The organism is Chamaesiphon sp. (genome assembly GCF_041737865.1).
Classification (GTDB): Bacteria; Cyanobacteriota; Cyanobacteriia; order Cyanobacteriales; family Chamaesiphonaceae; genus Chamaesiphon.
Map to the genome: position 1 here is coordinate 1 of NZ_JBGSQZ010000159.1, position 50,894 is coordinate 50,894.

A 50,894-nucleotide genomic window follows, 5' to 3' on the forward strand; every position below is an offset into this window, starting at 1 on the left:
ACGTTGGGATACATTTTGTCTGGTAACTCCCAATTGGCAATGTCAACTTCCTGGCTATCCCTATCCTGGTAACGATCCCTATGGATTTATGCCTAAAGATGAGATTGTCAAATATCTCCAAGGCTACGCCGCTAGCTTCAATCCACTGATTAAAGAAGGGGTGACGGTAAATAAAGTTAGTCAGATGGCAACGGGGGTATTTGCCGTCAGTACCTCGATCGGTGAATACACTGGCGATCGAGTCATCATTGCCGTTAGTGGCTACCATACGCCCAAAATCCCCCGTCTGGCGGAACGTTTGCCCGATTCTATCCATCAAATTCACTCTTCTACCTACAAAAATCCCGAATCTCTACCCGCAGGTAGTGTGTTGGTGGTGGGTACGGGACAATCCGGCTGTCAGATTGCTGAAGATTTACATCTGGCGGGGACACAAGTGCATTTGTGTGTGGGGGGTGCGCCTCGCGCTCCCAGACTATATCGGGGCAAAGATGCGGTAGAGTGGCTCGATAAAATGGGTTATTACGACCTCTCGATCGACGAACATCCGAAGAAAGAAACGGCTCGTAGTAATACCAATCATTATCTCACTGGACGCGATGGCGGACGCGAAATTGACTTACGGAAATTTGTGCTTTCAGGAATGAAATTACATGGACGATTGCGATCGATTCGCGATGGTAAACTAGAGTTTCAGGACGACTTACGACACAATCTCGATCGCGCGGATGCAGTTGCCGCAAATATCAAACAAAATATCGACAGGTATATTGAAAAACAACAGATTGATGCTCCCATCGAACCATCATATATCCCAGTTTGGCAACCGGAAAATTCAGAACTCAGTTTGGATCTAACAGCGGCTAATATTCAGACGGTAATATGGTCTACAGGCTTTCAGACGGATTTTAGCTGGATCGATATTCCCGTCTTTAATGGTAATGGCTATCCCAGCCACGATCGCGGTATCACCAGTATACCTGGCTGTTATTTCATCGGCTTACCTTGGCTGCATACTTGGGGTTCAGCGCGATTTTCTGGTGTCGCTCGTGATGCTAGCTATATTGCCGAATATATTACCCTCCGAGCAAAGGTATCTACTAGCAGTAGCCCTTGGAGTGTTGTTGATGAATTTTTATTAGGTTCGTAGTCTAGGCTACAATCTTTTTCAAAATCTAGCGATTCAGATAGGTGAAAATAGAGTTTGCAGATATTTTGCGATGGGCAAATTAATAACTAGCTATACCGCTAGACATCGAGATTTCGTATTTTTAGATACAAAATTAGCACTCGATCGAACGTTAATCTGGTATCAATCTTGACAACCAGAACGGAGCAGATCGTCATGCCAGAAGTTACTATACCCGCTCACAAGACTGGTGATTTTCTTGTTGATTATGAAGAAAAAGTCTTTCCCGATGTCCAAGCAGAACCTGGTGAGAAAGCCTTGGTTACATTTCACACGGTGGCATTTGAAGGATCGATCGGTTTAGTGAACTTATTACAAGCTACCCGCTTGAAAAAGAAGGGCTTTGAGACTTCGATTTTACTGTATGGCCCTGGTGTCACACTAGGTTTACAACGCGGTTTTCCTAAGTTGGGCGATGAGGCATTTCCAGGACATCAAAACTTCACGGTACGGATTGCTAAATTTATCAGCGATGGGGGCAAGGTTTATTGTTGTCGGTTTGCATTGCAGGCTCTGTATGGACATGGTGAGGCATCTTTGATTCCGGGGATTATCCCGATCAATCCGTTGGATGTATTGGATATTGTGTTGATGCACCGGAAGGAAGGGGCGTTTATTCTCGATACCTGGACGTTGTAGTTGAGTTGGTGTGAAGATCTTTACCCCACCCCAGCCCTCCCCTTGGAAAGCAGGGCTGATCTATTGGAAAAAGAATAATGCTAAAACCCAATTGTTTCGTTTAACTTCCATCTACATTCGATCGAGACTTAACGACAGAAAAGGGTTAGATCGGTTTTTATCTGGTGGATGGATCAGCCCTGCCTTTACAAGGGGAGGTTGGGAGGGGTAAAGATCTACGTAGTAATTTAAGAAGATCGAGAGGAAAGATTTGTGGATTTTACGCGCAAAGTTCGAGCCGCCGCCGTACAAATTAGTCCGGTGTTATTTAGTCGCGAAGGGACAACTGAAAAAGTATTAGAAGCGATCGACAAAGCTGCCCAAATGGGCGCAGAACTTGTGGTTTTTCCTGAAACATTCATTCCCTACTATCCTTACTTTTCATTCGTTCAACCACCTGTATTGATGGGTAAAGAACATCTCCGACTGTACGAAGAAGCCGTCGAAGTGCCTAGCCTCGTCACAGAGGCGGTCAGTCAGGCAGCTCGATCGCATCAGATCGTTGTGGTACTGGGGATTAACGAACGCGATGGCGGTTCGCTCTATAATACTCAACTGATTTTTGATGCCGATGGAACTCTAGTGCTGAAGCGGCGCAAAATCACACCCACATATCACGAGCGAATGGTGTGGGGGCAAGGTGATGGAGCGGGATTGAAGGTAGTGGATACTGGGGTGGGGAAACTTGGGGCATTAGCCTGTTGGGAGCATTACAATCCACTGGCGCGGTTTGCACTAATAGCACAGCACGAACAGATTCATTGCGCTCAATTTCCTGGTTCGATGGTGGGTCAGATTTTTGCCGATCAAATGGAGGTCACAATTCGCCATCATGCGCTTGAAGCAGGTTGCTTTGTGGTCAATTCTACAGGCTGGCTTTCCCCCGAACAGGTGAGTCAAATTACCGCTGATGACAAGCTCCAAAAAGCACTAAGCGGGGGTTGTTTCACCACGATTATCAGTCCTGAAGGGAATATTCTTTGTCCCCCAATTACCACAGGCGAGGGCATTGCAATCGCGGATCTGGATTTCGCCCTGATTACCAAACGCAAGCGGATGATGGATAGCGTCGGACATTATGCTCGTCCCGATTTGTTGCAATTGCAATTGAATTCGAGTCAATGGGCGGTTTTGAATGGAGGTGACGGCGGAGATCTACCCACCCCACCCTTCGGGCACCCCTCTGAGGAGGGGATTTATCGACCCACCCCTAGCCTCTTTGAGAAAGGCAAGGTGGATTAATTCCTGATGCTTAGTTCACTTGAGTGAACTTTTGCTATTAGCCCCAAATTCATTTGAGGGCGGTTGATGACTAAGCACTTTTATATTAATTAGTGCCCTTCCAGAACACTCCCAACCCCTCAGAGGAGGCAAGAATGAATAAGCAAAAATTAATGACCGAACTGCAATCTCAAGGATTGCAAATAGTTGAGGTCGGAGCGGGAGTATCTGGTCGAAAAGGCGGTGCGGGGCCATCCGACCACAAAGCGGTGACGATCGATGGTACGACAATTATGGTGCCGATCTACACTGAAACTGCCGCTCAATCTCCTTATACCGCCACTCTCGATCCCACATCCAAACAAGCAAGCATTCGCCTAGAGGGACGAGAAATTGCCCCGATCGAATTTCCCAAAACGCCCGAATTCTACAGCCTCACCACCGCCGAAGGCATCCCCTACTGGAAAATTGCCCTCCTCCACAGCCATGATGTCCTAGCTACAACCGTCTTGCAAACCTGTATGCGCTACCGAAATAGCGATACTGTCTGCCAGTTTTGCGCGATCGAGCAATCCCTCACAGCCGATCGCACGATCGCCCGCAAAACCCCCGCTCAACTCGCCGAAGTCGCTGCCGCCGCAGTCCGTCTCGATGGTGTCAAACACATGGTCATGACCAGCGGTACCCCCAATACAAGCGATCGCGGTGCCGCTTATCTTGCTGAATGCGCCCAAGCCATCAAACAGCGTGTCGATCTCCCGATTCAGGCTCAATGCGAACCGCCTGATGATTTTAGGTGGTTTCAGAGACTCAAGAATGCGGGGATAGATAGTCTGGGGATGCACCTTGAAGCGATTACCCCAGAAGTACGCGCCAAAATCATGCCTGGAAAAGCTGATGTCCCGGTTGAGTATTACTTCAAAGCATTTGAATCAGCCGTAGCAGTGTTTGGGAAAGGACAGGTAAGCACCTATTTATTAGCAGGATTGGGCGATACCGTAGCGGCTCTGGTTGCAGGTTGCGATCGACTGATCCAGCTCGGCGTTTATCCCTTCCTCGTCCCCTTTGTCCCGATTACAGGTACCCCGCTAGAACACCACCCTGCACCGAGTAGTGAGATGATGTTTGCGCTCTATCAGCAGGTAGGCGAGATGCTAAATCGATCGGGTATGTCGGCGAAGGATATAAAGGCTGGTTGCGGTAAATGCGGTGCATGTTCGGCTCTGTCTAGTTTTGAAGTTTAGCCTGTCACCCTCACCCCCAGCCCCTCTCCCAAAATTGGGAGAAGGGGTTAGGGGATGAGGGCAAAATCTCCGACTAATCACTAAGATCTTTAATATGCCCCCCACCTACCTCTTCAAACTCGCACACATCCAACCAGAAATCGCCGCATACTACGATCTCCGACGCAAAATCTTCGTCGAAGAGCAAGCCCTATTCCAGCATGATGACATTGATGCCCTCGATGCGATCGCACATCCCATCATCGCCGTCGCACCCGACGCCCCATCATTAGAAGTCCTCGGCATCGTGCGGATCTATGAACCCGAACCCCGCCTCTGGTACGGCGGTAGATTGGGTACACATCCAGACTATCGCCGAGGGTGGCATATTGGCAAAGGATTGATTAATAAAGCCGTCACCACTGCCAATGCTTGGGGCTGCGATCGCTTTCTCGCTACCGTCCAAATCCAAAACGTCCGCTTTTTCCAACGCTTACACTGGCATTCGCTCGAAGAGATCGAAATTCGCGGCATCACCCACCACCTAATGCAGGCAAATTTAGACTACTATCCCGCCAATAACGAGATCCGTCGAGTATTGCAATACAGCCAAGCATCCTAATGGATCTAGATTATCTAGCTCAAACGCTCAAACAATCTCTAGGGATCGTTCATAAACAAGATATCCAAAACGTAGCGCGGTTTCTGACTACAGCAAATGCTCTTACTGACATCCTTCTGGGTGATGATTGTGCGGCAATTCCTGATGGTGATGGTTATCTACTCCTAGCTACCGAAGGGATGATGCCCGATTTTGTCGCTTCCGATCCGTGGTTTGCGGGTTGGAGTGCTGTGATGGTCAATGTTAGCGATATTTATGCAATGGGTGGCAGACCGATCGCGGTTGTGGATACGATCTGGAGTCAGGATGCCGCAATTAGTCAGCCACTACTCGCCGGAATGAGTGCCGCTGCACGGGCTTATCAAGTACCGATCGTCGGCGGACATACCAATGCTCGGAGTGAATATAATGCCCTCTCTGTGGCGATTTTAGGACGCGCCCAGCAGTTGATTTCTAGCTTCCAAGCGCAACCTGGCGATCGATTACTCATGGCGATCGATCTGCGTGGCAAACTTCACCCCAAATATCCCTTTTGGAATGCTGCTACGGAAACAGATCCCGCTCGGCTGCGTGCCGACCTAGAATTGTTACCCAAATTGGCTGAAAATGGGCTGTGTGATGCCGGAAAAGACATTAGTATGGGCGGCATCATCGGTACCACTTTGATGCTGTTAGAAACCTCTAACTGTGGTGCTGTACTAGATCTCGATGCTATTCCTAGACCAGTAGAAATACCTTTCGATCGTTGGTTGGTGAGTTTTCCTAGCTACGGTTTTTTGCTCAGTGTCCGTCCCGATCGAGTCTCAGCAGTTGAGCAAGTATTTCGCGATCGCCAAATCACCTGTACAGACATCGGGGAAGTCATCTCTACTCCTCAACTCATGCTCAAAGATCGACAAGAATCTACTATTTTTTGGGATTTCGATCGAGAACATCTGACTGGATTTGGAGATCGGGTTTAATCTGTTACCGATTCCCGCTATTTATTTATCTACACTATTAATAGACATGCCTGAAACTCGCTTTAAAATTCGGTGGCCGGATGGTTCTGAAGCCATCTGCTATTCCCCGTCCTCAATTGTCAGATCGTATTTCGTTCTAGAACGAGATTATCAACTAGCAGATTTTGTCGCTCGATCGCAGACTGCACTGAATATTGCTAGCGATCGAGTTCGCGCTAAATACGGCAGGGCTTGCGGTCTGGCACTCGGACAATTAGCCGAGATCGAAGCTACCGCAGCACAATTTTACTCGCATTCACAATCGCTTGTGCGTGTAATTGAATTTATTGAATAAATAACCCAGCGGTTAGAAACCGCTGCTCGGAGTGCAAAGTCCGCCTGCGCGGACTAGTTAATCAGTCCGCGCAGGCGGACTTTGTAACGTTAGCCCCGATTTTAATTGGCGGCATTTTAATCGGCAACAACTTGGGTTACTCCCGCTAAAATCTCACCCAATCGCTTTGAGGTACTAAATGACGATCGAACTCTACTACTGGCCGACACCAAACGGACATAAAATTACGATTTTCTTGGAAGAAGCCGAGTTAGAATATCAAATCCTGCCGATCGACATTAGCAAGGGCGACCAATTCCAACCCGAATTTCTCAAGATCGCCCCCAACAACCGAATGCCAGCAATCGTAGATCGCGCTCCAACTGATGGCGGTGCAGCGATCTCGGTATTTGAATCGGGCGCAATTCTCCACTATTTAGCCGAGAAAACGGGCCAGTTTCTGCCGACAAGTTTGCGAGATCGCTACACTGTCATGGAATGGTTATTCTGGCAGATCGGCGGTTTGGGGCCGATGGCTGGACAAAACCACCACTTTGTCCAATATGCGCCCGAAAAAATCCCCTACGCGATCGATCGCTATGTCAAGGAAACCGCGCGTTTGTATGGCGTTCTCGATCGTCAATTAGCAAATAAAGATTACATTTCAGGTGATTATTCAATCGCGGATATGGCTTGTTATCCGTGGATTGTCCCCCACGAAAAACAGCAGCAGAACCTCGCCGATTTCCCAAATCTGCACAGTTGGTTCGATCGAATGCAGAGTCGCCCCGCCGTCATCCGAGCATACGATCGAGCCAATGTTACTAGCAATTAATTCGCACATTAACTCATCAACTGCTAAAGGAGCGATCTAGTTACAAGGCAAACCAGTATAACGATCGAGTGCAATCGGGCTGGGAATTGGGCTACCAATTACGGACGTGGTACAAGTTTGCTGTACGCTGCGGGGAAAATAACCATTTGGCTGTTGGATGATGATGGGAGGTTGTTGGCGATACAGCCGATCGCGGTAGGTCGGATAACCGCCATTGTAATAATTATTTGGTGAATTTGGTAGGTAATTGTAGTTGTAAGTGGGGTAAATAATTGTAGATCCTCCGCCAACGGTTGGGCTAGTTATTATCGGCTCAACCGATGGGACATAAATTGTAGTTGAAGAATAACCACTCGAAGGAAAAGGTTGGACAAAAACACCTTGCGCTCGCACCGAGCTTGGTGTGAGTGAAGTAATAACCGTCGTGACGATCGTTGCTAAAAAAATCAAAGCTTTCATGACTAACCATCAGCGGAATTCGCCCGCTAGCTAAATTTTTGATAAAGGCAACGATCGCCGACTTATGAAACCGACTTTGCCCAATCCTTTGCCCAGGCTAAGGTTTGTTGCACTTGCTCGATCGTTGCTGCTTCGCAATAGAGTCTGAGCACTGGCTCTGTTCCACTAAACCGAATTAATAGCCAACTATCATCGACTAAATTAAATTTGTACCCGTCCGTTAGATTGCGATCGCGTACTTCTATTTTAGCAATTTTGTCAAATGATTTGTGCTCTAATTGCGCCATTAAGCGCGATCGGATCTCCATATTTGCCAAATGTAAATCGACGCGATCGTATTTGAAATTGTAGTTAGTTTGGCTTTCCAGTTGGCGGTACAAATCCCCTAAATCTTGTTGTGACTTGGCGATCGCTTCAAGTAGATATAATGCTGAGAGCAGCGCGTCGCGTTCGGGGATGTGATTGCCATAGCCAATGCCTCCCGATTCCTCACCACCAATTAAGACTGGAGTAGTCAACATCCGATCGGCGATGTACTTATACCCGATCGGTGTCTCATAAATTGGCAAATTATAAAGTTTGGCGATTTTCGGAACGAGATTGGACGTGCTTACCGTCTTGATAATTTCGCCTGTAAAGCCCCGCTGTTTGACTAAATGCTCGATCAGAATCGGAATCAAAATCTGAGAGCTGAGAAACTCACCAGAGCCATCTACAGCCGCAATCCGATCGCAATCCCCATCAAATACCAAACCCACCCGAATTCCAGGCTCATGCTGATGGCTGCGAATTACCCGCATCAATTGGGATAGATATTTAGGCAAAGGTTCTGGCGCACCACCACCAAATAAGGGATCGGTTTTGCTATTGAGTTCGGTAATCGGCAACCCTAATAATCTACCCAATCCAGTACTCGCCGCACCATTCATCACATCAGCAAATACGCTGAGTTTACCCGATGCGATCGATTGTTGAATACTAGCCAAATCGACTTTACCGCGCAACTCCTGACAATAACTCGCCCACGGATCGAAAGTAGTCAGAGTTCCTGGATGACTAGGGGGTAAAGTTTCGCCCAACCTAGCCTCGATCTGAGTCGTCATCTCTGGCGGTACCGAACCCCCAAAATTTCCCTTCACCTTCAAGCCCAAATAGTCGCCAGGATTGTGACTGGCAGTAATTACCAGCGCACCGAGGGCATTTTGACTGTGTGCAGCCCAACTAAATGCAGGAGTCGGCGCGTAAGTATCGCTGAGAATGACATCGAATCCTGCCAGTCGAACAGCTTCAGCCATCCGTTTGGCAAAAGTTTCTGCCATAAACCTGCGATCGAATCCCACGATAATCTTGCGATTACCCGTCTTGGCTGCATAAGTATCTGCAAGTACCGCCGCCGCAATTGGCGCAACCATCAACAATCGATCGAATGTAAACTCCGCCCCAATTACGCCCCGCCAGCCATCTGTCCCAAATTTAATCGCATCCACACTCATCAGTTCCAATATGTAGCAACTTCCCTATTCTACAGATGAGGCGGATCTTCTCATAGTCGAATCAGCACTGAATTTACGATCTGCACTGCTACTCGCGATCGAGATTTGAGCATGATGATGAATTTTAAGCATAAAAGCCATAACCTATCGAAAGTGTTCTAAATGTAGTGTCCTAGCCGCCCTGGCGGTTGCCATAATTAAAATTTTGGAACTCACAATTTCCTCAAGTTTACCTGCTTTAATAAGTGGGTTAAATGGAAAAATCAATATGATAAATGCTATTACTAATCCAGAAACATTAGTAGAAACAGCAACAACTTCCGTTCTCTCAATCGAAGCCCAGCAGCTCCCCACTCTAATTTTAGGCGGTGGCTTCACCGGATTATTCACAGCATTACATCTCAGCCATCAGCATTATAAAACACCCACGATTTTGATCGATCGAAGTTCAAGATTTATCTTCAAACCGCTACTCTATCAGTTTCTCAGCGGTGAGATGAACACTAAATATATCTGCCCCCGCTATGATACTCTTTTACATAAAAGTGGCATTGAATTTATTCAGGATACGATTCAATCCATCGACTTACAACAGCGACAGGTTCAATTAGCGTCTGGACTGTATTACAACTATGGTAATTTAGTGTTATCTCTTGGTAGCGTAGCAGCTTATTTCGATGTGGAAGGAGCAGAAGAATACACCTTACCATTTCGTACCAATGAAGATGCGGTCGCTTTAGCTAAACAGCTCCGAAATTGTTTGCAACGAGCTACCCAAACCCCGAAACCGCAACAACAGGCATTATTAACCGTGGCAATTGTGGGTGCTGGTTGTACTGGCATCGAGCTAGCCGCAACTCTGGCGGATTTATTACCAGACTGGTACGCCGCTCTCGGCAGTAATGTGGCAGATATTCGAGTAGTCGTAATTCAACGAGAAAAAGAAATTCTCAAAGGTGATAGCGACAGCCTCCAACAAGCTGCTCAAACTGCATTGCACGAGCGGAAGGTATCCGTTGAGGTGTTGCTAGAAACTGAGGCGATCGCGGTGCGTCGAAACACGGTTGTCATGAAGCGAAACAACCAAATCGAGCAGCTCTCAGCCGCGACGATTGTTTGGGCGACGGGAAGCGCGATCGATCCACTCGTTTCTACACTATCAATTCCTGAAGCACATCGCGATAAACAGGGACGACTCAAGCTGACGAACGCTCTACAACTGCTTGATTTTCCCGAAGTGTTTGGAGGTGGAGATTGCACTGTCATGGAGCAGCAGCCAGCTACCGCTCAAGTAGCATATCAGCAAGGAGCCGCGATCGCCCATAATTTGCAAGCACTTGCCGAAGGTCATTCACTCCTCCCAGTTGAAATTGGGTTGCGGGGAAATCTGATGAAGCTGGGGTTAGATGAGAGTGTTTCGGATCTTTTCGACCGTTATCAAGTGAAAGGTCATCTGCATTTCCCATAACCGTTGTGTTATGTACTCCTGTTACTCGCTCTATCGCTCGAAATCCCAAAAAATAGTAGATTCTTGTCGAGCTTTTAGTTGTGAGTTTATTTTGGTTATTTGGCCGATCGATCCCTTTTTGATTCACAAAAGGCAGTTACTACAAGATTTGGTGGTGTTTTTGTAATTTAAAAAATTCTGCTCATGCTCAATACAAAACTTGGCATGATTTCACCACAGTCGATCTCAGTGGGCGATTCTATTATCTCTGGTTCTTGTCCCGATCGATAGATTTCCACCCGCTTGTGCTTTGGATCGATGAGCAAGCCTAGCCGCACTCCGAGCCGTTGATATTCTCTCATCTTGTCTTGTAGAGGTTTCAAGCCGTCTGTGGTAGAGCGCAATTCTATAACAAAATCGGGCACTACGGGACAAAACTGTTCTAATGAAACTCCCTCTAGTCGAGATTTTTCAATCCAAGAGACATCAGGTGAAGGTTTTCCACCACCAATTGCTGTGAAATCATAACCAGTTGAAGAATCACCTACCCGCCCTAGCTCAGTTTGTCGATTCCAGGCATTAACTTGAAAAGTCAAGTCTCCATTGCGCTCACCACTGATGAAAAACGCTGGAGGCATCACAATCAATTCTCGATTCGGAGTTAATTCTAAGCGTAAATCGGGATTATCGATACACAAGCGATCGAATTGCTCTGGGGTAACTCTCAGAGTTGTATTACTGACATCTAGCAGCAATGGTTGAGTTTCAACAGCGACGGTGGAAGTAATAGCAACCATCAAGAAACCTCCAAATTTGCATTCAAATCAGTTTATGTATCGATCGGCCGATTCCCCTTCTCAGATCTTCACCCACGAAGTAAGATCGCATTAGATTTATGGCAGAGCGTCTTTAAGTGCCGTTCTCGCGGCGAGATGATTGCGAGTAGATGTTAGGATCTCCACTTCTCGATCGAGCCGAGTGGTAGTATCTTGCATTTCGAGTAGGGCTTGTTGCTCTGCGGCTACACCATAGAGATGACTAGCCACCCAATAGGAGAGTTCGATCGGTAAGTCTGGTAAATTCTCTGGTAGCTCGACTGGTTGTTCGGTCAGTTTTCCCGATAGGTGCACCACATCTCGCAACAACCGCTCGACATCGGTCGCTAAGGGGCGTAAATCCTCCTCGGTGGGACGATCTTCGATCCACTCGACTAACCCGACTCGGTAGGGCTTCTCGCGCACGTATTCGAGCACTCTGAACCGTTGCTGTCCCATCGTCAAAACTTTCATCCGATCGTCTGGCAATTGCTGAAAATGGACGATCTCCGCACAACAACCGATGTCTGATGGTTGTCCTCTGACGGGATCCCACATCAGTACACCAAAACGCCTGTCGCTACTCATGATCGTATTCATCATGATCCGGTAGCGAAATTCAAAAATATGTAACGGTAAGGGACGACCCGGAAATAGCACCAGTTCGGGAAGCGGAAATAGGGGAAGTTCTCTCACGGCGATTGAAGAAGATGGTGCCATTTGCTGAGTTTGGGAAAAGCGTACGATCTACACTAATAGGTTAACGGATCTCGTCTCATTAGTGCTAGGTCATTCACGCCTAATTGCGATCCTAGCTGTACTTGAGAATTATTACCTGATTTGGTAACGCTTCAATATCAAAAGCAACGGTATCCAAACAGAATTTTAAGTTTTTGAGGCTGGAAAAAAATCATTTATATCGAGCATAATATCTGTATATTGAGGCAGGCTAACCGAGCGAGGCGGCGTAATAATCTGAATACTGGTGTAGAGCGAGCCTTCAGGTTGGCGATATATTTCTAGATAGTTATCAATTAGATTGACAATCCAATATTCACCAATTCCGGCTGCTGCATAAAGCGGTGCTTTTATCTCTCGATCGAACTTAATGCTCGAATCGGCAACTTCAATGACTAAGATAATATCTGCGGGTGATGGATGACTATTAACATAATTATCCGATCGCAATCTTGCGATGACAAGATCGGGTTCAGGTTCGCTATTATTGGGCAAGGTAATCGGATCTTGGCTCTGAACATCGGCTCGATCGCCAATCAAGGCTAAAAGCTGTTTGAATAGTTTACGGGTAGAAAGCGTATGTCGAGTGCCCTTTGCAGCCATAGTAAAAATTTGTCCTGAGATTAATTCTACTCGTTCTCCTTCCCTGATGATGCCACTTTCCATCATGCCGTAATATTCAGTACTAGTGAGCTGACGGATTTGAGTATTAACCATGCGATCGACCTCTAGCAACGCAACTTAGTTCTCATCATAACAACATCTACAAAAAAGCCCTCAAATGAGGACTTTTGGAAACTAAATTAGTAACTCAATATCTAGAGTTTCACTTCGATATCTACACCTGCGGGTAGATCTAGTTTCATTAGCGCATCGATCGTTTTTGCTGAAGGATCTTTGATGTCAATAATGCGTCGGTGGGTGCGGGTTTCAAAGTGTTCGCGGGAGTCTTTGTCAACGTGAGGCGATCGCAAGACGCAATAGATCCGGCGGCGTGTAGGGAGGGGGATTGGGCCGATCGCGATTGCTCCAGTCCGATTGGCAGTTTCGACAATTTTATCGCAAGAGGTGTCGAGGAGACGACGATCGAATGCTTTGAGCCGGATGCGAATTTTTTGCTGAGTTACAGTTGCCATAATTTTTAGGTTTGGGTTTTCAAGGTACAGAAATTAATAATTCATCAGACACAAAGATAGAGATACACACGAGGTATATCTCTATCTTTGATTTAGGTAATTAACCTATTTGATGATTTTGGCTACAACACCAGCTCCGATTGTCCGACCGCCTTCACGGATTGCAAAACGCATTCCTTGTTCGATGGCTACTGGGTTGATCAGTTCAACAATCATTTTGATCCGATCTCCAGGCATCACCATCTCAGCAGCACTACCGTCATCAGCAGTAAAGGCTTTGATGTTTCCGGTTACGTCGGTGGTACGGACGTAAAACTGAGGACGGTAGCCAGGGAAGAATGGAGTCTTCCGACCGCCTTCTTTGTCGGTCAGGACATATACTTCACCTTCAAATTCGGTATGAGGTTTCACACTACCAGGTTTGGCAATTACCATACCACGCTCGATGTCTGCTTTTTGGATACCGCGCATCAGTACGCCTACGTTGTCACCAGCAAAACCTTCGTCGAGGGATTTCTGGAACATTTCTACACCAGTGATGGTGGTGCTACGTGTGTCGCGAATACCGATGATTTCGACGTTTTCGCCAACTTTGACTTTTCCGCGTTCGATCCGACCAGTTGCTACTGTACCCCGACCAGTGATGGAGAATACGTCCTCAACTGCCATTAGGAATGGTTTGTCAACTTCCCGTTCTGGAGTAGGGATATAGTCATCTACTGCTGCCATCAGGTCGTAGATTTTGTCTACCCATTCGTTCTCACCTTGGACAGTTTTGGGGTTGGCAATCATTTGCTCAACGGCTTTGACTGCGGAACCAGAAACTACAGGGATATTATCGCCATCGAAGTCATAGAAAGACAGCAGTTCGCGAATTTCCATTTCGACGAGTTCTAGTAGCTCATCGTCATCGACCAAGTCGGTTTTGTTCATGAACACAACTAGACGAGGCACACCAACTTGTTTCGCCAAGAGGATGTGCTCGCGAGTCTGAGGCATGGGGCCATCGGCTGCGGAGACGACCAGGATACCACCGTCCATTTGTGCCGCACCAGTGATCATGTTTTTCACATAGTCAGCGTGTCCGGGACAGTCTACGTGTGCGTAGTGACGAGTTACTGTTTCGTACTCTACGTGAGCGGTATTGATAGTGATCCCACGCGCTTTTTCTTCAGGAGCAGCATCGATCTCGTCATACTTCCGAGCTTTAGCAGCACCAATCGCGGCTAGCGACATGGTGATTGCTGCGGTCAAGGTAGTTTTACCGTGGTCAACGTGACCGACAGTACCGATGTTTACGTGGGGCTTATTTCTTTCAAACTTAGCGCGTGCCATGGATAATTTCCTTAATTCCTCTTTAAATTTTAACTAGATTACCACTTTTCAAGGGTTAACAGTCATCGATCGATTAATCGATGACTGTTAATTACACTCTTACCAGATTAAGGCAATCTCTGCTCGACCGATCGATTACTTTCCTTTATTCTTGGTAACGATCGCTTCTGCGACGTTGCGGGGGACTTCTTCATAATGGCTAAATTCCATTGAGAAGATCCCACGACCTTGGGTGTTGGAGCGGATCGTGGTTGCATAACCAAACATTTCCCCTAAAGGAACTTTGGCTGCAACTTTCGATAGATTTGGTGCCGCTTCTTGACCTTCGATCTGACCTCGGCGGGAGTTGAGATCGCCGATGACGTTACCGAGGAAGTTGTCAGGAACTTCAACTTCAACTTTCATGACTGGTTCTAGCAATATCGCTTGAGCTTTCATGACGGCTTCTTTAATTGCGATCGAAGCCGCAATCTTGAAAGCCATTTCATTGGAGTCAACTTCATGGTAAGAACCATCAATCAGGGTGACTTTGAGGTCGATCACTGGATACCCAGCCAAAATCCCAGACTCACAAGTTTCTTTGATGCCTTGTTCGATCGGGTTGATGTACTGTTTTGGTACCGAACCGCCGACGATTTTCGAGACAAACTCCAAACCTGTTCCAGGTTCGGTTGGTGTCACCTCAATTACGACGTGCCCGTAGTTACCGTTACCACCACTTTGTTTGATGTACTTACCTTCTTGCTTGACACTCTTGCGAATGGTTTCGCGATAAGCCACTTGTGGCGCACCGATATTTGCTTCTACGCCAAACTCACGTAACATCCGATCGACTAGAATTTCTAGGTGAAGTTCTCCCATCCCCGCGATTACAGTTTGGTTGGTTTCAGGATCGGTGTGGACGCGGAAGGTCGGATCTTCCTGAGACAGGGAGATCAGAGCCTTGGAGAGCTTCTCCATGTCCTGTTTGGTCTTTGGTTCCACCGCCAGTGAAATCACTGGTTCGGGGATGAATAGTGACTCCAGAATTACTGGGTTTTCTTCATCACACAAGGTGTCACCTGTGAAGGTGTCTTTGAGTCCGAGTACCGCACCCAAGTCACCCGCACGCAGTTCGTCTACTTCTTGACGATCGTCTGCTTTGAGGATAATCAAGCGGGAGATCCGTTCGCGTTTACCCTTGGTTGGGTTCAAGACGTAGGTTCCAGTTTTGACTACTCCAGAGTACACGCGGATGAAGGTCAATCGACCATACTTGTCCGCCATAATCTTGAATGCCAATGCTGAGAACGGTTCAGTGTCATCAGCGTGACGCTCTACTTCTACCGTCTCATCATCGACTGATTTACCTTTGATCGCAGGTACTTCTGTCGGACAAGGGAGATAGTCGATGACGGCATCTAGGAGTGACTGTACCCCTTTATTTTTAAAGGCAGAGCCACAGAACATTGGGACGATCGATCCATCGATCGTGCCTTTGCGGATTGCGGCTTTGATCTCAGCTTGTGATATTTCTTGACCTTCGAGGTATTTCTCGGTCAACTCATCTGAGGTATCGGCAACAGATTCCAATAATTTCAAGCGAAATTCGTCGGCTTTAGCTTGGAGATCTGCGGGAATGTCGCGTTCTTCGACATCCTTACCCATATCATCAAGCGCGTAAAATGCACGCATGGTTACGAGGTCGATCGTTCCAGCAAACTCACCTTCAGCACCGATCGGAATCTGGATCGGGACCGCATTGACGCGCATCCGATCGAGAATTTGCTCGTATACCTTGAAGAAATTCGCACCAGTCCGATCCATCTTATTCACAAAGACGATCCGTGGTACTTTATAGCGATCGGCTTGTCGCCATACCGTCTCCGATTGAGGCTGAACACCGCCAACGGAGCAAAATACAGCAATTACACCATCGAGTACCCGCATCGAACGTTCGACTTCGATCGTGAAGTCTACGTGTCCGGGAGTATCGATAATATTGATCTTGTGATCCTTCCAAGTCGTGCTGATCGCGGCTGCGGTGATGGTGATTCCACGCTCTTGCTCTTGCACCATCCAGTCGGTAGTGGCAGTTCCTTCGTGAACTTCGCCAATTTTGTGGACAACCCCAGAATAATATAAAATTCTCTCGGTCGTGGTTGTCTTACCCGCATCAATGTGGGCTGCAATCCCGATGTTGCGTACTTTCTCAAACGGGACGGTACGTGGCACAATAACCTCCTTTAGTGGTCGGGCCGAATATAAAACTGGTTAATCTTTATTAAGATTGTAGACTTTTTTGGGGACAGTCGGTTGACGACAAGATCCCCAGATTGCGTGAAAACCGTACTAAAAAATCTAGTAACGGTAGTGAGCGAAAGCTTTATTGGCTTCTGCCATCCGGTGAGTTTCCTCGCGTTTGCGAATTGCACTACCAGTCTCATTAGCTGCATCCATTAGCTCGTTAGCCAATTTGCCTGCCATTGATTTACCCGCACGAGAGCGAGAGTAGTTGATCAACCAGCGCATCGCTAGTGCTGTACCGCGTTCGGCTTTGACTTCCATCGGTACTTGATATGTAGCACCACCAACTCTTCTACCTTTAACTTCCACGAGGGGAGTAGCATTTTTAACTGCTTTTTCAAAGGTTTCGAGCGGATCGTTACCAGTACGCTCTTCGATCGTTTTCATCGCTTCGTAGATGATCCGATAAGCGACTGATTTTTTACCGCTGTACATAATGCGGCGCACCATCATATTCACCAGACGGCTATTATAAACCGCATCTGGTGGCACTGGGCGTTTGACTACTTTGGTTCTACGGGACATAGAGCGATTGAATTGGTGATTGGTTTAGGTACTGACGTTGTTACAACCTCTGGATCGGAGCATCGGTAGCTCGCCTTCGGTCACTTACTTAATTTGCATTGAGGATTAATCTAGGAATCTTCAGTGATGGTTTGAGAGCATCTAACGACGATCTGTTCGCCATTTGCAACGAAACCGGAAACTACCAATTTATCTCTACTTCAGCAATTATCTATAGTTGGCGATCTCGTGTCCATCTCTGGCACTCAACGCAAGTACAGGCAAAACACTACCCTCAGCGTGGGGATGTTTGCAGTTTAGCTGGATGCGATCGGTCTGATAGAGCTTCTATAAATATAAATAACGCACTCGTGAAATATCGAGCGATAGCAATTTAAGTTATGAAACTTACTTAGCAGCTTTAGGCCGCTTGGTTCCATATTTGGAACGACCTTGCTTGCGATCCTTCACCCCAGCGGTATCTAATGTACCGCGAATGATGTGATACCGGACTCCAGGTAAATCTTTGACCCGACCGCCACGAATCATCACAACTGAGTGTTCCTGGAGGTTGTGACCGATCCCAGGAATGTAGGCAGTGACTTCAAATCCAGAAGTTAACCGTACCCGCGCTACTTTGCGTAGAGCCGAGTTAGGTTTCTTTGGTGTAGTCGTATAAACGCGAGTACAAACACCGCGACGCTGAGGGCATTCCTTGAGCGCGGGTGACTTGGTTTTGACTTTGTAGTCTTCGCGGGCTTTGCGAATGAGCTGTTGGATGGTTGGCATGGTTTAGAAAATTTTGACAGTCACCTAGCGGTTCCAACTGTTGACAAATTACCATTCTATGACTATTTGTTCGCATGTGTCAATCAAAAAAGTGGAGAATCGATCCTTTTACTGCACTTATCGACGTTGCTAAATTTCATACTCCCCATTCAAAACCACATCATAGGCGTTCTTGCCAGTAGTTTGGATCTCGACGACAGCTTGCGATCGCCGCAATTACTATTCCATCTGGATAGACTCGGTATAAAATGGCATAGGAAAACTTGAGAGTCAAACAACGACGAATCTGACCTTCAACGATCGGCCAGCGTTCTGGTGCGCTAATAACTCGAAATATAGCGTTTTCGATAGTGTCGATGAAATCCTGTTGTTTGTCATACTGGGCAAAGAATTGCACAGCCTCGGCATATTCTTGCAGGGCTGCTGGGTGAAATTCATATTTCATTTCTGTGAGAGTTGCCGTATTTGCGCCAAGGCAACATCTCCAGGAATTGTTTGGACTGCACCACTATCGATTTCGGCAATGCGTTCTTGAGCTTTCTGCACTGCTTCAACCAAAATATCTCGATCCATTTGGCTGGTGGTCATACTTTCCACGATTTTGTCTATGAGGAGAGCTTTAGCTGCATCTGGTAATGCAGTTGCTTCGGAAATGAGTTGGTCTAGGGTTAGCATTGGATCGTTTTGCTCCAAGGGAATATTCTGATTTTAGCATTCCGCTATCTTGGTGTTGAATTCAACAAGCTTGTTGTCTAGCAACTCACTTTCTTCTATTGTGCTTATGTAGATGTTCGCCATAATTTACTATTTAGCTTGACAGCTAGGGCAGAAATAAACCCGTCGCCCGCCGAGGGTATGTTTGAGAATTTCGGTGTGGCAGAGGTGACAGAGGCAATCTTGGCGACCAAAGACCCAGTGGCGGTATTGACGGCGGGTTTGACCGCTTTGTTTGAGTTGTTTGACGATCGCCAAGCTATTTGTAATCCCCTTGGTGGCGTAGGATTGGCGCGGGAGTTCGAGGAGGGCGGCGGCTAGTTTCTGAAGCCTGTCGATCGAACAATCCACTGGTCTTAAAGTAGGATGAATCCCCGCTACAAATAAAACTTCGCTGCGTAAATAGTTACCCAGACCGCCCAAGAAATGCTGATTTAGCAGCAGCGCGGGAAATCCTTTGCGATGAAAGGTTTTGCTTTGGAGCCGATCTAGCACCATTTCAACTGTTGTGGTAGCTTCTAAAACATCGGGGCCGAGTTTTTGCAAAAATGGATGGGCGGCGATCTGGTCGTCGTCTAATACGTCAATATCTGAGGCACTATAGAGGAGTGCCGATCGCTTTTCGGTATGAATGGCCAACCGAAGCTGTCGATTGGTGGCTGGATAATCGTAGGCGCGCCGACTGTACCAAACGCCGTAGAGCTGATTGTGACTGTAAATACTGAGTTGGTTGCTGAAGCGGGTTAGTAGGGCTTTGCCCTTGGGGGTAACAGAGACAATTCGGGCGGCGGTGAGTTCGGCTTCAAAGGACTTGAGATGGTCAAAGGCAAAGGAGACTTCTGTGAGGGATCGATCGACAATATCTTTAGCGATCTTATCAGAGGCTAACTTAATTTCTGGGCCTTCAGGCATGGGGTTTTTGTATGGTTGGCAAAGATTTATCAATGAATCATAACGCTATGATTTCTAAATTATTCATCAAGTAACCCATAAATTCTGATTGTTCGATCTGCATCATAACTCACGACCCACTCCCGATCGGAACTGAGACAAATCGATCGAACTGGTGAAATGTTTCCTGGAAAACTACAAATCTTCTGATTAACCTCTAGATCCCAGAGACAAACCTCATTCGCGTCATTGGAATAAGCAATCACTTTGCCATCAGGAGTCATCGCTGTGGGAGAAAGACCTGGAAACGAGTAAATGACCCGATCTGTGTTGATATCCCAAACCTTTACTGAATTGTCTCGAATCCCGCTAACAATACAGTCTCCATTCGATGTATTTGCTATCGAATCAGCAAGCCAAGAGGGGGATGTTTCAAATACACGAATCAACTCTCCGGTTTTTAAGTTCCATAATCGATGATGATCTCGACGATCGTTATCTTGACTGAGAAGTAACGATGCATCTGGGCTAATCATCATAGGTAAGGGAAAGGATGTGTATCGAGTCGGTTTCCATTCAAGCAGGTGAATTAATCTACCTGAGCGTAAATCAAATATTGCAATTCGTCCCAGACCATATTGATATCCTCCTCCAGCAACGATTGAGCCATCATCACTAACAACAAGCGAAGAAATATCAATAGCTTGCTCGATCGAGCCACGTAATGTACTATCCCGCAGCGGAGATTTTCTATCCCAGTTTTCGATGACTGTGACGATGTGCTGGAAGCTTGAAACGCTAATCCGCCCATCTTGTCCGGTACCCATATATTCATGTGTCACATACTGGGTATCTATTAATTCACCTGTTTGCAGATTCCACATATTGATGGTTGCGAGTGCATAACCCATAGTCATTTCGCTATGGCAGTTAGTCAGCAACACTTTTTTATCTGTGCTAATGGCAAAATAGCCTGTTTCCCGTGGACTGTATCCTTTAATGATGTGTAGAAGCTGCATTTGTGCATAGGGATAACGCCTCAATGCTTGTTTAGCCACTTCATTTTTAGTCTCTGTCAATAACCAGTAAGCAGTATCTCTAACTTCTCGTACTGGATCGCCTAAAGCCTGGATTATTAAACTGATGCCTTCATCAGAGTTCAAGGCATCTAAAAGAGCATTAACTTTTTGATTTATGTTGTTAGCCACACCTAATTTGAGACTTCATCTGTGATGATGTGTTGGTAGTCCATACAAATAAAGTAGCACGAGAGACATATATCTAAATTATACTAGGAACCCTTGTGACCACTGATGATGTGAAACCAGTGACTTGATTGAGCTAATGCGTTGGCGGAGCCTTCCCTTTGGGAAATCGACTCGAAGCCGATCTAGAATAGTTAGTTCATCGGTTATCCCTAGTCTTCGCTCCTATGTCTGCACTCACAGCTAATTTAATTGAAATTTTCTCGGCGATCCAAGGTGAGGGGCTAAATGTCGGTACGCGCCAGATCTTTGTGCGGTTTGGTGGCTGCGATTTACGCTGCGCTTACTGCGATAGTCAACATACATGGCAAAAGCAACCGACTTGTGAGATCGAGCAGACACCTGGAGAGCGAGATTTTGTCACTCATGATAACCCGATCGAGTCATCCCAACTCCTGAGCTGGATCGATCGCCAAAATCGACCTCATTTGCACGATAGTATCAGTATCACTGGTGGCGAACCGTTATTACATGCAGCTTTTCTCGCTCAATTCTTGCCCCAAGTCAAGGCATTGACACACCTACCCATTTATCTAGAAACAGGTGGACATCGCCCTGGGCAGTTAATGCAGATTCTACCGTACTTGGATTCGATCGGGATGGATATCAAGTTGCCGAGTGTTAGTGGGGAAACTCACTGGGAGAAACATCGAGAATTCTTGCAAGTATGTCAAGATGCGGATGTCGATGTATTTGTCAAAATTATTATTTCTCAGACGACCGATCCTACCGAACTGCAACAAGCAGCACGATTAGTTGCTGATGTGAGCGATCGCATCATCATCTTTTTGCAGCCAATGACAGCTTTAGCCCAACCACATACAAATCCCAATTTAACAGCACCAATGCCAGCGCAGGTATTGGCTTGGCAGACTTTAATGAAGGAATACTTACCGCAAATTCGGGTGATTCCACAAACGCATAAAATGATTGGACAGTTGTAATTTATAGCTGATTCACTATTCAATCGCTATCGTATTTGCTAGTTAAGATCGGCGATCCTGGTGCGATGCGATGTCATGACAACAAAATAAATAGAGATAGTTGAAAGAGTTGTGTACAATGTTGGCGGATTGATTTTCATTAATACCAAACTCAAGTAAATTGCCATGAATCCATTAATCGGAATGCTTGTGAGTCAACTGGGTGGGCCAGCAATTCAACAAATTAGCCAGCAAATTGGCTCAGACCAAGGTACAACTCAATCGGCGGTAGGGATGGCTCTACCAATGCTATTGTCAGCAATGGGCAACCGTGCGGCGACACCAGACGGTGCTGAGGCAATCCAGCAAGCTACTCAATCGAATGATGGCTCGATTTTGGATAATGTGATGGGTTTTGTGGGTAATGCTGGTGCGGCTGGGATGGGTAGTGCGTTACTCGGTCAAGTTTTGGGTGGTGGTAGTCACAATGCGATGGCCGATACCATCAGTCAAAACACTGGCATGGATAGTGGTGCAGCGACCCAACTATTGGGAATTCTGACACCATTGGTGATGGGTGCATTGGGTAAATCCAGCCAAGAGCAGGGTGGTTTAGATGCTAATGGGATTGCCCAGATGCTTGGCTCTTTTGGGGGCGGCAATGACCTGCTAGGCATGGCTACAAGAGCGATCGATGCTGATGGGGATGGCAATATTGTCGAAGATTTGGGGAATATTATCGGTAAGATGTTTTAGGTTGGTGAGTTAGTGCCCTCATCCCCAGCCCTTCTCACTGAGGATGAGGGCACTCCGATCCGATCGAATCACAATTAGACCTGCGATCGTCACAAAATCTGATACGATCGATTGTTGTTAGGGGCTGTAGCTCAGTTGGATAGAGCGATCGCCTCCTAAGCGATAGGCCGTGGGTTCGATCCCCGCCAGTCCCGTTGTCTGCATTGATAAATTATGGTAACTTGAGCCTAGCATTTGCTAGGAGCTATCTAGTTCCTCAATTTATCCTTTCCAAGCTCATTGCAGCATGGCGCACCACCGCACCCTCCCCCGCTCCCGTCCGTCTTCAGTTCCAAAGCAACGCCACCGCCAATCCAGGCGATTGTGGAAACTACTATTACCAATTTCACCCATCATATTTGCAATCGCCTGGATTGGCTATCGAGAGGTAGAAAATACCTGGATTCAACCTCAAGCAATTTTTGTTTTGGGTGGTGAAGAAGAGCGCGAAATATTTGCCGCGAAATTCGCCCACACACACCCCAATTTACCCGTGTGGATTTCGAGTGGCGCACCCCCAGGTTATGCGAAAAGAGTTTTTAGAAAGGCTGGTGTTTCGGCTGGAAATTTACATTTAGATTACCAAGCGATCGATACTGTGACTAATTTTACAACGGTGGTCGATCGATTTGAGTCCAAAGGGATTACCAGTGTATATCTAGTGACTTCTGACGATCATATTCAAAGAGCCAGAACGATCGGTGAAATTGTATTTGGTAGCCGAGGGATTAAAGTTAAGCCTGTAACTTTTGTCAGCGGTAGAGCGTTGGAACCGATGCAGAAAACTGTCCGAGATGGATTTCGATCGTTGCTGTGGTTGACTACTGGTTATGCTGGGGGTAAGTGATGACTTGCAGCGATTCTCCTAAGCGAATCGGTAGGCGATATGTATTAATCCAAGTTACTATCGATCGAATTGACAGCTAATGCGATCGTCGCTTGCCGCAATTTTTTAAATAAAGAGCAGAAGCTATGGCTTGGGAGTCTAAATCCCCATCCTAAAAACCTCGCCGTCAACTGTTTAAATACTAACTCAACACCAGATTATCGCGATGGATGACGGTTTCTTCGCCTAGATAGCCGAGGAGATCGATGATATCCGTCGATCGATGCCCTTGGATGCGATCGAGTTCGACACTACTATAATTGGTAATTCCTCGGCCGATCTCTTTGCCCAAACCATCGCACAATTGCACCGCATCCGTTGCTTCAAAAGCCCCCTCGGTGTGGGTAATCCCAGCAGGTAATAAAGATTTACCGCCAGTGACAATCGCTTCAACTGCACCAGCATCGAGATAGACTTTACCTACTATAATCAAGCCGTGGGCAATCCATCGTTTTCTGGCACTATCGGCGCGTAATTGTGGCGTAAATTGAGTTCCCAATGGTTCGCCGTGCAAAATCCGCTCGATATTTTGCGGAAATTGTCCGTGGGTAATTGCCGTCCTTACTCCTGCGCTGGTGGCGATGCCAGCGGCGGCTATTTTCGTCACCATCCCACCCGTTCCCCATTCTGAACCCTTTCCACCAGTTTGGATTTGTAGGGCGGTTAAATCCTCTAATCGCTCGATCTGGACGATCGGTTGGGCATCAGGAAATTTGCGGGGATCGGCGGAGTACAATCGATCGACATCGGTGAGTAAAAATAACCAGTCGGCATCGATCAGGCTAGCTACCCGCGCCGAGAGGGTATCATTATCGCCAAATTTTAGCTCGTCTACAGCCACGGTATCATTTTCATTGACGATCGGCATCACGCCCAGTCGGAATAATTCTTGAAAGGTATTGTAAGCATTGATATAACTACTCCGCCTGTCGAGATCGCCCCGCGTGAGCAGGATTTGGGCGACTGGTTGCTGATGTTCGCGAAATAGGTCATCGTATACCCGCATGATGATCCCTTGTCCGACGGCGGCGGCGGCTTGCTTGAGAGCGATCGTTTTCGGGCGTTCGGTCATGCCCAGCCGTGCTGCGCCAACTCCAACCGCCCCAGAAGATACTAAAACAATTTGATAACCTTGGGCGCGTAAATCGACGATAGTTTCAATCAATGCGGCGATCGTGGCTAAAGCTAATCTCCCATCTGCACGCGTCAGACTTGATGTACCGACTTTAATTACTATGGTCTGAGACATGATGGGGATCGCGACATACTAACTAGGGATCGAGGCTTTCTGTAGTAGGTACAGAATATTTGATATCTGATAAAATACTTTGCTAAAAACGTTTCAGAGCGTCACCTGCCTATTTTTGGCAGCTAACGCTCTGAAAATTTATGTATTTTATAATATGTTTAAAGTCTTTATTTGGGCTGACTTCATTTCCAATAAATACATGATGGCAGATATTTTTGAGCATCGCTATTTTCTTAATGATTTATTTATATTGTCTTCGATCGAGTATGGACAATCTAGGATGACAAGTTATTTTAACGTTAGTGTCTCCTGACGACGGGTTAGGATCTGTCCTAAGCGAAGCGGTAAACGATATATACAGCGGTTTGTAAGCATGTGGGGGACACTTTAAATATTGAACCTAATCTCTAAAAAAGCTTTGAAGAATAGCTGTCCCGCACCAACCTGCAAACCGCTGTATCAGTAGGCTGCGATTCTTTCTGGTGGGGGCAGAACCCGGATCTGGGGGTTCCAACCCCCAGCTCCGGGTTCTGCCAGAGGCGGAGTGCCGCCCCTCAAACTCCCCTGCACAAAGGTCGATCTGTTGGTAGCGAAGCGCGCTTCGCATTAGCTTCGCCAGGGAATCGATCTGTGGGTGGGGTTTATCGATCGCAAATCCTTAAACCGTTGGCGTCGTAGCCTCTTCTAAGAAACTCAACCCACAAGTGGCTCAGTACAAGGATCTGTAGGTTGGGTTGAGATCGGCGAAACCCAAAACACCCAACCAAAGTTTCTTTCATTCTTTAGGCGACATTTATATCGGCTCAGTTGCTCGGAACGAGACACTCACGTTATTTTAATGTAGTAAAGGAAACTCCCAAGAGCTTGGCGATCGTAAATTCAATCCTCCGCAGCAAACTGAAGGCGACAGTAGTATCAGCACTGACGATCGGCTCGATCAGGATCGTGAACATCCCCAGCCGATTACCTGCGAGGACATCTGTAAATACTCGATCGCCCACCATGGCTACCCGTGCGGGTTCCCTGCTCATAGCTGCCACAGCTTGGCGAAGTTTTCTGCGCGATGGTTTGGCCGCGCTCAAAAAATAAGGTAGCGATAAACTATCCGCAATCGCCCCAATCCTCGCTTGACTGGGGTTGTTTGTCACTAGCCACAGCGGGACGATTTGCCGAGTTTGTTCGATCCAGAGGATAAGTTCTGGCTCTGCAAAACCAACACCGATCGGGACGATTGTATCATCGACATCTAAAACCAAGCCTTCAATCTTGTATCGAGCGAGAATCTCAGGCGTCAAATCCAACACTGAGCTGCCAAGTACCAAGTCAGGTTGTAGTAGGGGAAATAACATCAGTAATAGGGGATGTTGAATAGTGAATAGGGGCGAGGTATAGGGGAATTAGTTAAATCTTCACTTGCATAAAACCTCTCACTCACTAAAAGTGCCCCATAGACGCAATTGCCTATGAAGTACGTTTAGATGATAGCGATCGGGTAGTAAATTACTTATTTCTTTCCAGACTGACGCTGCTGGCGAATGGCTTGAGTCGCCGAGACATGTTCCGATAACGTTTTGCTAAACACATGCGTACCGTCATATTTTGCCACGAAAAACAGCAAATCTGTACTGTTAGGGTTGAGTACTGCTTTGAGACTCTCAATCCCTGGGCTGGCGATCGGTCCGGGTGGAATTCCGGCGTTCATATAGGTATTATAGGGGTTGGGTCGTTTGACTTGGGCAAAAGTTAGGGGTCGATCGGCAGTCTGTTTGATACCTAGACCATATTCTACGGTGGGATCTGACTCTAACCGCATATTTTTGGCGAGTCTAGTGGTAAATACGCCCGCAATCTTCGGACGTTCGATCGGTATTACTGCTTCTTTTTCTACTACGCTGGCTAAACTTACCCATTGCAATAGACTCAATTTTTGGGAACCAGCAACTTTTTGATACTCTGGTAAAGCTACCTGCTCGAATTGCTTGAGCATCTGCGTGACGACACCGTTGGGGCTGATGGTTTCGCTGGGAACTTGATAAGTTTCGGGAAACAGGAACCCCTCTAAATGGGGAATCCCGTCGGGTAGCCACGGAAACTTATCTTTAGGAATTGCGGTGGTAGCCGCGATAAAATCAGCAGCTTTAAATAAACCTTGTTTTTCAAAGTATTCACCCATCTGTTTGATGTTCCAACCCTCGCGGATCGTAAACCCAGATTGGACGACTTTGCCTTCTAAAATCTGGGCGGCGACAACCGCTAAAGGTTGATTTGGCGACACTTCATAGGTACCCTTTTGGGGTGAGCCTTTGCCTTGTTTTGCTTGCCAAGATGTCCACAGTTTCCAAGCTAGTTGAGACTTAATTGCGCCTTTAGCTTCTAATTCTTGACCGATTGCTTGAGCAGAGGTGCCAGGTTTTACTTGGATTTGGATGCTTTTAGCGTTTCGATCCGTAGTAGGCGGTGCGGCGATCCCGTTCCACCAGAAGCCGCCAATACCGCCCGCAACTGTCAATAGTGCAATTGGTGCTGAAATTAATAACCATTTGGGAACAGTCTTGGCTGGTTTCAAAGGTAATCCTCCAGATCTAGATTTCATCCAACAACATATCTTCGAGCATTGGTTGGAGTTGTTCGGCTTCTTGTTCGGAGAGTAATGAGATCGCGCCCTTTTCATCGGCTTTGCCGAAGAATAGGAGTGGATCTACGGGAGTGCAGATCGCATACTCTTGTTCTTTATTATAAAACCGTGCCAAAATTTGAAATTCTTCTGGCTCTAGAGTGTCATCTTCTTCATCGAGTTCGATCGTGACTACTTCTGTCGGATCTAGTGGTGGTAGTTCGCCAACGGCACTGAGGGTGAAAGCCGTCCGCTTGAGCGTGAGATTTTGTTCGGATAGTACTGCATGGGCATCAGCAAAGATCGCGTCGATCTCTTCTTCTTCCTCAACAGAAACTAGTTCGGTGATGTCATCATCTTCATCCCAAGCGAAAATTTCAATTGGCGCATTTTCTGGTAGCAACAGAAAGTAAGTCTTGCCATCGAGTTCGAGTTCGCGCTCGACATAACAGGGGAGTTCGCGCCCCAATTCATCGGTGAGTATAACTAACTCAGCATCATCGAAATCTTCAGACTGGGGTGATGAGGACATGTAAAATAATTTTGAATTATAACTTTAGTAGCTATTATCTAATTTAGATGATAATGATTCGATCGTCTTTTGGCACCGATTGTGCTGACCGAAACCACTAATAAGCCAATCATCAGAATACCACGATCGGGACTATTTTCTGTCATGGATCGACCTATGCAATACTAGAGATCGCCAGCCGCAGCCAGTCTTCAATGTTTTGACTTTTGACCATTAAACTATCTTGACTAATGGCTTGTAAAGCCTGACGAATTTCATCATTTGTATAGCCTAGAGCTAACAAGGTCATCTCGACTTCAGCCTGCATAGTTGAATTCAAACTAGTCAGTGGTAGTGCCTCGATTAAACCTGATGCTACCCGCCATTGTCCTAGCTTGCTACGGAGTTCTAAAGCTAGCCGCTCGGCAGTTTTTTTGCCTACTCCAGGGGCGGTGGATAGACGCTGAATATTGCTAGTGACGATCGCTGAGACGGTATCAGCTAGTCCTAGTTTATCTAATAAGGCGATCGCTAGACTCGCTCCTACCCCACTGACACTAATCAATTGCCGAAATAAATCGCGTTCGGCTGCCGAACTAAAGCCATACAAAGATATTTGATCTTCGCGTACCTGCTGATGCGTAAACACCTGAATTTCCTGGCTCGGTACCACTTCCAAAATCATCCGCTGGGGCACTTGCAGTTCATACCCCACTTGATTTACCTCTAATACCAGAATTGCCCGATTATTAGCCGGAGTCTGCATTTGGATGGCGGTGCCTTTGAGGTAGCTAATCATCTAGATCGAAGTGTAAGTAGCTTATTGATGTTACTCCAATTAACTAGATCTTAGCTCAGATACCGATCGAACCCAAGATAGCGTCCATGTCGATGTTAGCATTTTGAGTCCGATAAATTTTGGGGATCGCATTCATCCCCCTGATGTTCTGCTCCAGTTTATCTAATTCTGCGGGAGTGACTAAATCAGTTTAATTGATGAGGATACGATCGACAAAAGCAATCTGTGCTTGAGCCTCCTCGGCATCCTAATGGAGCTGACTATACTTGGCATCATTCCTTCGTTCGATCGATGATACTTACTAATTTACTCGGAATAGTGGGTGCTGAGATCGTTGTCTGAGTCCAAGCTGTACGAGCGTGTAAGCTAGAATTATTAGCAGTAGCGATCGTAGGCTGTGCCGATCGCAGATGAGCTGCTACTGCAACCGTCGTAGTATCATAGGTTTGAGTTGCAATTTTTGGATACAATCCAATCCCAATAATCGGTATGAGCAAGCACATTGCGATCGATAATTCGCGAGGTTTGGCATCCAGCCAAGGCTTATCGATCGATTCGAGCTGTTTGCCAAAGAATACCCGTCGTAACATTGATAGTAAGTAAATCGGTGTGATCAACAAGCCAACCGCAGATAAGAAAATGAGTGCAGTTTTAAACCCATCGCTGTATACATCGCTAGTTGTTAAGCCGAGGAAAATTGTCAATTCGCCAGCAAAGCCACTCATCCCTGGTAATGCGAGGGATGCCATCGATGCCACCGTAAATAGAGCATAAGTTGTGGGCATAGATTTGGCAATCCCACCCATCTTGTCCATCGACAGTGTGTGTGTCCGCTCGTAAGTCACCCCGGATAGGAAAAATAGTGCAGCAGCAATCAGCCCATGCGAAATCATTTGCAGCATTGCGCCATTGATACCCAAAGCGGTGAAGGAAGAAATCCCAATCAGCACAAATCCCATGTGAGAAATGGAAGAATAAGCCAGACGACGCTTGAGATTGTCTTGGGAAAAAGCGGCTAATGCACCATAGACAATATTGACTACACCCAACACTGCAAGTACCGGAGCGAAATAAACGTGAGCATGGGGGAGCATTTCGGCATTCAAGCGAATCAATGCGTAACCACCCATCTTTAGCAATACCCCAGCCAGAATCATCGAACCAGGTGCTGGAGCTTCGCCGTGTGCATCTGGTAGCCAAGTATGGAATGGAAAAATTGGCAGTTTCACACCGAAGGCAATCAGGAAACCTGTATAGGCTAGTAATTCTAACTCGATCGGGTATTCTTTCAGCCCTAATGCCGTGAAATCAAAAGTAACAGTATCTCCATAGAAAGCCAACGCTAATGCAGCGACAAGGATAAAAATTGAAGCTAGGGCGGTATACAGAATAAATTTAGTTGCCGCGTAGAACCTTTGCGCGCCACCCCAAATCGAGATCAGTAAATAAACTGGAACCAGCTCCAACTCCCACAGCATGAAGAACATCAGTAGATCCTGGGCGAGAAATACGGCAATCTGGGCACTGTACATTACCAGCATCAAGCTGAAAAACAGGCGCGGTTTGATCGTAGTATTCCAGCCAGCAAAGGTAGCCAGAGTCGTCACAAAGCCTGTCAAAACAACTAAGGGCATAGACAAACCATCTACACCGACAGACCAATTTAAGCCTAGTTGTGGTACCCAGCTATAGCGTTCGACTAACTGGAGGCTAGAGTCATCGATATCGTACTGTGTGGCGAATGTATAGATAATTAAACCCAATTCTAAGATTCCCACGCCCAGTGCGTAGAGCCGCACATTTTTACCATCTGGATCTGGTAGTACGGGAATAGCTAAGGCAGCTATGAGCGGAAATGCAATAATCGCAGTCAACCAGGGAAATTCAGAAATCATAGATAGGCGATGAGGATCGAGTCGGACACTTCACTGCAAGACAATGATAATATTTAATCTATAGGTATAAATACTCATTGTGTTAATGATATACCTTGCTCAGAATGATGGCAAGTTGTAAATAAAATTTACAATTATTAAAATACCGTTACTATAGATTACCCTTTTTTGAGTACGATCGATCGAAATTAGGGGACAAAAGATGGGTGCTAGACATGAGTACACTTAGCTGAGTAGTAAAGACGGTTTGTCTAGAGAGACACTTTGTGAACGAATCGGCGTAGAATCGGTAATGGTTCATCTGATTGACGGATAGCAATTCTGAATGAGAAGCTATATTGAGGTAGGGTGTGTTAGGCGTAAGCCGCATGAGCACCAGTATTCGATCGCCAGGATCTGATTTAGGATCGCTATAGTTGGAGCAAAAGAATCGATCGCCTTATGCCAAAATTACCACTTCGTTCTGTACAAGCTACTTTTTGGCAATCCCCAACAGTGAGATTAGTTGGAATTTATGGTGGATTGAGTGCGATCGCTAGTTTGATGTTATTTCCCTTACTCTGGTTATTAAGTACGGCACTCAAATCAGCCGATGAAAATATCTTCCAATCTCCACCCCAATTATTACCGAGTCATCCAACAATCGAAAACATTATTACTGTGTGGCAAAGTAATGATTTTGGACGCTATTTATTTAATAGTAGTGTAGTGGCAATTTTGAGTGTGGTCGTTAATTTAATTTTTTGTGCGTTGGCAGCCTATCCTTTAGCTAGATTAGAATTTAAAGGCAAAGAGCTAATTTTTACGCTCGTGGTATCGACGATTACGATCCCATTTCAGATCGTGATGATTCCGCTATATATCATCGTGGTTGAGTTGGGATTAGTTAATACTTATTTAGGAGTAATATTACCTAATCTCGCTTCAGCTTTTGGGATATTCTTGCTTCGTCAAGCCTTCCAATCCGTACCAAAGGAACTCGAAGAAGCTGCCAGAATGGACGGTTGTTGGGAAATTGGGATTTGGTGGAGTGTGATGTTACCTGCAATTCGTCCCGCACTAGTCACCCTCGCAATTTTTGTGTTTATTGGTGCTTGGAGTGATTTCTTATGGCCATTAATCGTGCTTCAGGATGATACTTATTACACTCTCCCATTAGGGGTGGCTAAATTAGCCGAGGGTGCATTTGGGTTAAATTGGCGGTTGGTAGCGGCTGGTGCGGTAATTTCGATCGCGCCTGTCTTAGTCTTATTTATGTTCGTGCAGCGATACATCGTACCGACTGCTACTAGTAGTGGGGTTAAGGGTTAGGAAGGGGATAGGGGATGGTGATTACTTTAATAACCCCGACTTCTAGAATATATCCCCGACTTCTTTGAAGAAGTCGGGGATATAATTTACATCTAACCTTGATACTGCCCGTGCGCTCATTTTAGAAAGGGAAGAAGAATTAAAGCCTTGAGGGGTAAAGTATCGGACAATTCTTGACAGCCTGTCAGCAAGATGGGCAGTTGCAAGGTAGGCTATTAGCAGTTTTTGAAATTGCCAGATGCCACGCATGGAAATTAGTTCAGAGCGGATTGATGATATTCCCTTGATTGCAGCATTGCTCAAACAAATGGAAGTTGCCAAGTGGATTGACCAACAACTCAAACAACCGCATGGTAATCATCGGGGTCTGAGCTATGGTCAATTGAGCGTATTGCTGTTGATATACATCATTAGCCAATCAGATCATCGCTTATGTGCAGCCGAAACCTGGGTCAAGACACACCGAATAACATTGGAACTTACTGACTGGTCTATTGGGGAAAAAGATGTCACAGACGATCGTTTAGCTCGTGCTGTGGAACAATTTGGCTTGCAGGGAGAAGCTTGCCAAGAAATCGAAGAAAAGCTAGGAAGGCATCTAATTCGAGCCTATGAATTACCCACTGAAGATACTTTCTCTGTTGAAACTGCCGGACTCTATTTACAGCTTACATCTCAAGCCCAGTAAGACTTAATTCCCTTCCCTTCTCTACAATGAGCGCACGGGCAGATATTACGGAGGTAGTTGGAGCTTCGCTGTGGGTAAGCTAAGATGATCGTATTGAGAATTTTCCTATGTTAAACCGAGACTATACTTTGATTATTGACAAGAGCGGCAGTATGTCCACCAAAGATAAGCCAGGTGGGGCTAGTCGCTGGCAAATTATGCAGGAATCGGCATTGGCTCTAGCTCACAAATGTGAAGAATTAGACCCCGACGGAATCACAGTTTATCTTTTTTCTGGTAAGTTCAAACGCTACGATAATGTCACTGCTGCCAAGGTTGCCACAATTTTCCAAGAAAACGATCCTTCGGGCAGGACAGATTTAGCAGGGGTGTTAACTGATGCGTTAAATAGTTACTTTCAGCGGAAAGCTCAGGGCAAAACTCCGGCTAATGGGGAGATTATTTTAGTTGTGACGGATGGAGAGCCAGACGATCGCAAGGCGGTCATGCAGGTGATTCTCGATGCCACTCAGAAACTCGATCGAGATGCGGAATTGGGGATTTCGTTTCTTCAGGTGGGGACGGATGAAGCCGCAACCAAGTTTTTAAAAATCCTCGATGACGATCTCGGACGTGCTGGAGCTAAGTTCGATATCGTCGATACGATGACGATGAATGATATGGAAGATTTGACACTCAAGGAAGTTTTACTCAGTGCGATCGATGACTAGATAAACTCACATCTTGCACCAGCGACGCGCTCTTGCAGTAGGGTTCCCCGAGGGTTTAGCGCGTCAAGACAGTTTAAAATACTAGTGCTAATCGTAGATATAGGGTACCCACGAGGGGCACCCCTACACAATTAACCTGTAGAGGGGTGCCCACGAGGGGCACCCTAAGATCTCTGCATTTACTAGTCTTTATGTATTGGTGCAAGATCTGAGTTAATTAAGTAGAGGGAACTCGCCAAACTTGAACCTCACTATAGCTACCTGTCGCGATCGTCCGACTATCAGCACTAATTGCTACTGACAATATTGCTCGATCGTGAGCAGAGAGTGTATGTAAAAGCTTTCCATCGCTGAGATTCCAGATATTGACAGTGCGATCGTCACCAGCACTAACAATGGTTTGACCGTCCGGTGAAATTGCGACACACCCGATCGCTTTGGAATGTCCAGTCAACGTATCGATTAAGCTACCTGTAGCTGCTTCCCAAATTTTGAGCGTACCATCATGACTACCACTGACAATCTTGGTACCATCTGGCGTAATGGCGATACTACTGATTCGACCACTATGCCCTAATAATGTTTTGAGCAATCGCCCTTCCTGAAGATGCCACAACCTAACGGTATAGTCGCTGCTCCCACTAGCAATTAACTGAGTTTGGCTGTGAGTTGCTACACAAGTAACATTTTGGAGATGACCCGAACATTGATGGATTAATAGACCATTTTGGGGCTGCCAGATCTTGAGGATCGCATCGTTGCCGCCAGTGACCAATCTTTGTCCATCACTCGTCAAAGAGATCGCATTGACAGCAGATTTGTTGTCTAGTAGCTGGGGTAACTTTGTCCCAGTTGTGAGTTGCCACCATTGAACTGTCCCATCCAGACTACCACTGATAATTGTCTCGGCATCAGCAGTCAGCAACACACCATAGATCCAGTGGCTATGACCTAGCAAATTGTGAATTAACTTGCCATCTGACAGCCGCCAGACCTTTACGGCATCATCGATGTGAGTAATATCGCCATGTCCGCTCACCAACCACTGACCATCATTACTGAGGGCAAGAGCGTACACTTCACTAAAGTATCCCGTGAGTCGATCTCTCAGTTCGATTCGATCGTAAGGGATTTTTGGGACGATTGTGGCTAGTGGCAATCCCCGCTCTAGATCTGCCTGAGCAATCATCCCTGTGGCTTCAGTCTTAGCCCAGCTTTGAGAAATTTCTAATAGTTCGGCGGGCTTGAGCGCAACATGTGCGAGTCGATTCCAGCTTGATGCTGGGGCGGAAATCTGCTGGCAGATCGTGGGGAGACAACTAGCTGCTGGGACGACCTTTTCGATCGCGACTAACCGCTCTCTAGCATCTCTGACGGATAGCTGTAGAGATTTACCGCTGGAGAAAGCCTTGAGCAAGAGTTTGACAAATTCCTGAGCGACTTGATCTTGGACGGCTTCTCGCATCACGATCAGATTGGGAATCTGAAGATCTACTAGTTCGCTAGCAAGCTCCAAACCCTCGCCACAGTTGAGAATCAGTAATTTTAACCCCCGTTGAACGGCAGTCCGAATTCGATACTTGAATTCAGTAATCCCGATCGTATCGTGGTGATTGATATAGATTCGATTGTTGGGGAGGTAGCCGGAAATATAACTGCTAAAAAATAGCACGCTTAGAGGCTTCTGAGTGACTAGATTGACAAAATCATCGTGCGTGGGTGCGACGAGAAACTCTGATTGAGTATAGGGTAGAGCGTCTAAATATTCTTTACTGCGATCGAGTTTAATCCCTTGAGCACTGGTGAGGACGCATAGTACCGATATCTGCAATTGTTCATCAGCGACAGCACTTGCCGAAATCGTTGGAGTCAGTTCAACGCTAACCTCAGATTGGGGATATCGATCGAGCAATGGTTGCCAGATCGAATTCCAGGGCAATCTTGATAATGCCTTGGAACGGCTGCGAACCACAATATCGATCTCCATGTCGGGATCGACGGTTGTTGCTAGCTGTTCGCGGATCGTTTGGAATCCTGGAGAACTATACCATTGATGCAGGTTTGCCTGTAGCATCGCGCCAGCATCCAAGCAATCATTAATTCGCTCTGGAACTAAACTGACCGCTTTACTACTCATCAAGCGGTGATTGTGTGGGTCTAGACGACGATATCGAGCTTGCCATTCTTGATACTGGGTCATCATTTGAGCCAGATCGGGTAAAGTTACGATTATTTGTGTCAGTAACTGACCATTAGCCGCCAATACCGTCATCTCTACTTGGAGTACAGTTCCTAACTGAGTTTCTTCCACCATAAAGATGACTTCTTTGCCCCACATGGCTCGACCTGGCAACACACTGGGGCTATCTTGCTCGACACCCTCACCAATTGTTGCCCCTGTGGACGGATAAGTATACAGTGGCTCCATTTCCTGACACAGAAAGTTAGCAACAGTATAATAATTAGTACTGTGATTGAGCCTAATTACAATTCGATAAAGCAGATATTTTAGCTCTACTACCGAAGCATGGCGATCTCGCAATTGTTGGAGATAACTTTTAAACTTAACCGTACTTAGTTGTTGAGCTTCATTACTCCAATTATTGGTACAAGCACAAAACACCAGCTTTTTAATTCTGGCAATGTGATTGCTTTTTTCTAGATTGTGTACGATCGCATCCAGCATCCCCGACTCCCGATTAAGACTTCATTCCCTCACTCAGGCGGCGATCCGCCTATCGATTCTCTGTCAGTATAGTTGTTGCCGATCGTCTGGCTCCACTGATTGGGACGATATGAGCAGCATTGTGAATTTGATGTGATTGGTAATAATTGTAGCTTGGATCGAAAACCCAGATCTTTCGATCTCAGCTTCAACACTGACAAGCCTAAATCGGCAATTTATGGCTCACCGCTTCAACTAACTGTCTCAATCTTTACTATTCCCCAAATCCTCATCTTTTGTATCATGCAAACGCGATCGAAATTTGGTAGTAAATTGCTAACAATTAGCGAGGATCGATCGATGGGTCTGCTGCAATTTCAGACCAGCTTTGAGATCGTGACTATCGTAGGATCGATCGACAGGAGGAATTGTGTGGTGCGGTTTGTTTCTAAGCAACTATTCCGAAAGGATTAGAGGGTTGAAGTCTTTACGCCGCCTTGAGCGCAAGCTCTTAAAGATAATAAAGGGAACTTCAGTTTAGGGTGAGTGCGCGTCAAGCGAGTCTCACCCGTTAGGAAAGACGTGAAGCCAAAATTGCCCACATGGACAGAAAACAATTAGTTGAACCTCATCTATTGGATTAGATCTGCGATCGCACAAATTTAGCTAACCTGTCCATTCCTTTCTCGATTGTAATTAAGTCTGTAGCATAAGAGATCCGAATATGGTCATCTGCACCAAATGGTTGTCCGGGGATGGTTGCGACTTGCTGCTGTTCGAGTAATTGCTGACAAAAATCTAAAGATTTAATATTTGTATTACCAATATTAATAAACAGATAAAAAGCTCCGTCTGGCTTGGCACAAGTTAAACCAGGAATTGCCTGGAGATGCTCTAAAATCGTCTGTTGACGCAGGGTAAATGCCTGGCGCATGGTTTCCACACAGTCCTGAGAGCCTTCTAGAGCGGCGATCGCTCCATATTGAGCGAAAGTACATACATTCGACGTACTATGCCCCTGGAGGGCACTAGCGGCTTGAATCAGTGCAACTGGTGCAGCTAGATAACCAACGCGCCAACCAGTCATCGAGTACGCTTTAGCAAATCCATTACTAATAATCGTCCGCTGAAAAATGTCCTCACCCAAGGCACCAATACTGACTTGTTCGACCCCATCGTAAATGATTTTCTCATAGATCTCATCAGAGACGACCAAGATATCTCGATCGACGATTACCTTTGCCAAAGCCTGTAACTCAGTCCGAGTATAGACTACGCCGGAAGGATTTGAAGGAGAGTTGAGGATGAATAACTTAGTCTTGGGGGTAATTGCAGCGTTGAGGGCTGCGGGTGAGATTTTATAATCGGTGCTACTATCGGTATCTATAATGACGGGAACACCACCTGCCAATTTAACCATTTCGGGATAACTCAACCAAAATGGTGCCGGAATTACCACCTCATCACCAGGATCGATCAGTGTCACCATCAGATTGTAGAGTGAATGCTTGCCGCCATTGGTGACTAAAATATTGGCAGCACTGTAGTTTAAATTATTATCGCGCTGAAGCTTGTGCGCGATCGCTTCGCGGAGCTGGGGTTCGCCAGCCGCCGCACCATACTTGGTTTTACCGCGATCTAATGCTTGCTTGGCAGCCTCTTTAATATGCTCTGGAGTATCAAAGTCAGGCTCCCCCGCACTAAAACTACAGATGTCCTTGCCATCTTGCTGCATTGCCTTAGCCATCGCAGCAATAGCGAGGGTAACAGATGGTTTAATTCCGGTGATGCGCTGTGCCAATTCCATAACTTATGATTGCTCCCCAGTCACCCCGCCCAATGTTGTTACACTGTAGTGTGCGAGTTGTCTTTATTTCTATATAGTTCACCAAGCGTAGCAATTATAAACCCATTTGAACACTGGTAAATAGTCAAAACAAGGGAAAATGGGAGATAGAAAATTGAAGAGAGTTTTAATAGATTGGGCATTAAGCTCGATCTATTAATCTAGGCACTACTCCCCATCTGGGTTTTAGTCAATTATCATATTAGGGAAGATCTGCCTTACCCTGCTTTAGGGTTGATGAGCAGACAAAATTTTCGTTGAATTATTTATGTTCACTGCTGCTTTGGTTACGATCGCGAGTGTTAATTTCGATTTAGTAGTAGAATTCTACACCCAATTTTTGGCAGTTACTCCCCAGCCATATATTCCGCATGTATATGCTGAGTTTGCCATTGCTGGGGTGCGGTTGGGGATTTTTTGCCCAAAGCCCAGCAATCGCGATGAATTTGGGCATCCTAGTCAGAGTGGGATGAGTCTGTGTCTGGAGGTAGATAATTTAGGTCGATCGATCGACAAGCTAGCTCAACTCGGCTATCCCCCGTTAGGACAAGTTACCACAGCCTCTCATGGGCGAGAAATCTACGCCTACGATCCTGACGGTAATCGATTGATTTTACATCAATCAGCCAGTGCATAATCGATCGCTGTTGTTCATCTGAAGCTAATCTCTCAAGCCTACTCCCTTCCCACTCAAGAGATAGAGATCGCCATCCACACTTCGGCTACGCTCAGTGCAAGCCATTCACCATCCACCATCCACCATCCACTCATCCCCCACGCTAAATGTCTAATTTGACACCAAGAAGGGAATAACTTATGCAACGTCTAGAAGTCGAACAACGCACGATCCTGATTGGTTTAGCTGGTAGTCATGGCTATGGGTTGAGCCGTCCCGAATCCGATCTTGATTATCGGGGAGTATTTATTGCTAGGAAGCCATATTATTTAGGTTTTGATAAAGTTGAGCAAAAAGATGGTGGTTGGGATACCGAACCTGGGATTTTTGAATTTCTCGACGGACAGAAAGATACAGTTATTTATGAACTGAAAAAGTTTATTCAGCTCCTGGCTGGAGCAAACCCGAATATTTTAGAGTTGCTATGGCTCAAACAGTATCCAGTCAAAACTAAAGTCGGTGAATATCTCATCCAACATCGTCAGATGTTCCTGAGCAAACGGGTGAAACATACATATTCTGGTTATGCTTTCGCTCAAATCAAAAAGATTGAGTCTCATCGAAAATGGTTGCTCAATCCACCACAGGAACAACCAACGCCTGAAAAATTTGGACTCACCGCCGAACGTCCATTAAGTAAGGAAGAGTTACACGCTTTCCTCGAATATTTGTATGGGTTGGTACGCGGGAAAATTGAGTATCTAGCGGAGGCTCAAGAGTTGCATCGATTGTTAACTGGAGATATCGACTATAAGGGACTGTTGAAGCAACATAATCTCACTGATGATGTTTTAGAATACACCCAAAATCTCACGAATAGTCGCGGCAACTTTATCAAGCTACTCCAAAAAAGTCAGCAATACCAAAATGCCCTACGGGAATGGAATGCTTACCAATCCTGGCAAACTAATCGTAATCCTACTCGTGCGGGGATGGAAAGACAATCGGGTTTCGATCTCAAACACGCGATGCACTGTATCAGATTACTACGCAGTGGCTTAGAGATTTTACGATCGGGTGAAGTATTTGTCGATCGGCAGGATGTCGGCGATGCTGATGAACTCAAAGCAATTTTACATGGAGAGTTGACCTATGAACAAGTGAAAAAGATCGCTGACGATTTGGTTGCCGAACTCGATCGAGCATATGATACTTCAAGCCTCCGCTCTCATCCCGATTTACCCGCTATCAATCAGCTTTGTATCGACTTGGTAGAGCAACAAGGATGGTAGCTTAGTTGATAGTTGATAATTAATAATTGAATTTTGGTCATGAAAAATAGACTACTACCTTTCCACTCCAATCGATAAACAACCTATCGTCCCTCCATTCACCATTCACTCACTAACCTAGATCTTTAATTTGATACTAGGAACAAAGCAAACTAATACCTAACCCAATGCTGAACATTCGCCTTGCTCAATCAAAAGATATCGATGCGATTTTCGAGCTGATTTTAGGTTTAGCAGCCTACGAACAACTTAGCGATCGAGTGACTGGAAATACCGAGCTATTGCGATCGCATTTATTCGGCGATCGACCTTGTGCTGAAGCCATCGTAGCCGAATTCGATCGCCAAGTAGTTGGATTTGGATTATTTTTCCCTACCTACTCTACCTTCCTCACCCAGCCAGGAATCCATCTGGAAGATGTCTTTGTCCAGCCCGAATATCGCCGCCAAGGGGTGGGGAAAGCTCTGATGAACGCTATTGCCAAAATCGCACACGATCGCGGTTGTGGGCGGCTAGAATGGTCTGTACTGGAATGGAATCAAAACGCGATCGAGTTCTATCAAAGTCTCGGTGCGACCATTTTACCAGACTGGAAAACTTGCCGAATGACAGCCGAAATACTAGCTAGTATTGCCGCAAAATCTCAAACTGACTAAAATCTGATGAATACAACACAGCAGGAACCAAAGTTGATGCTAACAATCTGGGTAAACGAACAATTAGATCCTGGCGGCTTAATGTATGCCTGCATTGCTTCTCGCAGCGAAGAATTGGCGAGAGACTGTCATGAATCTTTCGAGCAAAATCTCACCACCGAGCAAAAGCAACTAGGCTGGGTTGCTAGGCTACGGACAGTCGGCTCGTGGGATGAAGTACCTGTAAACTCACTGAATTTAGGCTAAATGAATCCCCCCCCAGTCGAAAAACTCGATCCAGCTACAGTACTTTTTATCGACTATGAGAATGTTACTCAAGTCAGCCTATCGAGCCTCCAACAACCCAATCTGAGAATCTTCATCTTTGTGGGATGCGCTCAAGTTAAGATTCCTTTCGATCTAGTCAGAGAGGCGCATCAATTGGGTGCAGCGGTGGAGTGGATTGGGGTGGAAGGCATCGGCCCAAATGCTTTAGATTTTCATATTGTTTTTTATCTGGGTCAAATTAGCCTCAAATCTCCCACATCTAATTATGTAATTCTTTCACGCGATCGCGGTTTCGATCCGCTGATTCAACATCTAGCCAAATTGGGCATCTCCTGTCGCCGCATCGAAAATCTGGCATTATTGTCTGGTCGATCGGATGTAGTCACTCACTCTAAAGATTTTCTAGCCGATCTTGCCTTTACTAAATTATCCGCCGTAGTTCTCAAAAGCCGACCGAAAAAAAGAGCGACTTTACATACATATCTCAAATCAGCTTTAACTAAATATCAGCCGAGTGAGCCAGAGATTAAAGAAATCCTCGATGATTGGTTCGCGACTGGAAAAGTTATGGAAACTAAGGATAAAATTAGTTATAAATTTTGATTTAATAGATAACAGTCATGCACCATTCTGAAATTGGTCAAATAGTAGAAATCATTGACGAATATTTATTGGCAGTCAATGACAATTATCCCGTCAAAATCGAATCTTTCTGCCCATCTCAATCAACAGGTTCAACTATCCCTCTAAAGCGAGGTATTCGATTAATAGCACTCGTGTCAAATAGTAAAATAACAGTAGAGATCGATAGTTTAAACGAAGATGCCAATCAGACAAACTTTTTCTATTATTCCTCGCTTACAGATACCCATCCATCTATAGCTTTTGCGTCCTACGTATCTAATTTGAATTTTGAATCGGTTAAAAGTCTGATTAAGTCTCTTATTCAGATTTCCAAAGGGAAAGTCCCTCTGTCAGATCTTCAAAGCGCAGGATATATCGGCAATATACGCGTATTACCAGAAACAATAAGCGCATAGGGTGGGCACTACTCACAAACAGACGATGTACGAGACAAAGTATCAATAGCGAGTTTTTTAAAAAAATAAAATTAAGTTTACATCTCATATATTTCCAGAGGTAAATCATCTGGATCTTTAAAAAAAGTAAATTTCTTACCCGTTATCTCATCAATCCTAATTGGCTCAACATTAACTCCTTGTGAAACTAAACAATCGACATTTTCTTCGATATTATCTACTTCAAAAGCTAGATGTCTAAGCCCACAGGCTTCTAGTTTACTCGGTCTTGGGGGTGGAGATGGAAATGAGAATAATTCTAAGGTATCGCGATCGGACACCTTCAAATCTAGCTTGTACGAATCTCTTTCAGCTCTATAAGTCTCATTAATTATTGAAAACTTGAGAATATCGACATAAAATTTTTTTGACTTGCTATAGTCAGAGCAAATGATAGCAACATGATGAATTTTATTGATTTTCAATTTAGTAGCTGATTGATGTTCAGTCATCTTTTGGAGAAACTGCATCCCAGCAAATATCTGATTTATTCGCTCCTGAGTTAGGGATCCTATATAATCACCTAGCTGCGATTTATCGACTGTAGATACTTGTGAAACGACTACGATACTTTGCTTGGGTAAATTTGCTTCACCAATTTCTAACAGTACATTACCAGGTGATTTTGCCCGTTTTGCATTTGTTGTCAATCCACAAACAACGAGAGTATCAATCCGGCTACGGTTGATGATATTATTCTGAATTACGACATGGGGATGGGTAATGCCTGGTTCTGAATCACCTGGTACATCTAATGAAATCCAGTATATATCACCTTGATTGATTACCATTTACATCGGCTCTTAATTATACTGCTATCCAAACCCAACTTTTCTAAAAAGTTGGGTTTGTGCCCTTAAAAAATATTCGATCGAGAAACTGACAACAATACCTAAAAAAGGAGGAATAAGTTTCAAACTCACCCCTCCTTTTAGTACCTTTAACCAATAGATGAATCTACTAATTATTCATTTTTCATGTCGCGCAGACCGCTGATGTCGATTTCGATCGATGGCCCCATCGTTGCAGAGACATACATACTGCGCCAGAACCGACCCTTAGCCCCAGAAGGACGATTTCGATCGATACTCTCTTGGAACGCCTTGAGATTGGTTAGGAGGTCTTCAGGAGCGAATGCCGCCTTACCAAAGAGAATATGCACGATCCCAGATTTGTCAGCACGATATTCTAATTTACCAGCTTTGAACTCCGCGATCGCCGCAGCTAGATCGGTTGCTACCGTCCCAGCTTTAGGCGAAGGCATCAGACCGCGTGGGCCGAGAACTCGTCCTAGACGGGCGATTTGGGGCATCATATCAGGTGTGGCGATCAACAGATCGAAATCCATCATTCCACCTTGAATTTCAGCGATTAATTCTTCAGAACCAGAGATATCTGCACCAGCAGCAGCGGCTTCTGCCACTTTTTCACCACGGGCGATCACTGCAACGCGGATTGTTTGTCCGGTACCTTTAGGCAACGCCACCGTCGTCCGTAATTGTTGATCGGTATACTTAGGATCGATACCCAGCCGCACGTGAACTTCAGCAGATTCCGCAAATTTAGCGGTGGCTGTCTCATTGATCAGTTTCATGGCTTCGAGGGGATCGTAGGCACGATCCTCGATCTTTTTCGCTAGTTCTTGATAACGACGGGAATACTTTTTGGTCATAATTGCTCCTGGGGTGAATAACGAGGGTTTTCCTCTCCCCCAATATATAGTGGATAAAAAACTAGTCAACGATCGCAACACCCATGTTTCGGGCGGTACCAGCAACGATTTTCATTGCTGCATCAATGTCGTTAGCATTGAGATCGGGTAATTTAATTTGCGCGATTTCTTGCAATTGCACTGTGGTGATTTGACCGACCTTTTTCTTGTTTGGTTCGTTGGAACCAGCTTCAATTTTGGCGGCTTTCTTGATCAATACCGAAGCAGGTGGTGTTTTCAGTACAAATGTGAAACTGCGATCTTCAAAGATCGAAATTTCTACAGGAATTACTGTACCAGTTTGCTCGGCAGTTTTGGCATTATATTCTTTACAGAATGCCATGATATTCACACCATGTTGACCCAGTGCGGGGCCGACTGGAGGTGCGGGGTTAGCTTTACCAGCATTCAGTGCTAGCTTAACAATTGCGACTACTTTCTTTGCCATTGGATGTGTTTATTAGCCCTGTCTTTGGACTTGGTTGAATTCGAGTTCTACGGGGGTATCTCTCCCGAAGATAGAGAGCAAGGCTTTTAGTTTACTCCGTTCGGGGCTTACTTCGACGACCTCACCTGCAAAGTCCTTAAATGGACCAGACATTACCATTATTTTATCGCCTTCGGTCAGATCTGTCTTCACTACTGGCTCTTGTTCGAGAGCTTGTTTGAAGATCCGGTCTGCCTCACCACGAGAAAGAGGTAGTGGTTTGACGTGTCCGCGTCCGCGTCCGTAACCGCGTTTTTGTTCTGAGCCGACGAAATTAATGACGTTGGGGGTATTTTTGACTACCTGCCATGCGTCATCATCCATCGACATACTAACTAGGACATAGCCTGGGAAAACTTTTTCTTCGGCGGGTGTCTTGGTACCATCTTTTTTGAGTCGGATGGTGGGAGTTTGGGGAATCTCGATTTGGTAGATGCGTTCGCCCATGCTAAAGGAGTGAATCCGCTGTGTCAAGTCAATTTTGACGCGATTTTCACAGCCAGATGCCACTTGGACGGCATACCATCGAGCTGGTTCCTTGACTTTACTCCCAGAACCTTGTCGGTCGATGTCTTCATCTGATTCGTCTGCAAGATAACTCATACAAACACCTTGGCAGCAGCCCAACTAAACAAATTGTTCACCAAATAAATGGTCGTAGCTGATAGAGACACCATCGCAATTACAGCTAGGGACTCACTAATCAGTTGTTGACGGCTGGGCCAAATTACTCGTGTGAGTTCGGCTTTACTGTCTTGGATGAGTTGAACCGGATTGAAGCCAGATGTCGATTCGGCATTTGCTGGCTCAGTTTGTGTTGGTTCGGTTTTTTTGACCATAATCTCTGGCTCCTCTTCACGACAAGAGGATGTGAGGTTGACAGATTACTAGTTTACCTGAAATTTTTACCTCCTGCTCATTCAAGTTATGTCGATCGATCTCATTTAGATCTGTTTACCTCGTGCAAGAAGGGAATCAAAATGCTTGGTGCTACTCAAGGGAGGACAAATTGATGAGTCGTCCCTGCGTTGAGTAATGCTGAATCTAGTTGCTACAAAAATCCACTGACTTTATAAGCTGAGGATGCGATTTAGCGATCGCAGGTAGTAGCCATCGAATCGTCAATTATTGTTGGAGCGTCAATAGCGTAGTGCGGATCTGTACGTAAATTCACGTACTTAACAAAAAAACACCTGACAGTATTTCCGTGGATCGACGCTGTTGGTAATGGGGGTATGTGCAGAACAATGTAGCTGTGGAGAAAAACAAGTGGATCGAATCTACACCAAGATTTATTTTTTCTACTAACCGCCGATTTCCCATCCGATCCCTCTGTTGTGATTATGCCCAAATCTATCCAGATTGCATCAATCAGACAGCATCTATCTTAACAAAGGTTGCTCAAACGATGGCTACTCCAGCTTCTGCTCATTCCGAATCGATGTCCTTGTTGATGAACTACTTTCAACAGCCAAGTATCAAAGTTCGCAATCAATTAGTATTACTGAATGCTGGTCTGGTCAGACAAATCGCTCACCGCATCGGTCGTCAGTGTGCAGAACCTTATCAAGATTTAGAGCAGATTGGTTATTTAGGCTTGATTCGCGCCATCGAACGCTTTAATCCCCACCAGGGTTGTGCATTTAGCTCTTTTGCTGTGCCCTACATTAGAGGTGAAGTCTTGCACTTCCTCCGCGATAAGAGTAGTGTGCTGAAGATTCCTCGTCGTTGGCAAGAACTCCAAAAAGAGGGCGAAAAAGTCCGCCAACAACTGACAGCTAAGTTGGGTCGAAAAGTTCGGGATGAAGAGATTGCGGCTGTTCTGAATGTATCTGTCAACGAATGGCGTGAAACCCAAGCAGCAGAGCACAATCGTCAAGCTTTGAGTCTAGATGCTACTGTCGGTCAAATGTTGGACTGTCCGGTTACTCTCGGTGATAGTCTCCCAGATAGCCGCGAACAACAGCGTCAATATCTAGAGGAAGAACGCCAACAACTAGAAGGTGCTATTTCTGAACTCGAATCTAAGACTAAACAAGCGATCGAATTTGTCTATATCAAGGGATTACCCCGCAAGGAAGCTGCCAAAAGAATCGGTGTCAGCCCAATGACTGTTACTCGTCATCTCCAACGTGGTGTCAAACAGCTATCTACTCTCTTACATCCAGAAGAAGCTTTAATGTCTTAAAGCCACATCGAGAACTGGGTATGAGTCAGGTAGCAACGATTTCGATCGATCGCATGAGCTGACAATCCAAAAAACGCTCTATCTCTATAGTACCCACTCTTCAGCCAAGAATTGCTAGATCGTTACGGATCTGGCAATTCTATCTAGATTGAGTTTTGTATTTTAACTAAAAATCGGGGTTGAAATCCTCAGTAGGATAACCCAATTACTTGTACTGTTGGCGTTAGCCTGCCGTAGGCAATGCGTAGTCGAAGTACCAACTATCAACTATCTATTAATTTAACTGCTTCCCGATTACTCCCCTTTGGGCAAAATCCAAAACCGATAAACTAGATACAGGATGACTCCAAAGACTGAGAGAGTAATCAGCGAAGTTACCAGTTGAAAGACAGTTTTGATCAGAGTCAGGCTCAATAATCCACCACCAGCGATCGCTAGTAGCTTACCACTAGCCGGAATGCCATTAAACCAGCTCAGAAACTGTTGATAGCCTTGCTGGAGCGCATCCAATCCAAAAGGGGCATCAGCTTCAATTTGGTTGAGATCGGATTTTGGCGATCCTGATGTGACTCGTTCGATGTCGATCTTCAAATCTTGGAGGCGACGTTTCCAATTCTGGGGTTGTGGGGAGGTCATATGGCTAGGGTTTAGGTATCTATAGAAGAGTCTCAAATCGACATAGGGATTAAAATGGACGTGCAGATAACTACTTCTCTATCTCCTGTCCCCTAATCCTGGATTACTTCAACTGCAATCACATCGATCGTATCTGCTGGGGTCTGACGGATCAGTATACCTCGATCGACATTGAGCAATTCACCACAGTTGGTACATTGGATCTCGTTGCCATTGATGCCTTGCAAAGGATAGTTGCAAACTGGACATTCAGCTTGGACGACACTACGGCGCAACCACCAAAAGAAGCCCAAAAATCCGACAACGGGGGTAATAATCACCAATCCGATCGCGATCGATGCGGCTTTTACTAACCATCCTAATCCTAGACTACCCAATAATAGACAGATTGCTACAATGGTCAGCCAAGATTGGAATCGGGGTAGGTTGATTTGAAATAGATTAGGGCTGTTATTATTCACTCAAGGTAGCTCCATACAACTGGAAGCCTCGTCTGTTTCGACTGATGTCAGGGTTGCTCCATTCTCTAGTTTATCAGGAATATCAATTCCCTGTTACTGTCTGACTCGGCGATGTTTTAGCAAATCGGCTGATTATTGCGCTTGGATAACCCAAGTTGCTACATCTAAAATGCCTCCGATTGAAACCGCTGATGTGAGGCTAGTCGATCGATTCTTAACTTTTAGTCCCAAATCCACTCTTTTTCGGTTGAGATTTAGGTCTGATTTTTTCTTTACTTACTTCCACCACTGCTGACTGAAATAAATCGTGTAAGTGGCTCGGAACGCTGGCTAGATCTGGGAGATCTGGCTCTAGATATTTATTAAACCTGGTTAGGATTGAATCGAGTGCTGATAAGTTAAAATTGGGTAATGCTAAACTTTGACCGATCGCTGTTTGTAACTGTAGCGGCAACTGCTCGGCTAATCTCCGCCACACAAAGGCGTTCATCTGCGGATCGGCTAGACATTTGTGAATAAATTTGAGATCGCTCGGCGAGTACTGAGGATCTATAGGTGCTAAGAGCGTTTTCAGTCGTGGATAATCGGCTAAAAACATCTGTCCCCAGTAAGGATGACTCAACGCTGTGACCGCATCTGCCGTTTTTAGGTGTGGAGGAAGTTCGACCTTTGATGATACCATCTTCCCCATTGCGGTTGTTTGCCCCTTGGCGGCATCGGCATCGGACAATCCGAGGCTTGTAGTCAAAGCTTGTAAATCCTCGGCTTCAACCCCTGCATCGGTGGCTAAATCGGCAAGCGATTTCGATTTATCGATTCCGGCTGTCTCTAATTGTTTGTCTACCATCCAGCTTTGGAATTCACCAATCTGCGTTTGCAATTGAGCACCATTGAGCGCGATCTCATCGGTTCCAAAAAATTCGACAAATCGATCGTGATATACCGCTACTGACTCCCAAGCGGCGGCTAATTGTTGGGGGGCATCACTGTAGAGATGATGCGGGTAATTTTGACGAAAAGCACCGATGGCGACGGCTAGTTTTGGTCTACCAATTCTGCCCAAGGCTACCCAGGGAGCTAAGATCGCCCAATCGATATCAATAATGGGGCTAATCTGCGCGATAATCACTTCGCCAACTTTGAGCCGACTCATTGCCGTTTGGGATGGGAGATCGGTAAACTGGATCCGGTAATGTTTGGCAGTCAGCCAGTTCATTACTTCTAAACCATTCGGAAAGATCTGCACGATGGCTAGTAACCCCACAAAACTTCGTCGCCAACGGCTAATCAGTTGACGATCTGCCAGAGTTAGATCTGTCTGACTGGCAAGAAATAATTCTAATGGTGTCTTACCATCAACTTCACCCTCGATCGCAAATCGATGTACGAGTAATTTGCGTTGTCCTGGATCTAGCTGAGGATTACGAGTTAATTGCCGCGCAGTGTAGCTTTCTAAGCTAGCTGCCATGCCTCGACCTTGAACCAGCTCGATAATTTCCGACCATAGTACACCAGCACGAGCGAAAAGAGGATCGAACATATTATTTTCCTTTCAAAATGAGGGACAAACTAATACTTTTTGCTATTCCCTTTTTATCACTGAGCCGCTATCTCACTCAACTCAGAATCGCTCTAGTCTCACTTAGCAGTGAGGAGTCACCAGCCATATGGCTAATGACTCCTCACTGCGATCTGTTATTCTTCAGGCTTGATCGGACGAATCTGCTCTAATTCATGGCATTCATCAGAGACTAGTGGCTCCGCATTACCACGATAGACAGAGGCTAATTTCTGACTGATCGAGGCAATACTTTCGAGACGTACCATTTCTTCCCAAGCTGAAACTTCATCATCTTCATCAGTCTCATAGCGAATCGTGACTAGATCGCCTTCGATGTCGGTAATGCGCGCACGTTCGATCCACCGTTGCTGATCGCGCAAGAATATACATACTTCCCGACCATCCTCACACATTTGAAAGATCTTGCGATGTAACATAGTTAACTCTCCTAAACAAATAAATCTGGCGGTGGAAGTGGAAATCTAGTAATGTTACAAATAATAATGACTAGATTAGCTTTCCCAAAATCAACTAGAAGCAATCGGTTTAGTTGAGTAACTTCATGTGAGCATCCATCCCTGATGTGAGGATTATGTTTATCGAGCGGTGATAACTGTCGATTGGGCGATAGTTATCTGCCTCCTTGAGTTGCACCGATCCAAAAATTGATGTCATTAATACTGACGATCGCTCGCCTGTTAGATAGCTTTGAACCCGATCGATATTTTGTGAACAGCAATCGTGTAGCCTATATAACTATAATACCCGTTTGCTCGTCTCTTTGCCTAACAACCTAGGGTTCGACCCAGCAAATACGCACATAGCCAGTCAGAGCGCGTCCAACCATTGTCTAGTGCCAACCCAGTCCAAAATCACCGCCCTAAATAACATGTTTACCGTCACCAAACAGCCTCAAATTGAGCCAGTGTATGTCCTAAATGATACCGAAAGTCAGAGTTCGCTGACAGTCTTCCCCGATCGCGGTGGGATTGCAACTAGTTGGCGGGTGGGCGATCGCGAGTTACTGTATCTAGATACCGATCGGTTTACCGATCCGAGTTTGAGTGTACGTGGTGGGGTGCCGATCTTGTTTCCGATTTGTGGGAACTTGCCCGATAATACTTATAAAATTGGCGATCGACAGTATTCGCTCAAACAGCACGGCTTCGCCCGCGAAATGCCCTGGACAGTCAGCCACCAATCTACCACCACAGATGCTAGCCTGACTGTCGTATTAGAGAGCAATGAAGCTACGCGCCAAGTATATCCCTTTGATTTTATCGTCAGCTTTACCTATCGAATTCAGGGGAGTAAATTGGTCATCGACCAAACCTACACCAATAAATCTGATACGCTGATGCCCTTTAGTACTGGTTTACATCCTTACTTCCTTGCACCAGATAAAGATCGCCTGATATTTGAGATTGCCGCAGCTAGCTATCAAGAAAAACAAACAGGTGAAGTTCACCCCTTTGCAGGAGAGTTTGATTTTAGTCAAGCTGAAATCGATGCTGCTTTTACCAATGTGACGGCTAATACTGCGACAGCCACCGATGCTGGGCAAAAGTTAACTCTAAGTATGACAACGAGTGCTGATTATCACACTGTGGTGTTTTGGACTGTCAAAGGTAAGGATTTCTATTGTCTAGAACCTTGGACGGCTCCCCGCAATAGTTTAAATACAGGTGTCGATCTGCTGCATGTCTATCCAGGACAGACTTTGACGAGTAATGTAACTTTCACTGCAAACTTTAGTTAAATTAAAGTTGTCAAATTTCAAACATGTATGCTATCTTAGTGAAGGTCTAGTAATCACAGACCGATGGGACGCTAGCTCAGTGGTAGAGCATTCGGCTTTTAACCGATTGGTCCCGAGTTCGACCCTCGGGCGTCCCATAATTAAATTAACATTTCGAGGGAGTAGTCTAGTACTGCTCCCTTTGTTGTATGCCGCTGACTTGTGACGATCGCTGCTTGCAATAGCACTGAGACACTAAGCTGTTTGGCGTCTAAAGCACATATGCTATAATAGCAGTCGCCTGTACGATCTTGAGTCTAATGCCTGCCCTCAATTTTCTCAATTCCGAAACAAAAGAGAAGTTACAAAAGGCACTCAAAGAGCATGAGCATCCA

55 protein-coding genes, 2 tRNA genes and 1 pseudogene are annotated in these 50,894 nt (G+C 45.7%); 25 read left to right on the top strand and 33 right to left on the bottom strand.

Annotation, left to right across the window (positions count from 1 at the left end; genetic code table 11):
* The 8 genes from ACEW9J_RS11980 to ACEW9J_RS12015 all read left to right on the top strand — a co-directional run.
* Positions 1-1,150 (top strand): MSMEG_0569 family flavin-dependent oxidoreductase (locus ACEW9J_RS11980; RefSeq protein WP_373545352.1); only part of this gene is annotated, 1,150 nt, incomplete at its 5' end.
* A gap of 195 nt (positions 1,151-1,345) precedes the next feature.
* A complete protein-coding gene (locus ACEW9J_RS11985) occupies positions 1,346-1,828 on the top strand; it encodes an MSMEG_0572/Sll0783 family nitrogen starvation response protein (protein ID WP_373541571.1) in 483 nt (160 codons plus the stop codon).
* Between the two features lie 252 nt (positions 1,829-2,080).
* On the top strand, positions 2,081-3,109 hold the full coding sequence (locus ACEW9J_RS11990) for a Nit6803 family nitrilase (RefSeq protein WP_373545353.1): 1,029 nt from the start codon (positions 2,081-2,083) through the stop codon (positions 3,107-3,109).
* Positions 3,110-3,243: 134 nt separating this feature from the next.
* Complete coding sequence (locus tag ACEW9J_RS11995) at positions 3,244-4,332, top strand: MSMEG_0568 family radical SAM protein (RefSeq protein ID WP_373545354.1); 1,089 nt, start codon at positions 3,244-3,246, stop codon at positions 4,330-4,332.
* Between the two features lie 94 nt (positions 4,333-4,426).
* Positions 4,427-4,933, top strand: coding sequence for an MSMEG_0567/Sll0786 family nitrogen starvation N-acetyltransferase (locus tag ACEW9J_RS12000; protein WP_373545355.1), 507 nt, complete (start codon positions 4,427-4,429; stop codon positions 4,931-4,933).
* Positions 4,933-5,895: a sll0787 family AIR synthase-like protein gene (locus tag ACEW9J_RS12005; protein WP_373545356.1), complete on the top strand. Its 963-nt coding sequence runs from the start codon at positions 4,933-4,935 to the stop codon at positions 5,893-5,895. The genes ACEW9J_RS12000 and ACEW9J_RS12005 overlap by 1 nt, the downstream gene beginning before the upstream one ends.
* 46 nt (positions 5,896-5,941) lie before the next feature.
* On the top strand, positions 5,942-6,229 hold the full coding sequence (locus tag ACEW9J_RS12010; RefSeq protein WP_373545357.1) for an MSMEG_0570 family nitrogen starvation response protein: 288 nt from the start codon (positions 5,942-5,944) through the stop codon (positions 6,227-6,229).
* Between the two features lie 178 nt (positions 6,230-6,407).
* Positions 6,408-7,043: a glutathione binding-like protein gene (locus ACEW9J_RS12015; RefSeq protein WP_373545358.1), complete on the top strand. Its 636-nt coding sequence runs from the start codon at positions 6,408-6,410 to the stop codon at positions 7,041-7,043.
* A gap of 36 nt (positions 7,044-7,079) precedes the next feature.
* On the opposite strand, the gene ACEW9J_RS12020 is transcribed toward ACEW9J_RS12015, so the two are convergent.
* Positions 7,080-7,502 carry a hypothetical protein gene (locus tag ACEW9J_RS12020; protein ID WP_373545359.1) on the bottom strand — a complete coding sequence of 141 codons (423 nt, stop codon included), beginning with the start codon at positions 7,500-7,502 and terminating at the stop codon, positions 7,080-7,082.
* Between the two features lie 62 nt (positions 7,503-7,564).
* Positions 7,565-8,995: a phosphoglucomutase/phosphomannomutase family protein gene (locus tag ACEW9J_RS12025; protein ID WP_373545360.1), complete on the bottom strand. Its 1,431-nt coding sequence runs from the start codon at positions 8,993-8,995 to the stop codon at positions 7,565-7,567.
* A 268-nt stretch (positions 8,996-9,263) separates the two neighbouring features.
* Here ACEW9J_RS12025 and ACEW9J_RS12030 point away from each other — a divergent pair, with 268 nt between their 5' ends.
* Positions 9,264-10,463, top strand: coding sequence for an NAD(P)/FAD-dependent oxidoreductase (locus ACEW9J_RS12030; protein WP_373545361.1), 1,200 nt, complete (start codon positions 9,264-9,266; stop codon positions 10,461-10,463).
* 167 nt (positions 10,464-10,630) lie between these two features.
* On the opposite strand, the gene ACEW9J_RS12035 is transcribed toward ACEW9J_RS12030, so the two are convergent.
* The 12 genes from ACEW9J_RS12035 to ACEW9J_RS12090 all read right to left on the bottom strand — a co-directional run bounded on the left by ACEW9J_RS12035 (position 10,631) and on the right by ACEW9J_RS12090 (position 20,858).
* Positions 10,631-11,239, bottom strand: coding sequence for a Uma2 family endonuclease (locus ACEW9J_RS12035; protein ID WP_373545362.1), 609 nt, complete (start codon positions 11,237-11,239; stop codon positions 10,631-10,633).
* Positions 11,240-11,335: 96 nt separating this feature from the next.
* Positions 11,336-11,977, bottom strand: coding sequence for an LON peptidase substrate-binding domain-containing protein (locus ACEW9J_RS12040; protein ID WP_373545363.1), 642 nt, complete (start codon positions 11,975-11,977; stop codon positions 11,336-11,338).
* Positions 11,978-12,142: 165 nt separating this feature from the next.
* On the bottom strand, positions 12,143-12,712 hold the full coding sequence (locus ACEW9J_RS12045) for a Uma2 family endonuclease (protein WP_373545364.1): 570 nt from the start codon (positions 12,710-12,712) through the stop codon (positions 12,143-12,145).
* A gap of 101 nt (positions 12,713-12,813) precedes the next feature.
* Positions 12,814-13,131 carry a 30S ribosomal protein S10 gene (gene rpsJ, locus ACEW9J_RS12050; RefSeq protein WP_373545365.1) on the bottom strand — a complete coding sequence of 106 codons (318 nt, stop codon included), beginning with the start codon at positions 13,129-13,131 and terminating at the stop codon, positions 12,814-12,816.
* Positions 13,132-13,236: 105 nt separating this feature from the next.
* Positions 13,237-14,466 carry an elongation factor Tu gene (tuf, locus tag ACEW9J_RS12055; RefSeq protein WP_373545366.1) on the bottom strand — a complete coding sequence of 410 codons (1,230 nt, stop codon included), beginning with the start codon at positions 14,464-14,466 and terminating at the stop codon, positions 13,237-13,239.
* 135 nt (positions 14,467-14,601) lie between these two features.
* Positions 14,602-16,680, bottom strand: coding sequence for an elongation factor G (fusA, locus tag ACEW9J_RS12060; protein WP_373545367.1), 2,079 nt, complete (start codon positions 16,678-16,680; stop codon positions 14,602-14,604).
* 126 nt (positions 16,681-16,806) lie between these two features.
* Positions 16,807-17,277: a 30S ribosomal protein S7 gene (rpsG, locus tag ACEW9J_RS12065; protein ID WP_295620855.1), complete on the bottom strand. Its 471-nt coding sequence runs from the start codon at positions 17,275-17,277 to the stop codon at positions 16,807-16,809.
* A 387-nt stretch (positions 17,278-17,664) separates the two neighbouring features.
* A complete protein-coding gene (gene rpsL / locus ACEW9J_RS12070) occupies positions 17,665-18,045 on the bottom strand; it encodes a 30S ribosomal protein S12 (RefSeq protein WP_015161335.1) in 381 nt (126 codons plus the stop codon).
* Positions 18,046-18,205: 160 nt separating this feature from the next.
* Positions 18,206-18,490, bottom strand: coding sequence for a type II toxin-antitoxin system RelE/ParE family toxin (locus ACEW9J_RS12075; protein ID WP_373545368.1), 285 nt, complete (start codon positions 18,488-18,490; stop codon positions 18,206-18,208).
* Positions 18,487-18,720, bottom strand: coding sequence for an addiction module protein (locus ACEW9J_RS12080; RefSeq protein WP_373545369.1), 234 nt, complete (start codon positions 18,718-18,720; stop codon positions 18,487-18,489). Before ACEW9J_RS12080 ends, ACEW9J_RS12075 begins: the two co-directional genes overlap by 4 nt.
* 129 nt (positions 18,721-18,849) lie before the next feature.
* On the bottom strand, positions 18,850-19,671 hold the full coding sequence (gene nei / locus ACEW9J_RS12085) for an endonuclease VIII (protein ID WP_373545370.1): 822 nt from the start codon (positions 19,669-19,671) through the stop codon (positions 18,850-18,852).
* A 59-nt stretch (positions 19,672-19,730) separates the two neighbouring features.
* Positions 19,731-20,858 (bottom strand): WD40 repeat domain-containing protein, encoded by a 1,128-nt coding sequence (locus ACEW9J_RS12090; RefSeq protein WP_373545371.1) that lies wholly within the window; start codon positions 20,856-20,858, stop codon positions 19,731-19,733.
* A 224-nt stretch (positions 20,859-21,082) separates the two neighbouring features.
* Here ACEW9J_RS12090 and ACEW9J_RS12095 point away from each other — a divergent pair, with 224 nt between their 5' ends.
* The 4 genes from ACEW9J_RS12095 to ACEW9J_RS12110 all read left to right on the top strand — a co-directional run bounded on the left by ACEW9J_RS12095 (position 21,083) and on the right by ACEW9J_RS12110 (position 23,480).
* Positions 21,083-21,859 carry a 7-carboxy-7-deazaguanine synthase QueE gene (locus ACEW9J_RS12095; RefSeq protein WP_373545372.1) on the top strand — a complete coding sequence of 259 codons (777 nt, stop codon included), beginning with the start codon at positions 21,083-21,085 and terminating at the stop codon, positions 21,857-21,859.
* Between the two features lie 165 nt (positions 21,860-22,024).
* Positions 22,025-22,594: a DUF937 domain-containing protein gene (locus ACEW9J_RS12100; RefSeq protein WP_373545373.1), complete on the top strand. Its 570-nt coding sequence runs from the start codon at positions 22,025-22,027 to the stop codon at positions 22,592-22,594.
* A gap of 120 nt (positions 22,595-22,714) precedes the next feature.
* Positions 22,715-22,788 (top strand) — tRNA-Arg (locus ACEW9J_RS12105).
* 92 nt (positions 22,789-22,880) lie between these two features.
* Positions 22,881-23,480: a YdcF family protein gene (locus tag ACEW9J_RS12110; protein WP_373545374.1), complete on the top strand. Its 600-nt coding sequence runs from the start codon at positions 22,881-22,883 to the stop codon at positions 23,478-23,480.
* A gap of 181 nt (positions 23,481-23,661) precedes the next feature.
* Here the strand turns inward: ACEW9J_RS12110 and proB are convergent, their stop codons facing one another.
* From proB to ACEW9J_RS12140, 6 genes are all read right to left on the bottom strand, one after another.
* Positions 23,662-24,768: a glutamate 5-kinase gene (proB, locus tag ACEW9J_RS12115; protein ID WP_373545375.1), complete on the bottom strand. Its 1,107-nt coding sequence runs from the start codon at positions 24,766-24,768 to the stop codon at positions 23,662-23,664.
* Positions 24,769-25,598: 830 nt separating this feature from the next.
* Positions 25,599-26,117, bottom strand: coding sequence for a YqeG family HAD IIIA-type phosphatase (locus ACEW9J_RS12120; RefSeq protein ID WP_373545376.1), 519 nt, complete (start codon positions 26,115-26,117; stop codon positions 25,599-25,601).
* A 155-nt stretch (positions 26,118-26,272) separates the two neighbouring features.
* Entirely contained in the window at positions 26,273-27,361 is a 1,089-nt protein-coding gene (mltG, locus tag ACEW9J_RS12125) for an endolytic transglycosylase MltG (protein WP_373545377.1), read from the bottom strand.
* The gene (locus ACEW9J_RS12130) at positions 27,351-27,914 is read right to left on the bottom strand and encodes a DUF3727 domain-containing protein (protein WP_373545378.1); all 564 of its coding nucleotides are present in this window, start codon (positions 27,912-27,914) and stop codon (positions 27,351-27,353) included. Before ACEW9J_RS12130 ends, mltG begins: the two co-directional genes overlap by 11 nt.
* A 154-nt stretch (positions 27,915-28,068) precedes the next feature.
* Positions 28,069-28,692 carry a Holliday junction branch migration protein RuvA gene (ruvA, locus tag ACEW9J_RS12135; protein WP_373545379.1) on the bottom strand — a complete coding sequence of 208 codons (624 nt, stop codon included), beginning with the start codon at positions 28,690-28,692 and terminating at the stop codon, positions 28,069-28,071.
* Positions 28,693-28,964: 272 nt separating this feature from the next.
* On the bottom strand, positions 28,965-30,587 hold the full coding sequence (locus ACEW9J_RS12140; RefSeq protein WP_373545380.1) for an NAD(P)H-quinone oxidoreductase subunit 4: 1,623 nt from the start codon (positions 30,585-30,587) through the stop codon (positions 28,965-28,967).
* A 441-nt stretch (positions 30,588-31,028) separates the two neighbouring features.
* Here ACEW9J_RS12140 and ACEW9J_RS12145 point away from each other — a divergent pair, with 441 nt between their 5' ends.
* The 3 genes from ACEW9J_RS12145 to ACEW9J_RS12155 all read left to right on the top strand — a co-directional run bounded on the left by ACEW9J_RS12145 (position 31,029) and on the right by ACEW9J_RS12155 (position 33,296).
* The gene (locus tag ACEW9J_RS12145; protein ID WP_373545381.1) at positions 31,029-31,898 is read left to right on the top strand and encodes a carbohydrate ABC transporter permease; all 870 of its coding nucleotides are present in this window, start codon (positions 31,029-31,031) and stop codon (positions 31,896-31,898) included.
* A 247-nt stretch (positions 31,899-32,145) separates the two neighbouring features.
* On the top strand, positions 32,146-32,586 hold the full coding sequence (locus ACEW9J_RS12150) for a DUF4277 domain-containing protein (protein ID WP_373545382.1): 441 nt from the start codon (positions 32,146-32,148) through the stop codon (positions 32,584-32,586).
* 107 nt (positions 32,587-32,693) lie between these two features.
* Positions 32,694-33,296, top strand: coding sequence for a VWA domain-containing protein (locus ACEW9J_RS12155; protein WP_373545383.1), 603 nt, complete (start codon positions 32,694-32,696; stop codon positions 33,294-33,296).
* 217 nt (positions 33,297-33,513) lie between these two features.
* On the opposite strand, the gene ACEW9J_RS12160 is transcribed toward ACEW9J_RS12155, so the two are convergent.
* Both ACEW9J_RS12160 and ACEW9J_RS12165 read right to left on the bottom strand, forming a co-directional pair.
* Positions 33,514-35,982: a WD40 repeat domain-containing protein gene (locus ACEW9J_RS12160; RefSeq protein ID WP_373545384.1), complete on the bottom strand. Its 2,469-nt coding sequence runs from the start codon at positions 35,980-35,982 to the stop codon at positions 33,514-33,516.
* Positions 35,983-36,601: 619 nt separating this feature from the next.
* On the bottom strand, positions 36,602-37,768 hold the full coding sequence (locus ACEW9J_RS12165; RefSeq protein WP_373545385.1) for a pyridoxal phosphate-dependent aminotransferase: 1,167 nt from the start codon (positions 37,766-37,768) through the stop codon (positions 36,602-36,604).
* 307 nt (positions 37,769-38,075) lie between these two features.
* Between ACEW9J_RS12165 and ACEW9J_RS12170 the strand changes: the two genes are divergently transcribed.
* The 6 genes from ACEW9J_RS12170 to ACEW9J_RS12195 all read left to right on the top strand — a co-directional run bounded on the left by ACEW9J_RS12170 (position 38,076) and on the right by ACEW9J_RS12195 (position 41,678).
* Positions 38,076-38,444, top strand: a complete 369-nt coding sequence (locus ACEW9J_RS12170) for a VOC family protein (RefSeq protein WP_373545386.1) — start codon at positions 38,076-38,078, stop codon at positions 38,442-38,444.
* Between the two features lie 179 nt (positions 38,445-38,623).
* Positions 38,624-39,715 carry a DNA polymerase beta superfamily protein gene (locus tag ACEW9J_RS12175; RefSeq protein ID WP_373545387.1) on the top strand — a complete coding sequence of 364 codons (1,092 nt, stop codon included), beginning with the start codon at positions 38,624-38,626 and terminating at the stop codon, positions 39,713-39,715.
* Between the two features lie 167 nt (positions 39,716-39,882).
* Positions 39,883-40,371 (top strand): N-acetyltransferase family protein, encoded by a 489-nt coding sequence (locus tag ACEW9J_RS12180; RefSeq protein ID WP_373545388.1) that lies wholly within the window; start codon positions 39,883-39,885, stop codon positions 40,369-40,371.
* Positions 40,372-40,407: 36 nt separating this feature from the next.
* Positions 40,408-40,617 carry a glycogen debranching protein gene (locus ACEW9J_RS12185; RefSeq protein WP_373545402.1) on the top strand — a complete coding sequence of 70 codons (210 nt, stop codon included), beginning with the start codon at positions 40,408-40,410 and terminating at the stop codon, positions 40,615-40,617.
* Complete coding sequence (locus tag ACEW9J_RS12190; RefSeq protein WP_373545389.1) at positions 40,618-41,241, top strand: PIN domain-containing protein; 624 nt, start codon at positions 40,618-40,620, stop codon at positions 41,239-41,241.
* A 17-nt stretch (positions 41,242-41,258) separates the two neighbouring features.
* The gene (locus ACEW9J_RS12195) at positions 41,259-41,678 is read left to right on the top strand and encodes a hypothetical protein (protein WP_373545390.1); all 420 of its coding nucleotides are present in this window, start codon (positions 41,259-41,261) and stop codon (positions 41,676-41,678) included.
* Positions 41,679-41,755: 77 nt separating this feature from the next.
* Here the strand turns inward: ACEW9J_RS12195 and ACEW9J_RS12200 are convergent, their stop codons facing one another.
* The 6 genes and pseudogenes from ACEW9J_RS12200 to secE form a co-directional block, all read right to left on the bottom strand.
* On the bottom strand, positions 41,756-42,142 hold the full coding sequence (locus ACEW9J_RS12200; protein WP_373545403.1) for a VOC family protein: 387 nt from the start codon (positions 42,140-42,142) through the stop codon (positions 41,756-41,758).
* Between the two features lie 60 nt (positions 42,143-42,202).
* Positions 42,203-42,508, bottom strand: a pseudogene (locus ACEW9J_RS12205) (type II toxin-antitoxin system PemK/MazF family toxin); the annotation flags it as partial.
* 173 nt (positions 42,509-42,681) lie between these two features.
* Positions 42,682-43,389, bottom strand: a complete 708-nt coding sequence (rplA, locus tag ACEW9J_RS12210; RefSeq protein WP_373545391.1) for a 50S ribosomal protein L1 — start codon at positions 43,387-43,389, stop codon at positions 42,682-42,684.
* A gap of 61 nt (positions 43,390-43,450) precedes the next feature.
* The gene (rplK, locus tag ACEW9J_RS12215) at positions 43,451-43,876 is read right to left on the bottom strand and encodes a 50S ribosomal protein L11 (RefSeq protein ID WP_373545392.1); all 426 of its coding nucleotides are present in this window, start codon (positions 43,874-43,876) and stop codon (positions 43,451-43,453) included.
* Positions 43,877-43,888: 12 nt separating this feature from the next.
* Entirely contained in the window at positions 43,889-44,518 is a 630-nt protein-coding gene (gene nusG / locus ACEW9J_RS12220; RefSeq protein ID WP_373545393.1) for a transcription termination/antitermination protein NusG, read from the bottom strand.
* Positions 44,515-44,754, bottom strand: a complete 240-nt coding sequence (secE, locus tag ACEW9J_RS12225; protein ID WP_373545394.1) for a preprotein translocase subunit SecE — start codon at positions 44,752-44,754, stop codon at positions 44,515-44,517. Before secE ends, nusG begins: the two co-directional genes overlap by 4 nt.
* A 569-nt stretch (positions 44,755-45,323) precedes the next feature.
* On the opposite strand from secE, the gene ACEW9J_RS12230 reads away from it, so the two are divergent.
* Entirely contained in the window at positions 45,324-46,103 is a 780-nt protein-coding gene (locus ACEW9J_RS12230) for a sigma-70 family RNA polymerase sigma factor (RefSeq protein WP_373545395.1), read from the top strand.
* Positions 46,104-46,397: 294 nt separating this feature from the next.
* On the opposite strand, the gene ACEW9J_RS12235 is transcribed toward ACEW9J_RS12230, so the two are convergent.
* From ACEW9J_RS12235 to ACEW9J_RS12255, 5 genes are all read right to left on the bottom strand, one after another.
* The gene (locus ACEW9J_RS12235) at positions 46,398-46,739 is read right to left on the bottom strand and encodes a hypothetical protein (protein WP_373545396.1); all 342 of its coding nucleotides are present in this window, start codon (positions 46,737-46,739) and stop codon (positions 46,398-46,400) included.
* A 92-nt stretch (positions 46,740-46,831) separates the two neighbouring features.
* Positions 46,832-47,200 (bottom strand): hypothetical protein, encoded by a 369-nt coding sequence (locus ACEW9J_RS12240; RefSeq protein ID WP_373545397.1) that lies wholly within the window; start codon positions 47,198-47,200, stop codon positions 46,832-46,834.
* Positions 47,201-47,414: 214 nt separating this feature from the next.
* Positions 47,415-48,740 (bottom strand): hypothetical protein, encoded by a 1,326-nt coding sequence (locus ACEW9J_RS12245; RefSeq protein ID WP_373545398.1) that lies wholly within the window; start codon positions 48,738-48,740, stop codon positions 47,415-47,417.
* A 155-nt stretch (positions 48,741-48,895) separates the two neighbouring features.
* Positions 48,896-49,198, bottom strand: coding sequence for a DUF6679 family protein (locus ACEW9J_RS12250; protein ID WP_373545399.1), 303 nt, complete (start codon positions 49,196-49,198; stop codon positions 48,896-48,898).
* A gap of 109 nt (positions 49,199-49,307) precedes the next feature.
* Positions 49,308-49,436 (bottom strand): hypothetical protein, encoded by a 129-nt coding sequence (locus tag ACEW9J_RS12255; RefSeq protein ID WP_373545400.1) that lies wholly within the window; start codon positions 49,434-49,436, stop codon positions 49,308-49,310.
* A gap of 178 nt (positions 49,437-49,614) precedes the next feature.
* Here ACEW9J_RS12255 and ACEW9J_RS12260 point away from each other — a divergent pair, with 178 nt between their 5' ends.
* Together ACEW9J_RS12260 and ACEW9J_RS12265 are read left to right on the top strand one after the other, a co-directional pair.
* Entirely contained in the window at positions 49,615-50,520 is a 906-nt protein-coding gene (locus ACEW9J_RS12260; protein ID WP_373545401.1) for an aldose epimerase, read from the top strand.
* A gap of 65 nt (positions 50,521-50,585) precedes the next feature.
* A tRNA-Lys gene (locus tag ACEW9J_RS12265) sits at positions 50,586-50,657 on the top strand.
* The last annotated feature ends 237 nt before the right edge of the window (positions 50,658-50,894 follow it).

What these genes read in the sequence shown, in the direction of transcription:
- ACEW9J_RS12015 (WP_373545358.1), top strand. Translation starts at nt 6,408, where the DNA reads ATGACGATCGAACTCTACTACTGGCCGACACCAAACGGACATAAAATT.
- ACEW9J_RS12185 (WP_373545402.1), top strand. Translation starts at nt 40,408, where the DNA reads ATGCTAACAATCTGGGTAAACGAACAATTAGATCCTGGCGGCTTAATG.
- ACEW9J_RS12095 (WP_373545372.1), top strand. Translation starts at nt 21,083, where the DNA reads ATGTCTGCACTCACAGCTAATTTAATTGAAATTTTCTCGGCGATCCAA.
- nusG (WP_373545393.1), bottom strand. Translation starts at nt 44,518, where the DNA reads ATGAGTTATCTTGCAGACGAATCAGATGAAGACATCGACCGACAAGGT.
- ACEW9J_RS11985 (WP_373541571.1), top strand. Translation starts at nt 1,346, where the DNA reads ATGCCAGAAGTTACTATACCCGCTCACAAGACTGGTGATTTTCTTGTT.
- rpsL (WP_015161335.1), bottom strand. Translation starts at nt 18,045, where the DNA reads ATGCCAACCATCCAACAGCTCATTCGCAAAGCCCGCGAAGACTACAAA.
- ACEW9J_RS12250 (WP_373545399.1), bottom strand. Translation starts at nt 49,198, where the DNA reads ATGTTACATCGCAAGATCTTTCAAATGTGTGAGGATGGTCGGGAAGTA.
- ACEW9J_RS12170 (WP_373545386.1), top strand. Translation starts at nt 38,076, where the DNA reads ATGTTCACTGCTGCTTTGGTTACGATCGCGAGTGTTAATTTCGATTTA.
- mltG (WP_373545377.1), bottom strand. Translation starts at nt 27,361, where the DNA reads ATGAAATCTAGATCTGGAGGATTACCTTTGAAACCAGCCAAGACTGTT.
- ACEW9J_RS12255 (WP_373545400.1), bottom strand. Translation starts at nt 49,436, where the DNA reads ATGACATCAATTTTTGGATCGGTGCAACTCAAGGAGGCAGATAACTAT.
- ACEW9J_RS12020 (WP_373545359.1), bottom strand. Translation starts at nt 7,502, where the DNA reads ATGAAAGCTTTGATTTTTTTAGCAACGATCGTCACGACGGTTATTACT.
- ACEW9J_RS12180 (WP_373545388.1), top strand. Translation starts at nt 39,883, where the DNA reads ATGCTGAACATTCGCCTTGCTCAATCAAAAGATATCGATGCGATTTTC.
- ACEW9J_RS12005 (WP_373545356.1), top strand. Translation starts at nt 4,933, where the DNA reads ATGGATCTAGATTATCTAGCTCAAACGCTCAAACAATCTCTAGGGATC.
- ACEW9J_RS12175 (WP_373545387.1), top strand. Translation starts at nt 38,624, where the DNA reads ATGCAACGTCTAGAAGTCGAACAACGCACGATCCTGATTGGTTTAGCT.
- ACEW9J_RS12150 (WP_373545382.1), top strand. Translation starts at nt 32,146, where the DNA reads ATGGAAATTAGTTCAGAGCGGATTGATGATATTCCCTTGATTGCAGCA.
- ACEW9J_RS12235 (WP_373545396.1), bottom strand. Translation starts at nt 46,739, where the DNA reads ATGACCTCCCCACAACCCCAGAATTGGAAACGTCGCCTCCAAGATTTG.
- ruvA (WP_373545379.1), bottom strand. Translation starts at nt 28,692, where the DNA reads ATGATTAGCTACCTCAAAGGCACCGCCATCCAAATGCAGACTCCGGCT.
- rpsG (WP_295620855.1), bottom strand. Translation starts at nt 17,277, where the DNA reads ATGTCCCGTAGAACCAAAGTAGTCAAACGCCCAGTGCCACCAGATGCG.
- rplK (WP_373545392.1), bottom strand. Translation starts at nt 43,876, where the DNA reads ATGGCAAAGAAAGTAGTCGCAATTGTTAAGCTAGCACTGAATGCTGGT.
- ACEW9J_RS12010 (WP_373545357.1), top strand. Translation starts at nt 5,942, where the DNA reads ATGCCTGAAACTCGCTTTAAAATTCGGTGGCCGGATGGTTCTGAAGCC.
- ACEW9J_RS12195 (WP_373545390.1), top strand. Translation starts at nt 41,259, where the DNA reads ATGCACCATTCTGAAATTGGTCAAATAGTAGAAATCATTGACGAATAT.
- ACEW9J_RS12045 (WP_373545364.1), bottom strand. Translation starts at nt 12,712, where the DNA reads ATGGTTAATACTCAAATCCGTCAGCTCACTAGTACTGAATATTACGGC.
- ACEW9J_RS12160 (WP_373545384.1), bottom strand. Translation starts at nt 35,982, where the DNA reads ATGCTGGATGCGATCGTACACAATCTAGAAAAAAGCAATCACATTGCC.
- ACEW9J_RS12140 (WP_373545380.1), bottom strand. Translation starts at nt 30,587, where the DNA reads ATGATTTCTGAATTTCCCTGGTTGACTGCGATTATTGCATTTCCGCTC.
- ACEW9J_RS12190 (WP_373545389.1), top strand. Translation starts at nt 40,618, where the DNA reads ATGAATCCCCCCCCAGTCGAAAAACTCGATCCAGCTACAGTACTTTTT.
- ACEW9J_RS12165 (WP_373545385.1), bottom strand. Translation starts at nt 37,768, where the DNA reads ATGGAATTGGCACAGCGCATCACCGGAATTAAACCATCTGTTACCCTC.
- rplA (WP_373545391.1), bottom strand. Translation starts at nt 43,389, where the DNA reads ATGACCAAAAAGTATTCCCGTCGTTATCAAGAACTAGCGAAAAAGATC.
- ACEW9J_RS12155 (WP_373545383.1), top strand. Translation starts at nt 32,694, where the DNA reads ATGTTAAACCGAGACTATACTTTGATTATTGACAAGAGCGGCAGTATG.
- ACEW9J_RS12245 (WP_373545398.1), bottom strand. Translation starts at nt 48,740, where the DNA reads ATGTTCGATCCTCTTTTCGCTCGTGCTGGTGTACTATGGTCGGAAATT.
- ACEW9J_RS12075 (WP_373545368.1), bottom strand. Translation starts at nt 18,490, where the DNA reads ATGAAATATGAATTTCACCCAGCAGCCCTGCAAGAATATGCCGAGGCT.
- ACEW9J_RS12035 (WP_373545362.1), bottom strand. Translation starts at nt 11,239, where the DNA reads ATGGTTGCTATTACTTCCACCGTCGCTGTTGAAACTCAACCATTGCTG.
- ACEW9J_RS12120 (WP_373545376.1), bottom strand. Translation starts at nt 26,117, where the DNA reads ATGTTATTTCCCCTACTACAACCTGACTTGGTACTTGGCAGCTCAGTG.
- nei (WP_373545370.1), bottom strand. Translation starts at nt 19,671, where the DNA reads ATGCCTGAAGGCCCAGAAATTAAGTTAGCCTCTGATAAGATCGCTAAA.
- ACEW9J_RS11995 (WP_373545354.1), top strand. Translation starts at nt 3,244, where the DNA reads ATGAATAAGCAAAAATTAATGACCGAACTGCAATCTCAAGGATTGCAA.
- ACEW9J_RS12000 (WP_373545355.1), top strand. Translation starts at nt 4,427, where the DNA reads ATGCCCCCCACCTACCTCTTCAAACTCGCACACATCCAACCAGAAATC.
- ACEW9J_RS12040 (WP_373545363.1), bottom strand. Translation starts at nt 11,977, where the DNA reads ATGGCACCATCTTCTTCAATCGCCGTGAGAGAACTTCCCCTATTTCCG.
- ACEW9J_RS12145 (WP_373545381.1), top strand. Translation starts at nt 31,029, where the DNA reads ATGCCAAAATTACCACTTCGTTCTGTACAAGCTACTTTTTGGCAATCC.
- secE (WP_373545394.1), bottom strand. Translation starts at nt 44,754, where the DNA reads ATGGTCAAAAAAACCGAACCAACACAAACTGAGCCAGCAAATGCCGAA.
- rpsJ (WP_373545365.1), bottom strand. Translation starts at nt 13,131, where the DNA reads ATGGCAACTGTAACTCAGCAAAAAATTCGCATCCGGCTCAAAGCATTC.
- ACEW9J_RS12230 (WP_373545395.1), top strand. Translation starts at nt 45,324, where the DNA reads ATGGCTACTCCAGCTTCTGCTCATTCCGAATCGATGTCCTTGTTGATG.
- ACEW9J_RS12025 (WP_373545360.1), bottom strand. Translation starts at nt 8,995, where the DNA reads ATGAGTGTGGATGCGATTAAATTTGGGACAGATGGCTGGCGGGGCGTA.
- ACEW9J_RS12100 (WP_373545373.1), top strand. Translation starts at nt 22,025, where the DNA reads ATGAATCCATTAATCGGAATGCTTGTGAGTCAACTGGGTGGGCCAGCA.
- ACEW9J_RS12080 (WP_373545369.1), bottom strand. Translation starts at nt 18,720, where the DNA reads ATGCTAACCCTAGACCAACTCATTTCCGAAGCAACTGCATTACCAGAT.
- ACEW9J_RS12110 (WP_373545374.1), top strand. Translation starts at nt 22,881, where the DNA reads ATGGCGCACCACCGCACCCTCCCCCGCTCCCGTCCGTCTTCAGTTCCA.
- ACEW9J_RS12130 (WP_373545378.1), bottom strand. Translation starts at nt 27,914, where the DNA reads ATGTCCTCATCACCCCAGTCTGAAGATTTCGATGATGCTGAGTTAGTT.
- ACEW9J_RS12030 (WP_373545361.1), top strand. Translation starts at nt 9,264, where the DNA reads ATGATAAATGCTATTACTAATCCAGAAACATTAGTAGAAACAGCAACA.
- tuf (WP_373545366.1), bottom strand. Translation starts at nt 14,466, where the DNA reads ATGGCACGCGCTAAGTTTGAAAGAAATAAGCCCCACGTAAACATCGGT.
- proB (WP_373545375.1), bottom strand. Translation starts at nt 24,768, where the DNA reads ATGTCTCAGACCATAGTAATTAAAGTCGGTACATCAAGTCTGACGCGT.